General features: G+C 72.2%; 48 protein-coding genes (1 of these 48 cut by a window edge). 26 read left to right on the top strand and 22 right to left on the bottom strand.

Features of this window, described 5'->3' with window-relative positions; translation table 11 throughout:
- Together ABZY31_RS12210 and ABZY31_RS12205 are read right to left on the bottom strand one after the other, a co-directional pair.
- A protein-coding gene (locus ABZY31_RS12210) for an AIM24 family protein (protein WP_356408164.1) crosses the window boundary here: on the bottom strand, positions 1-283 show its 5' end (the start). It extends 368 nt beyond the left edge of the window; only the first 283 of its 651 coding nucleotides appear in the window; it begins with the start codon at positions 281-283; the stop codon falls past the left edge of the window.
- Positions 283-921, bottom strand: coding sequence for an AIM24 family protein (locus ABZY31_RS12205; RefSeq protein ID WP_356408161.1), 639 nt, complete (start codon positions 919-921; stop codon positions 283-285). The genes ABZY31_RS12210 and ABZY31_RS12205 overlap by 1 nt, the downstream gene beginning before the upstream one ends.
- A 138-nt stretch (positions 922-1059) precedes the next feature.
- On the opposite strand from ABZY31_RS12205, the gene ABZY31_RS12200 reads away from it, so the two are divergent.
- Positions 1060-1404, top strand: coding sequence for a DUF3817 domain-containing protein (locus ABZY31_RS12200; protein WP_356408158.1), 345 nt, complete (start codon positions 1060-1062; stop codon positions 1402-1404).
- Positions 1401-1697 (top strand): MTH1187 family thiamine-binding protein, encoded by a 297-nt coding sequence (locus ABZY31_RS12195; protein WP_356408155.1) that lies wholly within the window; start codon positions 1401-1403, stop codon positions 1695-1697. The genes ABZY31_RS12200 and ABZY31_RS12195 overlap by 4 nt, the downstream gene beginning before the upstream one ends.
- 15 nt (positions 1698-1712) lie before the next feature.
- On the opposite strand, the gene ABZY31_RS12190 is transcribed toward ABZY31_RS12195, so the two are convergent.
- Together ABZY31_RS12190 and ABZY31_RS12185 are read right to left on the bottom strand one after the other, a co-directional pair.
- Positions 1713-2201, bottom strand: coding sequence for a hypothetical protein (locus tag ABZY31_RS12190; RefSeq protein WP_356408152.1), 489 nt, complete (start codon positions 2199-2201; stop codon positions 1713-1715).
- The gene (locus tag ABZY31_RS12185) at positions 2198-2521 is read right to left on the bottom strand and encodes a ribbon-helix-helix protein, CopG family (RefSeq protein WP_356408149.1); all 324 of its coding nucleotides are present in this window, start codon (positions 2519-2521) and stop codon (positions 2198-2200) included. Before ABZY31_RS12185 ends, ABZY31_RS12190 begins: the two co-directional genes overlap by 4 nt.
- Before the next feature lie 55 nt (positions 2522-2576).
- Here ABZY31_RS12185 and ABZY31_RS12180 point away from each other — a divergent pair, with 55 nt between their 5' ends.
- Positions 2577-3572, top strand: coding sequence for a DUF5937 family protein (locus ABZY31_RS12180; protein WP_356408146.1), 996 nt, complete (start codon positions 2577-2579; stop codon positions 3570-3572).
- A gap of 121 nt (positions 3573-3693) precedes the next feature.
- On the top strand, positions 3694-4713 hold the full coding sequence (locus tag ABZY31_RS12175; protein WP_356408143.1) for a glycoside hydrolase family 6 protein: 1020 nt from the start codon (positions 3694-3696) through the stop codon (positions 4711-4713).
- A 72-nt stretch (positions 4714-4785) separates the two neighbouring features.
- Here the strand turns inward: ABZY31_RS12175 and ABZY31_RS12170 are convergent, their stop codons facing one another.
- Both ABZY31_RS12170 and ABZY31_RS12165 read right to left on the bottom strand, forming a co-directional pair.
- The gene (locus tag ABZY31_RS12170) at positions 4786-6792 is read right to left on the bottom strand and encodes a kelch motif-containing protein (protein ID WP_356408140.1); all 2007 of its coding nucleotides are present in this window, start codon (positions 6790-6792) and stop codon (positions 4786-4788) included.
- A gap of 3 nt (positions 6793-6795) precedes the next feature.
- A complete protein-coding gene (locus ABZY31_RS12165) occupies positions 6796-8634 on the bottom strand; it encodes a cellulose synthase catalytic subunit (RefSeq protein ID WP_356408138.1) in 1839 nt (612 codons plus the stop codon).
- Positions 8635-8806: 172 nt separating this feature from the next.
- Here ABZY31_RS12165 and ABZY31_RS12160 point away from each other — a divergent pair, with 172 nt between their 5' ends.
- The 5 genes from ABZY31_RS12160 to ABZY31_RS12140 all read left to right on the top strand — a co-directional run bounded on the left by ABZY31_RS12160 (position 8807) and on the right by ABZY31_RS12140 (position 13383).
- Positions 8807-9286 carry a diadenosine tetraphosphate hydrolase gene (locus tag ABZY31_RS12160; RefSeq protein ID WP_356408135.1) on the top strand — a complete coding sequence of 160 codons (480 nt, stop codon included), beginning with the start codon at positions 8807-8809 and terminating at the stop codon, positions 9284-9286.
- A gap of 96 nt (positions 9287-9382) precedes the next feature.
- Entirely contained in the window at positions 9383-10648 is a 1266-nt protein-coding gene (locus ABZY31_RS12155; protein ID WP_356408132.1) for an MFS transporter, read from the top strand.
- Between the two features lie 21 nt (positions 10649-10669).
- Positions 10670-11179 (top strand): MarR family transcriptional regulator, encoded by a 510-nt coding sequence (locus tag ABZY31_RS12150; protein WP_356408129.1) that lies wholly within the window; start codon positions 10670-10672, stop codon positions 11177-11179.
- 63 nt (positions 11180-11242) lie between these two features.
- Positions 11243-11578, top strand: coding sequence for a DUF3817 domain-containing protein (locus ABZY31_RS12145; RefSeq protein ID WP_356408126.1), 336 nt, complete (start codon positions 11243-11245; stop codon positions 11576-11578).
- Between the two features lie 104 nt (positions 11579-11682).
- Positions 11683-13383 (top strand): methylmalonyl-CoA mutase family protein, encoded by a 1701-nt coding sequence (locus ABZY31_RS12140; protein WP_356408123.1) that lies wholly within the window; start codon positions 11683-11685, stop codon positions 13381-13383.
- A 104-nt stretch (positions 13384-13487) separates the two neighbouring features.
- Here the strand turns inward: ABZY31_RS12140 and ABZY31_RS12135 are convergent, their stop codons facing one another.
- Positions 13488-14123, bottom strand: coding sequence for a TetR/AcrR family transcriptional regulator (locus ABZY31_RS12135; protein ID WP_356408120.1), 636 nt, complete (start codon positions 14121-14123; stop codon positions 13488-13490).
- A 322-nt stretch (positions 14124-14445) separates the two neighbouring features.
- Between ABZY31_RS12135 and ABZY31_RS12130 the strand changes: the two genes are divergently transcribed.
- The 4 genes from ABZY31_RS12130 (at position 14446) to ABZY31_RS12115 (ending at position 18656) form a co-directional block, all read left to right on the top strand.
- Positions 14446-15444: a tetratricopeptide repeat protein gene (locus tag ABZY31_RS12130; RefSeq protein ID WP_356408117.1), complete on the top strand. Its 999-nt coding sequence runs from the start codon at positions 14446-14448 to the stop codon at positions 15442-15444.
- A gap of 623 nt (positions 15445-16067) precedes the next feature.
- Positions 16068-16715, top strand: a complete 648-nt coding sequence (locus ABZY31_RS12125) for a DUF6230 family protein (protein ID WP_356408114.1) — start codon at positions 16068-16070, stop codon at positions 16713-16715.
- A 116-nt stretch (positions 16716-16831) separates the two neighbouring features.
- Positions 16832-17338: a DUF6114 domain-containing protein gene (locus tag ABZY31_RS12120; RefSeq protein ID WP_356408111.1), complete on the top strand. Its 507-nt coding sequence runs from the start codon at positions 16832-16834 to the stop codon at positions 17336-17338.
- Entirely contained in the window at positions 17328-18656 is a 1329-nt protein-coding gene (locus ABZY31_RS12115) for a hypothetical protein (protein ID WP_356408108.1), read from the top strand. Before ABZY31_RS12120 ends, ABZY31_RS12115 begins: the two co-directional genes overlap by 11 nt.
- A 94-nt stretch (positions 18657-18750) precedes the next feature.
- Here ABZY31_RS12115 and pyk read toward each other — a convergent pair whose 3' ends face one another.
- The 3 genes from pyk to pta form a co-directional block, all read right to left on the bottom strand.
- Positions 18751-20181, bottom strand: a complete 1431-nt coding sequence (gene pyk / locus ABZY31_RS12110; protein WP_356408105.1) for a pyruvate kinase — start codon at positions 20179-20181, stop codon at positions 18751-18753.
- Positions 20182-20244: 63 nt separating this feature from the next.
- Positions 20245-21468, bottom strand: coding sequence for an acetate kinase (locus ABZY31_RS12105; RefSeq protein WP_356408102.1), 1224 nt, complete (start codon positions 21466-21468; stop codon positions 20245-20247).
- Positions 21469-21516: 48 nt separating this feature from the next.
- A complete protein-coding gene (gene pta / locus ABZY31_RS12100; RefSeq protein WP_356408099.1) occupies positions 21517-23598 on the bottom strand; it encodes a phosphate acetyltransferase in 2082 nt (693 codons plus the stop codon).
- Positions 23599-23874: 276 nt separating this feature from the next.
- Here pta and ABZY31_RS12095 point away from each other — a divergent pair, with 276 nt between their 5' ends.
- Positions 23875-24900, top strand: coding sequence for an ATP-dependent 6-phosphofructokinase (locus tag ABZY31_RS12095; protein ID WP_356408096.1), 1026 nt, complete (start codon positions 23875-23877; stop codon positions 24898-24900).
- A 41-nt stretch (positions 24901-24941) separates the two neighbouring features.
- Here the strand turns inward: ABZY31_RS12095 and ABZY31_RS12090 are convergent, their stop codons facing one another.
- The 3 genes from ABZY31_RS12090 to ABZY31_RS12080 form a co-directional block, all read right to left on the bottom strand.
- On the bottom strand, positions 24942-25631 hold the full coding sequence (locus tag ABZY31_RS12090; RefSeq protein WP_356408093.1) for a helix-turn-helix transcriptional regulator: 690 nt from the start codon (positions 25629-25631) through the stop codon (positions 24942-24944).
- Between the two features lie 308 nt (positions 25632-25939).
- The gene (locus ABZY31_RS12085) at positions 25940-26098 is read right to left on the bottom strand and encodes a hypothetical protein (protein ID WP_356408090.1); all 159 of its coding nucleotides are present in this window, start codon (positions 26096-26098) and stop codon (positions 25940-25942) included.
- Positions 26095-26325 carry a hypothetical protein gene (locus ABZY31_RS12080; RefSeq protein ID WP_356408087.1) on the bottom strand — a complete coding sequence of 77 codons (231 nt, stop codon included), beginning with the start codon at positions 26323-26325 and terminating at the stop codon, positions 26095-26097. The genes ABZY31_RS12085 and ABZY31_RS12080 overlap by 4 nt, the downstream gene beginning before the upstream one ends.
- A 440-nt stretch (positions 26326-26765) precedes the next feature.
- Here ABZY31_RS12080 and ABZY31_RS12075 point away from each other — a divergent pair, with 440 nt between their 5' ends.
- The 4 genes from ABZY31_RS12075 to ABZY31_RS12060 all read left to right on the top strand — a co-directional run bounded on the left by ABZY31_RS12075 (position 26766) and on the right by ABZY31_RS12060 (position 28925).
- Positions 26766-27725, top strand: coding sequence for a Twin-arginine translocation pathway signal (locus ABZY31_RS12075; protein ID WP_356408084.1), 960 nt, complete (start codon positions 26766-26768; stop codon positions 27723-27725).
- Between the two features lies 1 nt (position 27726).
- Complete coding sequence (locus tag ABZY31_RS12070; protein WP_356408081.1) at positions 27727-28041, top strand: 4a-hydroxytetrahydrobiopterin dehydratase; 315 nt, start codon at positions 27727-27729, stop codon at positions 28039-28041.
- An 83-nt stretch (positions 28042-28124) separates the two neighbouring features.
- Positions 28125-28523, top strand: coding sequence for a MerR family transcriptional regulator (locus ABZY31_RS12065; protein ID WP_356408078.1), 399 nt, complete (start codon positions 28125-28127; stop codon positions 28521-28523).
- A gap of 39 nt (positions 28524-28562) precedes the next feature.
- The gene (locus ABZY31_RS12060) at positions 28563-28925 is read left to right on the top strand and encodes a thioredoxin domain-containing protein (RefSeq protein ID WP_356408076.1); all 363 of its coding nucleotides are present in this window, start codon (positions 28563-28565) and stop codon (positions 28923-28925) included.
- Positions 28926-28956: 31 nt separating this feature from the next.
- On the opposite strand, the gene glgB is transcribed toward ABZY31_RS12060, so the two are convergent.
- The 4 genes from glgB to ABZY31_RS12040 all read right to left on the bottom strand — a co-directional run bounded on the left by glgB (position 28957) and on the right by ABZY31_RS12040 (position 36609).
- Positions 28957-31266: a 1,4-alpha-glucan branching enzyme gene (gene glgB, locus ABZY31_RS12055; RefSeq protein ID WP_356408073.1), complete on the bottom strand. Its 2310-nt coding sequence runs from the start codon at positions 31264-31266 to the stop codon at positions 28957-28959.
- Positions 31263-32744 carry a maltokinase gene (locus tag ABZY31_RS12050; RefSeq protein ID WP_356408071.1) on the bottom strand — a complete coding sequence of 494 codons (1482 nt, stop codon included), beginning with the start codon at positions 32742-32744 and terminating at the stop codon, positions 31263-31265. Before ABZY31_RS12050 ends, glgB begins: the two co-directional genes overlap by 4 nt.
- Positions 32745-32905: 161 nt before the next feature.
- Positions 32906-34621 carry a maltose alpha-D-glucosyltransferase gene (treS, locus tag ABZY31_RS12045; protein WP_356408069.1) on the bottom strand — a complete coding sequence of 572 codons (1716 nt, stop codon included), beginning with the start codon at positions 34619-34621 and terminating at the stop codon, positions 32906-32908.
- A complete protein-coding gene (locus ABZY31_RS12040; RefSeq protein ID WP_356408066.1) occupies positions 34618-36609 on the bottom strand; it encodes an alpha-1,4-glucan--maltose-1-phosphate maltosyltransferase in 1992 nt (663 codons plus the stop codon). The genes treS and ABZY31_RS12040 overlap by 4 nt, the downstream gene beginning before the upstream one ends.
- Positions 36610-37084: 475 nt before the next feature.
- On the opposite strand from ABZY31_RS12040, the gene glgP reads away from it, so the two are divergent.
- Positions 37085-39733 (top strand): alpha-glucan family phosphorylase, encoded by a 2649-nt coding sequence (glgP, locus tag ABZY31_RS12035; RefSeq protein ID WP_356408063.1) that lies wholly within the window; start codon positions 37085-37087, stop codon positions 39731-39733.
- An 82-nt stretch (positions 39734-39815) separates the two neighbouring features.
- On the opposite strand, the gene ABZY31_RS12030 is transcribed toward glgP, so the two are convergent.
- Positions 39816-40820 carry an AsnC family transcriptional regulator gene (locus ABZY31_RS12030; RefSeq protein ID WP_356408061.1) on the bottom strand — a complete coding sequence of 335 codons (1005 nt, stop codon included), beginning with the start codon at positions 40818-40820 and terminating at the stop codon, positions 39816-39818.
- Between the two features lie 188 nt (positions 40821-41008).
- On the opposite strand from ABZY31_RS12030, the gene ABZY31_RS12025 reads away from it, so the two are divergent.
- Positions 41009-42568 (top strand): DHA2 family efflux MFS transporter permease subunit, encoded by a 1560-nt coding sequence (locus ABZY31_RS12025; protein ID WP_356408058.1) that lies wholly within the window; start codon positions 41009-41011, stop codon positions 42566-42568.
- A gap of 199 nt (positions 42569-42767) precedes the next feature.
- Positions 42768-43325, top strand: coding sequence for a hypothetical protein (locus ABZY31_RS12020; RefSeq protein ID WP_356408055.1), 558 nt, complete (start codon positions 42768-42770; stop codon positions 43323-43325).
- 109 nt (positions 43326-43434) lie between these two features.
- Here ABZY31_RS12020 and ABZY31_RS12015 read toward each other — a convergent pair whose 3' ends face one another.
- Positions 43435-45702, bottom strand: a complete 2268-nt coding sequence (locus ABZY31_RS12015; protein ID WP_356408052.1) for a M4 family metallopeptidase — start codon at positions 45700-45702, stop codon at positions 43435-43437.
- Positions 45703-46082: 380 nt separating this feature from the next.
- Between ABZY31_RS12015 and ABZY31_RS12010 the strand changes: the two genes are divergently transcribed.
- Entirely contained in the window at positions 46083-47558 is a 1476-nt protein-coding gene (locus ABZY31_RS12010; RefSeq protein ID WP_356408049.1) for a sugar transferase, read from the top strand.
- Positions 47559-47571: 13 nt separating this feature from the next.
- Here the strand turns inward: ABZY31_RS12010 and ABZY31_RS12005 are convergent, their stop codons facing one another.
- The gene (locus ABZY31_RS12005; RefSeq protein ID WP_356408046.1) at positions 47572-48525 is read right to left on the bottom strand and encodes a GDP-L-fucose synthase; all 954 of its coding nucleotides are present in this window, start codon (positions 48523-48525) and stop codon (positions 47572-47574) included.
- A gap of 191 nt (positions 48526-48716) precedes the next feature.
- Here ABZY31_RS12005 and gmd point away from each other — a divergent pair, with 191 nt between their 5' ends.
- From gmd to ABZY31_RS11990, 3 genes are all read left to right on the top strand, one after another.
- Complete coding sequence (gene gmd, locus ABZY31_RS12000) at positions 48717-49730, top strand: GDP-mannose 4,6-dehydratase (protein ID WP_356408043.1); 1014 nt, start codon at positions 48717-48719, stop codon at positions 49728-49730.
- A gap of 318 nt (positions 49731-50048) precedes the next feature.
- Entirely contained in the window at positions 50049-52754 is a 2706-nt protein-coding gene (locus ABZY31_RS11995; protein WP_356408040.1) for a LamG-like jellyroll fold domain-containing protein, read from the top strand.
- 115 nt (positions 52755-52869) lie between these two features.
- Positions 52870-53556, top strand: coding sequence for a hypothetical protein (locus tag ABZY31_RS11990; RefSeq protein WP_356408037.1), 687 nt, complete (start codon positions 52870-52872; stop codon positions 53554-53556).
- 215 nt (positions 53557-53771) lie between these two features.
- Here ABZY31_RS11990 and ABZY31_RS11985 read toward each other — a convergent pair whose 3' ends face one another.
- A complete protein-coding gene (locus ABZY31_RS11985) occupies positions 53772-54899 on the bottom strand; it encodes a glycosyltransferase (RefSeq protein WP_356408034.1) in 1128 nt (375 codons plus the stop codon).
- A gap of 26 nt (positions 54900-54925) precedes the next feature.
- Positions 54926-55465: a WcaF family extracellular polysaccharide biosynthesis acetyltransferase gene (locus ABZY31_RS11980; RefSeq protein ID WP_356408031.1), complete on the bottom strand. Its 540-nt coding sequence runs from the start codon at positions 55463-55465 to the stop codon at positions 54926-54928.
- 75 nt (positions 55466-55540) lie between these two features.
- On the opposite strand from ABZY31_RS11980, the gene ABZY31_RS11975 reads away from it, so the two are divergent.
- On the top strand, positions 55541-57073 hold the full coding sequence (locus ABZY31_RS11975) for a hypothetical protein (RefSeq protein WP_356408028.1): 1533 nt from the start codon (positions 55541-55543) through the stop codon (positions 57071-57073).
- The last annotated feature ends 267 nt before the right edge of the window (positions 57074-57340 follow it).

Below are 57340 nucleotides of genomic sequence, written 5' to 3'. Positions count from 1 at the left end.
CCTCGACGTAGAGGGTCTCGCCCGAGAGGTTGATGACCTGGATGTGGTGGCCGCCGTGGCCGAACATCACCGTGCCGCTGCCCTCGACCGTCATCAGCGGGGTCTGCTCGTTCGCCACCCGGCGCCCGATCATGCCCATGACGCCGCCCTGGCCGCCCGTGAGGTCGGGGGTGAAGGAGACCTCGCCGCGGTAGGCGAGCATCGCCCCGCGCTGGCTGTAGAGCTTCTGCCCGGGAGCCACCTGGGCCTCGATCATCTTCGAGTTGATCTCGCGGAACGGCATCAGAGGTCGCCCCCGATGGTGTTGCGCTCGCTGGGCTGCACGTAGACCAGGCCCTCGCCCTCGAAGCGGATCTGGAAGGACTCGCCCGAGCCCTCGCCGATCAGGGTGCGGAAGTTCACCCCGGACTGGAAGTGCTGCTGGAGGTTGCCGGTGTGCGCGATGTACGCGCCCGGGTCCACGGAGAGCGGGTACTGGCCGCTGACCCGCAGCACGACGGCCGGGCCGTCGGACATGATCGCCGCCTGCCCCGAGCCCTCGACGGTCGTGGTGAACAGGCCGTTGCCCGTCGCCCCGCCGCGCAGCCCGGTGAAGGTGGTGCCGGTGCGCAGACCGGCGTCGGTGCACAGGAGGTTGCTGGACTCGACGTACAGCTTCTCGCCCCGCAGGGAGACCAGGTTGATCTCGCTCGCGCGGTCGGCGAAGAAGCAGGTGCCGTGTCCCTGTACCTCCATCATCGTCATCTGCTCGCCGGTGAGACGGCGCGTGACCATCCCGCGGAGGCCCTCGCCCCCGCCGGTCATCTTCTTGAAGGCCATCTGACCGTCGTACGCGACCATCGAGCCGTTCTTCGCTTTCACGGCGTCGCCGGTCAGGTCGACGGCGAGCACCTTGCTGCCTTGGAGTCGGAACTGAGCCACGGGATGACGTTAACGGCAGCGGGCCGGTGCGAACAGAGCCCCATGGCCGATATCCGTCATAGCCGGACCCGCCGGAAGGGCCGCCGGGCCTGCTGAGACACTGGGACGGACCCCCGGCCTCCACCCCGAAGGTTCCCTGTGGACATCAAGACCGCCTCCGCCCTGCACCGGCTGCGCCTCATTTCCGTACCCGAGGCGCTGTCGTTCCCGGCCCTGCTGATCTTCGGCTCGCTGCTGAGCCGGATCTCCGACATCGACTACCTGATGATGCCGCTGGGCATCCTGCACGGCATCCTCTTCGTGATCTACGCGGTCTTCCTGCTGGACGTGTGGCTCAAGGCGAAGTGGCCGCTCAAGAAGGTCGCCCTGTTCTTCCTGTTCGCGCTGCTGCCCTTCGGCGGCCTCTTCGGCGACCGGATCCTCAAGCGCGACGAGGCGAGCAGCGTGCTGGCCGCGCGGGCGCGCGAGGCGGCGCGGGCATGATCGTCGCGTTCTCCGTGACCCCGCTGGGGGTCGGCGAAGAGGTCGGCGCGTACGTCGCCGACGCGGTCCGCGTCGTGCGCGAGTCGGGCCTCCCGAACCGCACCGACGCGATGTTCACCACCATCGAGGGCGAGTGGGACGAGGTGATGGACGTGGTCAGGCGCGCGGTGGCCGCCGTGGAGGCACGGGCGCCCCGGGTCTCCTTCGTCCTCAAGGCCGACATCCGCCCCGGCGTCAGCGACGGCATGACCTCGAAGATCGAAACGGTGGAACGGCACCTCGCGGAGGGCTGAGGGGGCGGGGGCCGCTCACACGGCGTGCACGTGCACGTCGGGCGGATCGAGCACGGACAGGTACGCCGTGATGTCCTCCGGGTCGCTGGTGAAGATCACCGCGCTGCCGTGTTTCGCGGCGGCCAGGGCCACGCAGGCGTCGACGGCGTCCGGCCGCTTCTTCGGCGGCAGCGCGGCCGCCCCGAGGGCGGTGCCGATCCGGCGCCAGTCCGTGAGGTCGAAGCCGGTCGCGCAGGCGATGCACTCCGGGCGGCCCGCCCGGGTCTCGCGCATCGGCGGGGCCGCACCGCGCGCCTGCGGCACGGTGCAGTCCTTCAGGGTCGTGGCCAGCGCGTGGACGAGCACCGGCGCAGGCCGCCACACCTGGGCCAGCACCGGCCCGAGGACCAGCGCCCGGTGCGGGGTCTGCCGCAGCGCCTCGTGCAGGCGGACCGCCTTGGGCTTGCGGTCGGCGAGGGCGATCAGCATCCCGGTGTCGTAGACGGGGACCCTCGCCCGGCTCACGCGGCTTCGCCGGGACGGGCGCCGGACCGGTCCGGACCGTAGACGAGCGCGAGGGCCGCCTCGACCTCCCGGCGCTCCTGCGCCGTCAGCTCCCGGGGGCTGCCCTGCGCGTCCGCCGCGTCCGCGGCCTCCGCCTCGGCCGCCGCGATCAGGGCGTCCACGCCCGCGAACTGCGCCTCTATGGCGTCGGTCTCCGCCATCTGCCGGGTCGCGGCGTGCACGAGATAGGCCGAGACGTCGAGCCCGGCCCGTTCGGCGTGCTGCCTGATGCGCTCGGCCTGCTCCTGCTCAAGGCTGATGCTGATCCTGGTCTTCGCCACGCCCCTAGTGTAAGACGCGTATTACGTCGGTGTCGGGCGAAGTGAGAGGAACGACATGGCCGTGCACTACCGGTTCGGGGCGGCCGATCTGCTGCGGTGCCGGTTCGCGATCTCGCCGCGCTGGGAGACCGCCGAGGCCGTGCGGACGCTGAAGCGGCCCGAGCGGCAGGGGTACCACCTGCCCTGGCTGCACGGCATCCGGGACGCCGCGGCCGGGCTCGACCTGCGGCCGCTGTGGCTGCTCATGCCGGTGCGCGGGCACAATCCGGACTTCCTCTGCCCGCCGCCGCTCGGCCCCGACGTCACCTTCGAGGAGGAGCTGGCCCGGGTCCGCGCCGTGGACCCCGTCGCCGCGCACGAGGAGATCCGGCTCTCCCTGTCCTGCACCCCCGGCGCGCTGGAGAGCGAGACCGGGCGCGAGCTGCTCGCCGACCCCGAGCGCGCCGTGCGCACCCTGGCCGACCTCACCGAGCGGGCCTGGCACGCGCTGATCGCCCCGCACTGGCCCCGGCTGCGAGCCATCCTGGAGGCCGACGTCCTCTTCCACTCGCGCCGCCTCGCCGCCTCCGGGCTGGCCGGGCTGTTCGAGGGGCTGCACCCCGACCTCACCTGGTCCGACGGCACGCTCACCCTGCACCGCCGCACCCACCACGACCGCTGTCTCGACGGCCAGGGCGTGCTCCTGATGCCGAGCGCCTTCGTCTGGCCCGACGTGGTCGGCGGGTACGACCCGCCCTGGCAGCCGACCGTCGTCTATCCGGCCCGCGGGATCGGCGCCCTGTGGTCGCAGGCCGCCGAGGAGACCCCGGCGGCCCTGGCCCGGCTGCTGGGCCGCGCGCGGGCCGACGTCCTGTGCGCGCTGCGCGAACCGGCCTCCACGACCGCGCTCGCCCACCGGCTGGGCCTCGCGCCGTCCTCCGTCTCCGCGCACCTGCACGCGCTGCGCGGGGCGGGCCTGCTGGAGCCGCGCCGCCACCGCCACCAGGTGTTCTACGAGCGCACGCCGCTCGGGATCGCGCTGGCCACGGGGGCGGACCCGGCCGCGTCCTGACCCGGCCGCGTCGCGACCCGGCCCGGCGGGGCACCGCGCGGGGCGTCGCGGCCGCGTCACGTGTCCGTCATGTCACGATGTCCCGGTCCGCTGCCCGCCCCGCCCGCACCGAGGAAGCCGGATGCCAGGCCGCCGCCGCACCACCACCCTGACCAGCCTCGTCCTCCTCGCGCTGGCGGCCGCCACCGCCTGTACCTCCTCCGGGCCGGGGGCCGCCCCGGCCGGGACCCCGGCGGCCGCGCCGGCCGACCCGCAGGGCGCCGGGTCGCCGTACTGGGTGGACCCGCAGAGCGACGCCGCCCGCCAGGTCGAGGCCTGGGAGGCGCAGGGACGCAACGGTGACGCCCAGGTGCTGCGCCGGATCGCGGACCAGCCGATGGCGCTGTGGGGGGCGGGGGACGATCCGGGGCCGGAGATCCGCCGGGCCGTCGAAGGGGCCCGCGCGGCGCACCGGACGGTGGTGCTCACGGCGTACAACATCCCCTACCGCGACTGCGGCCAGCACTCGGCCGGCGGTGCATGGAACGCCACCGCCTACCGCAGCTGGATCGGTGCCTTCGCCGACAACATCGGCGACGCGCAGGCGCTCGTGGTCCTGGAACCGGACGCCGTCCCGCACGTCGTGGACGGCTGCACCCAGGCCGAGCACCACGAGGAGCGCTACCAGCTGCTCTCGGACGCCATCGACCGGCTGAAGCGGAACAAGAACACCAAGGTCTACCTCGACGCGGGCAACCCCGCGTGGATCCCGGACCCGCAGAAGCTGGTCGAGCCGCTGTACAAGGCGGGCATCGAGCGGGCCGACGGCTTCTCGCTGAACGTGTCCAACTTCCAGCCGGACGAGGCCGGCCGGGCGTACGGCGCCGCGCTCTCCCGGGGCACCGGGGGCAAGCACTTCGTCATCGACACCAGCCGCAACGGCGCGGGCCCGCTGCCGGGCAGCGGCCCGCAGGCCTGGTGCAATCCACCGGGCCGGGCGCTCGGCGTGCGCCCCACCGACCGGACGGGCGACCCGCTGGTCGACGCGTACCTGTGGGTCAAGCGGCCCGGGGAATCGGACGGCCCCTGCCGGGGCGGCCCGGAGGCCGGGCGCTGGTGGCCGGACTACGCGCTGGGCCTCGCCCGCCGCGCCAAGGACTGAGCCCCGGCGCGACCGGGGGAGCCGACCCCGCCGCGACCCGGCAGGCCGCCCCCGGCAGGCCGCCCCCCGGCGTCACTCCGCCGGCATCCACCCCACGTCGGACGTGGGCGTCGCGGTCACCGGCTCCGTGACCCGGATCCACCGCGCCACCGACGGCGTCCCGTCCGCGTCGGCCGCGAACAGCATGTACCAGCCGGGCGGTACGAGCGTGGGGTCGCCCGGGACCTCCACCGTGACCGAGCCGCCCGTGCGGGTCACCCCCAGCTCGACGGAGCGCTGCTCCACGTCCGTGGAGTGCGTGACCGCGCTCGGCCGCATCAGCCGGGCCCGGGCGATCCGCTCCGGGTGCGGGGACGCGAAGGCGGCCCGGCCGCCCGGCGCGACCTCGGACGGACCCGCGCCGAGGACGGGCCGCAGCGCCGGGTCCCGGTAGAGGTACGGCGGGGTGTACACCTCCAGGCGGTGCTCGAACTTCCCCAGCTTGGTGTTGTCCTTGTCCGCGAAGAGCGGGTCCGAGCCGAAGGTGGCCACCCGCCCGTCGGGCAGCAGCAGCGCCTCGGAGTGGTAGTCGCGCCCCACGGCGGGGTCGGCCGCGGCCACGAAGGTGTCGCGGCGCGGGTAGTAGAACTGCGCCTTGCGGATGTCGGAGGCGCCCCGGCCGCGGTAGTCGGAGGAGCCCCCGGTGGTGAAGACGGAGTCGTCGGGCAGCAGCACGCTGCTGAGGTAGCGGGTGCCCTGCGGCAGCGGAGCGGTGGAGCGGAAGGCGGGGTGCGGCGCCTTCAGGTCGATCACGGCGGTGCGCCGGGTGGAGAGCCGGGACTCGCCGACCCCGCCGCCGCCGAGCACCATCACCTTCTGGTCCTGGGCGGGCGGCAGCAGGACGGAGGAGGAGGTCTCCAGCTGGTCGGCGTCGGCGAGTCCGCCGACCGGCGTGAACCGGTTCGCCGCCGGGTCCCAGATGCCGGGCGCGCGGCCCTTGTCCTTGGGGCCGTACCCCGCGTTGGAGCCGGTGAACAGGAGGCTGCCGCCCCGGGTGAGGAAGAGCGCCGGGTAGGTGGGGAAGTAGTGGAAGGGCCCCTTGCTCCACGTCCGGGTCCGCGGGTCGTACATCTCGTTGTCGCCGGGGACCACGTCGCCGACGTCGTTGAGGCCGGAGACCGCGAGCACCCTGCCGTCCTGGAGGCCGACGAGGGTCGGGTACCAGCGGGCGTCCCGCATGGGGTCGACGGGGACGTACTTCTCCGCCCGCGGGTCGAACTCGTACGCCGACCTGATGCCCTGGAAGTCCTGCTTGGCGGTGCTGAGCCGCTCGGCCAGCCCGTAGACGTCGTCGGCGTCCCTGCCCTGCAGGCCGAGGACCCGGTACTGCGCCGCCTGCGTGGTCAGGCCCTCGCGGCCCTCCCGCACCGCCTCGACGAAGACCCGCGCCTCGGCCGCCGTCACCCGGGCCCGCCAGGGCGTCGCGGCGCCGCCGTCGCCCGGGGCGGCCTCGAACCCGCGCGTGGCCGGCGGCACGGTGACGTCGAACCGGGACACGTACTCCACCCCGGACGGGGAGCGGAAGCGGGTGCCCTTCTTCAGCGTGACGGCCTTGTCGGGGTTCTCGTTCTTGACCCGCATGCCGCCGCCGGCCCGGGTGACCTTGCCGTCGAGGACCTCGTAGCGGGCGGTCCCGCCGGCCACCAGCAGCCGCCCGTCGGGGAGCTGGGCGTGCCCGGAGCAGAAGAAGTCCTCGGGGGTCGGGATCTTCTTGAAGGTGTCGTCGGCAGGGTTCCACAGGACGGTCTCGAAGGTGCCCCGGTCGAAGTTGCGCTGGTTGTTGCCGGAGCCCGCGATGAGCAGCACCTTGCCGGTGTGCAGGAGCGCGGCGTGCATGGCGTTGATCCGGTACTCGACGGGCAGGTCGACCAGGTCCCACGATCCGTACTGGACCTTGTAGCTGCGCTGCCCGATCTTGTACGCATGGAAGGCGTCCCCGGCGAAGGAGAGTGTGGCGGGGGCGTTGAGCGCGAGCAGGACGAGGGCCGCGCCGGTGCCCAGGACCGTCTTCTTGAACCGCTTCGAGGGGCGGTGGGCCATGGCTCAGTTCCCTCCCGTGGTGGCGAGTGCGGGCCGCGGGTCCTCGCCGGGCCCGCTCCCGGATCCGTCTGCGGGCTCGCTCCCGGTCCCGGTGCCGCTCTCCGTACGGTGCGCGCCGGGCGCCTGCGGGCGCGCCGCGCGGGGTCCGCGGACCCCGGCGCGGCGGCCGCGCAGGCCGGTCACGCCCCAGACGGCCAGGGGGGACAGGGTGACGCACAGCGCGAGGACCGCCCAGATCCGCATGGCCGCGTGCGTGTGGCCGTAGCGGACCGAGGCGGCCAGCGAGACGAGCAGCACGAACGCCCAGCAGAGGTGGATCCGGAAGGTCGACAGCCGGTCCGGGCTGGCGTCGCCGCCCTTGGGGGTGACGACGAACCGGCCCCGGGTGCGCAGCACCGCCGAGCCCAGCGATGCCAGGTACACCGGCGCGCAGATCGCGGACATCGCCATGCCGGCCAGCCCGCCGGAGCCCTCGGGCTCGTGCGGCGAGACGTTGTGGCGGCGGTTCCACAGGTAGAGGCCCACCTGGAGGGCCGCGGCGTCCGTGTAGAGCATCAGCCAGACCTCGGAGGAGACCTCGGTGCCGGAAGCGCCGAGGCAGAGGAACAGGACGCAGCTGAGGACGCCGAGGAACCAGTTCACGGCGGTCATGGGGTAGTAGACGAGCATCAGCGTGTAGTTGAGCCGGCGCCCGGCGGGCATGCGGAAGAACCCCTTGCAGTACTGCCGCAAGAGGGTCTCGTAGGTGCCGCGCGACCAGCGCAGCTGCTGGGTGAAGAAGTCCGTCCAGGAGGCCGGGCCCTCGCCGACGGCGAGCACGTCCGGGGTGTACACGGAACGCCAGTACCGCCCGGTGGCGGGGTTGCGGCGGCGGTGCAGCTCGAAGCCGGTGGCCATGTCCTCGGTGATCGAGTCGTACAGCCCGCCGACCTGGCGCAGCGCGCTGATCCGGACGGCGTTGTTGGTGCCGACGAACATGGGGGCGCCGTAGCGGTTGCCCGCGCGCTGGATCAGCGCGTGGAAGAGGTACTGCTGGGACTCGGCGGCCTTGGTGACGGCCGTCGTGTAGTTCCCGTACACCTGCGGGCCGACGACGAAGGCGGTGTCGGGGTCCCGGAAGTAGCCGAGCATCCGCTCCAGGAAGTTGGTCGCCGGGACGTGGTCGGTGTCGACGGAGGCGAAGACGTCGTAGTCGTCGCCGTGCCGGACCAGCCAGGAGTTGTAATTGCCGTGCTTGGTCCTGGCCCGGTGGGTGCCCTTGCGGGTGTTCCACTCGGGCACGCCCTTGCGGGTGAAGTGCCGTACGCCGAGTTCCGCGCACAGCTTCCGGGCGTCCGGGTCGTCCCCCTCGTCGAGGAGCCAGACGTCGAGCGGGCCGGGGTGGCGGACCCGTACGGCCCCCTGGAGGGTGGCCCGCACCATGGCGAGCGGCTCCTTGCCGGGCACGTACGTCGTCAGGAACGCGACCCGGACGCCGGGTTCGGGCGGCACCGGGACCGGATCGCGGGCCATCATCGTCGCGTGGGCGATGGACACCACGTTGACGAACATGAAGAGCATGATCGACGCGATGGACACGAGCATCACGGTGTCGCAGTGGACCAGCCACCGGGCGGCCCCCTCGCGGACGGTCCAGTGGGTCGGCCAGACGAGGTAGAGGAACAGCACGGCGGACAGCGCCGGAGCCAGCGTCATGAGCGCGACGGCCCGTATTCGGTGCGGCTCCCGCGCCAGCAGGGACCGGTACGCCACCCGGTAGACACCGTCGGGACCGGGCTCCGGCTCCGCGAACGGACCGGCGAGACGGCTGTGGGTCTCGTAGTCGAAGCCTTCCGGCCGCACGGTCCCTCCAGTGCTCGGTCCAGAGTCGATACCCCCACACAAGGCCACGCCCGGCAACGCGGCGACCCGGATTCCCCCGACCGGGCGATCCCGCCCCCACCGGCCCGCCTTGGCCCGTCCGGGTGACGCGAACCGGCCGCGCGCGGCCGGGCGCCCGGTAGGCTCGCCCGCCATGATCACCAATGACGACTGGCGGCAGGACCGGATCGGCAGCGCGCTGCGGGGCGAGAACCCCACGGTGCTCCGGCGGCTGGAGGCCGGCTTCGCGGTGATCGGCGACGTCCAGTTCCTCCCCGGGTACTCGGTGCTGCTGGCGGACGATCCGGCCGTGCAGCGGCTCTCTGACCTCCCGCGCGCCGGGCGGCTGGCGTTCCTGGCCGGCATGGACGCGCTCGGCGAAGCCGTCGAGCGCGCCTGCTCGGCACTGGACCCCGCCTTCCGGCGGGTCAACCTGGAGATCCTCGGGAACACCGACCCCTTCCTGCACGCGCACGTCTGGCCGCGGTTCGACTGGGAACCGGGGGAGCTGGTGGGCAAACCCGTGTGGCTGTACCCGCCGGAGCGGTGGCGCGACGGGCGGTACGCGCTCGGCCCGCGGCACGACGCGCTGCGCGCGGCGATCGGGCGGGAACTGGCGCGGCTCACGCCCTGACGGCCGACAAGGGTGCCTGCCCTGCCAGCCCGCCGGGGTCATTCGGGCAGGGCCGAATCACTGGGGCGCCCCCGGCGCCCCCGGCAGGCTGCGGGCATGGCAACCGCACCTCCCGGCTACCGCGCGGCCTTCCGGGTCCGCGAGTTCCGGCCCGTCTTCGCCGCGCACCTCATGTCCGTCCTCGGGCTCGTCGTCGCGGAGATCTCGCTCACCGTCCTCGTCTTCCGGGTCACCGGCTCCCCCCTCCTCAGCGCCCTCACCTTCGCCCTCGGGTTCCTGCCCTACGCCCTCGGCGGCACCCTCCTCGCGGGGGTCGCCGACCGGTATCCCGCCCGCCGGGTGCTCGTCGTCTGCGACCTGGTCTGCGCCGTCTGCGCCGCCGCGATGGTGCTGCCGGGGACGCCCGTCGCGCTGCTGTTCGTGCTGCGGTGCGCCATGGCCTTCGTCGCGCCGCTCTTCCAGGGCACCCGCAACGCCTCGCTGGCCGACATCCTCGGCGACGGGGACGCCTACGTCCTCGGGCGCTCGCTCCTGCGGATGGTGGCCCAGAGCGCCCAGCTCATCGGCTTCGGCGTCGGCGGGATCCTGCTCACCGCGCTCTCGCCGCGCGGGGCGATCGCGATCACCGCCGCCACCTTCGTCTGCTCCGCGCTGCTGCTGCGCTGGGGAACCCGCGCCCGTCCGGCGCGGGCCGTCGGGGCGGGGCGCACCTCGCCGTTCGCCGCCGTGGGCGCGGTCTTCGGCGACCGCAGGCTGCGGGCGATCACGCTGATGTTCTGGCTGCCGCCGCTGTTCGTCGTCGTACCGGAGGCGCTGATGGCGCCGTACGCGGACGGCATCGGCGCGGGTACGGCCGTACTGGGCCTGCTGATGTGCGCGATGCCCGTCGGCACCATCGCCGGCGAGCTGTGGGCGGGCTCCGCGCTCGGCGCCGCCGCCCGCTCGCGCCTCGTGGCGCCGCTGGCGGCCGTCGGGGCGCTGCCGCTCCTCGGGTACGCCGTCCGGCCGGGCGTGGCGGTCCTGCTGGTGCTCCTCCTTGCGGCGGGACTGGCCCACGCCTACACCCTGGGCCTGGACCAGTGGTACGTCGACGCGGTCCCCGACGAGCTGCGCGGCCGGGCCATGACCCTGCTGAGCACGGGGCTGATGACCCTCCAGGGCGTCGGCATGGCGCTGGCCGGGATCGCGGCGGAGTTCGCGCCCGTCCACCTGGTGGTCGCGGGGTCCGGGGTGCTCGGTACCGCGGTCGTGCTGTTCCTGCTCACGGAACTCCGCGCGACGGCCGCGCCGACGCCGCACGGGCCGCACGAGCACCGGAAACCCCACGGGCCGAAGAGTGAGACGGCCTCCGCCCGCAAATGACCGGCGGGTAGGGTCTGGTCCGTGCCCAAGCCGCTCAGTCTCCCCTTCGACCCCATCGCCCGCGCCGACGAACTGTGGCAGCAGCGCTGGGGACCGGTGCCCTCGATGGCAGCGATCACCTCGATCATGCGCGCGCACCAGATCCTGCTCGGCGAGGTCGACGCGGTGGTGAAGCCGTACGGACTGACCTTCGCGCGGTACGAGGCACTCGTCCTGCTGACCTTCTCCAAGGCCGGCGAGCTGCCCATGTCGAAGATCGGCGAGCGCCTCATGGTGCACCCGACGTCGGTGACGAACACCGTCGACCGCCTGGTCCGCTCCGGCCTGGTCGCCAAGCGCCCCAACCCGAACGACGGCCGCGGCACGCTCGCCTCGATCACCGACAAGGGCCGCGAGGTCGTCGAGGCGGCGACCCGGGACCTGATGGCGATGGACTTCGGGCTGGGCGCCTACGACGCGGAGGAGTGCGGGGAGATCTTCGCGCTGCTCAGGCCGCTGCGGGTGGCCGCGGACGACTTCGACGCGAAGTAGCCCGTCGGCCGGGAAGCGGGCCCCGGTCAAGATCGCGCAAAACGGACGGTTAGGCTCAGTGGCATGAAGAAGAGCGTGCTGACCCGCTACCGGGTGATGGCCTATGCCACCGCAGTGATGCTGCTGGTGCTGTGCACCTGCATGATTTTCAAGTACGGCTTCGACAAGGGCGCGGACCTGACCTTCGTGGTCTCCCAGGCCCACGGCGTGCTCTTCATGATCTACCTGGTCTTCGCCTTCGACCTCGGCTCCAAGGCGAAGTGGCCCTTCGGCAAGATGCTGTGGGTCATGCTCTCCGGCACGATCCCGCTCGCGGCGTTCTTCGTCGAGCGCAAGGTCCGCGCCGAGATCGAGCCCCTGGTGAACGGCGCCCCGCAGGCCGCGGCCGCGCAGGCCTGACGCCGCCCTCCGCACTGGAGGCGCGCTCGATCTCACACCACCCCGGGACGACTTCCCGGGGTGGGCCATCGACATTTACTAGGACGTCCTAGTAAATTCGAAGCATGGACGCTGACGCCATCGAGCAAGGCCGCCTTCGCTGGCAGGCCCGTTACGACAGGGCCCGCACCCGCGAGGCCGACTTCACCACGCTCTCCGGCGACGAGGTCGAGCCGGTGTACGGCCCCCGCCCCGGGGACACCTACGAGGGCTTCGAGCGCATCGGCTGGCCGGGCGAGTACCCGTACACCCGCGGCCTGCACGCCACCGGTTACCGCGGGCGGACCTGGACCATCCGGCAGTTCGCCGGGTTCGGCAACGCCGAGCAGACCAACGAGCGCTACAAGATGATCCTCGCGGCGGGCGGCGGCGGCCTCTCGGTCGCCTTCGACATGCCCACCCTGATGGGCCGCGACTCCGACGACCCGCGCGCGCTGGGCGAGGTCGGCCACTGCGGGGTCGCCATCGACTCCGCCTCCGACATGGAGGTCCTGTTCCGGGACATCCCGCTCGGCGACGTCACCACGTCGATGACCATCAGCGGGCCCGCCGTGCCCGTCTTCTGCATGTACCTCGTCGCCGCCGAGCGCCAGGGCGTCGATCCGGCCCTGCTCAACGGCACGCTGCAGACCGACATCTTCAAGGAGTACATCGCCCAGAAGGAGTGGCTCTTCGAACCCGAGCCGCACCTGCGCCTCATCGGCGACCTGATGGAGTACTGCGCCGAGGGCATCCCCGCCTACAAGCCGCTCTCCGTCTCCGGCTACCACATCCGCGAAGCCGGGGCGACGGCCGCGCAGGAGCTGGCCTACACCCTCGCCGACGGCTTCGGCTACGTCGAACTCGGACTCTCGCGCGGCATGGACGTGGACCACTTCGCGCCCGGGCTGTCCTTCTTCTTCGACGCGCACCTCGACTTCTTCGAGGAGATCGCCAAGTTCCGCGCCGCCCGCCGGATCTGGGCGCGCTGGATGAAGGAGGTCTACGGAGCTGCGTCCGACAAGTCCATGTGGCTGCGCTTCCACACCCAGACGGCCGGCGTCTCCCTGACTGCCCAGCAGCCGTACAACAACGTCGTGCGCACGGCCGTGGAAGCCCTCGCAGCGGTCCTCGGCGGCACCAACTCCCTGCACACCAACGCCCTCGACGAAACCCTCGCGCTGCCGAGCGAGCAGGCCGCCGAGATCGCCCTGCGCACGCAGCAGGTGCTGATGGAGGAGACGGGCGTGGCCAACGTGGCCGACCCGCTGGGCGGTTCCTGGTACGTCGAGCAGCTCACCGACCGGATCGAGGCCGACGCCGAGAAGATCTTCGACCAGATCCGGGAGCGCGGGCTGCGCGCCCACCCCGACGGCCGGCACCCCATCGGTCCCATCACCTCGGGCATCCTGCGCGGCATCGAGGACGGCTGGTTCACCGGGGAGATCGCCGAGTCGGCCTTCCAGTACCAGCGTTCGCTGGAGAAGGGCGACAAGCGGGTCGTCGGCGTCAACGTGCACCACGGCTCCGTCACCGGTGACCTGGAGATCCTCCGCGTCAGCCACGAGGTCGAGGTGGTCCAGGTCCGCGAGCTCAAGGAGCGCAAGGCCCGCCGCGACGACGCGAAGGTCCGCGCGGGTCTGGACGCGATGCTGGCGGCGGCGCGGGACGGGTCGAACATGATCCCGGCCATGCTGGACGCCGTACGGGCCGAGGCGACGCTCGGCGAGATCTGCGGCGTGCTGCGGGACGAGTGGGGCACCTACACGGAGCCGCCCGGCTTCTGATCCCGCGTCCGGCTCCGGCCGGACGGTATCCGGCGAGCGGAGGGCCGGTCGTGGCGCGCGCGGAGCGTGCCGCGGCCGGCCCCGCGTGCGTCGGAGGTCCGCCGTCAGGCCGGGGCCGCCCCGTCCGCGCCCAGCAGCCCGTGCATCAGCAGGGCGGTGAAGGCGGCGACCCACAGCTCGTCCACCGGTTCGGCGCTCACCAGGGCGCGGTGCACCACGGTGCCCGCGATGACGTCGAAGATCAGGTCCGTGGTGCGCCCGGCGAGGTCCTCGTCCGCTTCGTAGGGAAGTTCGCCGCGGGCCTGCGCGCGCTCGCGGCCCAGGACGACGAGACGTTTCTGCCGGTCCACGATCGCCGACCGGATCCTGCCCCGCAGCGCCTCGTCGCGGGTGGATTCGGCGACCACCGCCATGAGCGCCGTACGGGCCTCCGGGCGCCGCAGCAGCTCCGCGAACCGCAGGACGACGTACTCGATGTCGGCCTGGAGCGAGCCCCGGTCGGGGAGTTCGAGGGAGTCGAAGAGTTCCGCGACCGCGTCCACGACCAGCTCGCTCTTGCCCGCCCAGCGGCGGTAGAGGGTGGTCTTGGCGACCCCCGCGCGGGCCGAGACGTCGCCCATGGTCAGCTTCGACCAGCCCAGCTCGACCAGCGCGTCCCGGGTGGCGGCGAGGATCGCGGCGTCCGCCGTGGCGCTGCGGGGGCGGCCGGTGCGGCCGGAACCGGAGACGGGGTTGCGCATGGACGGTGACCATACCCGCCAGTAGCGGAACCGCCAGGACCCCGCACGGTGTGGTTCAGATCACGGACCGCGAGGTCCCGCAGGGAGTTACGCTACGACTCGTAGCGTAAGAGCGACAACCACGCGAGCTACGGCGCCAGGTGGGGACCCGGCGCCACGCAGTTCAGGTGCACGGCCGTGCGGACGACGCCCGGCCGTGGTGCGGCAAGCGGTTCGGCGGTGCTGTTCGCGGCGCCGGCCGTGGTGATGGTCGTAGTGCTGTTTTACGACGTCTTTCACGAGGTCTTTTCGTCGGCGCGCGCACACGGGGGAGGATGTACGCATGCAGCCCAGAAACATGTCCATGAGCGGTGTCGTCGACCTCGCCGCGGTGAAGGCGGCCGGCGAGGCCAAGGCGAAGGCGGAGCAGGCGCGCGCGGCCGCGGCCCGGCAGGGCGGCGCCGACGGCGCCGTCCCCGGCGCCGTGGCGCCGTCGGCGCTCGTCATCGATGTCGACGAGGCCGGTTTCGAACTCGACGTGCTCGAACTCTCGCACCAGGTCCCGGTCGTCATCGACTTCTGGGCCGAGTGGTGCGAGCCGTGCAAGCAGCTCAGCCCGGTGCTGGAGCGCCTGGTCACCGGAGCGAACGGCCGACTGGTTCTGGCCAAGATCGATGTCGACGCCAACCAGCTGCTGATGCAGCAGTTCGGCGTCCAGGGCATCCCCGCCGTGTTCGCGGTCGTCGCCGGTCAGGCACTGCCGCTGTTCCAGGGCGCCGTGCCCGAGCAGCAGATCCGCGAGACGCTCGGCCAGCTCATCCAGGTCGCCGAGGAGCGCTACGGCCTCACCGGCATCGCGGTCGACCCGGCCGCCCAGGGCGCGTACGGCGGCCCCGCGGGCGGCGTGGACGAGGAGCCGGAGGGCCCCTACGACGCGCTGCTCGAAGCGGCCGTCGTCGCGCTGGACGCGGGCGACCTGGGCGGAGCCGTCCAGGCGTACAAGAACGTACTGGCCGGGGACCCGGCCAACAGCGAGGCCAAGCTGGGCCTGGCCCAGGCGGAGCTCCTCGCGCGGGTGCAGCACATGGACCCGCAGGCGGTGCGCGCCGCGGCGGCCGCGCGGCCGGCCGATCCGGCGGCGCAGATCGCGGCGGCCGACCTGGACATGGCGGGCGGTCACGTGCAGGACGCCTTCGGGCGGCTGGTGGACGCCGTCCGCGTCACGGCGGGTGACGACCGCAACGCGGTACGGCTGCGGCTGCTGGAGCTGTTCGAGGTCATCGGGGCGGACGATCCCCGGGTCTCGGCCGCCCGCACCGCCCTCGCGCGGGTGCTCTTCTAGGGCGCGGCCCACGGCCGGCGCGGTGGTTCGCGCCCAGGCCCGCTCGCATGCCGGTGGACCGCCGGTGATTTGTTGACACGGAGATAAACAGCGGCCGCACTTTGCCAAAACTTGGTAATCGCGGTCGCTGTTACTCCCAGTAAGCCGAACCCCGTGAACTGTCCGGTTGGTTCGCTCTTCGTCGCATCTGTCGTGGCCATGGGTGACACCCTGTGTTGCTGCCCGACGGCGACGTGCCGCACTCAGGTTATCCAGCCGTTACCCGCCAGTAACGAACCCCCTTGTGCCCCGGCCGGGAATGGACAACGATCGGCCACGCTCGGTCCATCCCGCAGCGCCGGTCACCCGGCACCGCGCGGAGGGGTCCCCACCGAGCCGGCCGGCGCCAGGGGCGCCGGACGCGGGACAGGGGGGTAGCCGCCGCACCCGGGCGGTTCCTGTCCTCATCAGGTTGCGCGAACGCGTGGCCCAGTGGTTGTCGCTCGGGGGTGATCGCCGGTGTTCCTGACGCGGTACAGCCGCGACCCGGTCGCCTGCGCTCCTTCCCGAGGACGTAGCACTTCTCCCATCCCAGGACGGGCACGGCCCGGACCGGAGATGTACGTCCGATGAGGAGGACCAACATGATTTCCCAGGTTCGTGGTGGGACCAGATGGAAGCGCTTCGCTCTCGTCATGGTGCCGAGCATCGCGGCGACCGCCGCGGTGGGCGTGGGTCTGGCGCAGGGCGCTCTCGCGGCGTCCTTCAGCGTCTCGGGCCAGGACTTCAAGGTGTCGGCCGACGAGCTCGTCGGTGACAACCTGATCCAGTACGGCAGCGTGGCCAAGGGCAAGACCCTCGGCGACGACAAGAAGGACGCGTACCACCCGGTCACCATCTCCGGGTTCAGCCACGCCGAGATCACCAACATGTGCCAGTCCCTGGTCACCCCGGTGCCCGGTCTCGGCAACATCACCCTGCAGCTGCGGACGGGCAACAAGGGCCGTCCCGCCGTCGCGGAGAACATCTACCTCGATGTCGCCGAGCTGGACGCGGACGCCAAGTTCGAGCAGCTCGACATCGGTGTCGCGGTCGGCGACGCGAGCCACACCACCAAGCCGCAGGCCGGCACGGTGTCCGATGGCGGTCTCTTCTCGCAGCGCGCGAAGAAGGCCACGCTGACCAACGTGCGGCAGAAGGCATGGGCGACGACGGCGGGCACCTTCACGCTGCCGGACCTCAAGCTGCGCCTCCTCAGCGGCAACGAGCCGTGCTACCAGGACATCAAGTAATCCGTCCGGTCGCTTGAACCGGCCGGGCGGGCGCGGTGGCGCGCATGCCGCCCCGTCCGCCCGGCCGGGCGCTCCACCTAGTTCTCCGTACGACCGTTTTCAGGGAGCTGTTGTCCATGTACCCCGAGGCCCCCGTATCCCCGGCAGACGACCACTGGCTCACGGTGCTCTGGTACCGGTTCCGCGCCTGGCGCGGTGCCCGGCCGTTCTGGGCGGGACTGTTCACGCTGCTCGGCGGTATTCCGATCGCGTACTTCCCGTACGCGGACGTCCGGTTGGGCAACATCACGATCGCCATGGCGACGACGGCGGGCGCGGGGTCACTGATCATCGGTGTCCTGCTGGTCACGCTCGGGCTCGCCCTCTGGTTCCAGCAGGGCATCAGGATCTTCGCCGGCGTCGCCACGCTCCTGCTGGGGCTCGTGTCCCTGCCGGTGTCGAACATCGGCGGCTTCCTGCTGGGCTTCCTGTGCGCGCTGATCGGCGGGTGCCTCGCGCTGGCGTGGGCGCCCGGCAGGCCGCTGGACCCCGCGGTCGGGCTGCCCGCTCCCCGCGAGGCGGAAACGGACCACGCTTCCGAGACGACTGCCCACGCCGATGGCGGGAGGAACAGTGCGGGGTGACGAGACGCAACGGGCCCAGGCCCCGGGCGGAGAGTCCCGTGAGAGAAGGGGCCCGCGCCACGCGGCGCCCAGGAAGTCGCTGCTGACCAAGCTCCAGATACCCGTCGGCAAGACGATGGCGCTGGCGGCGATGCCGACCGCGGTCTTCGTCGGGATGGGCATGGCGCCGAAGATGGCACTGGCCGACGACAAGGAGATCCCGTTCGCGCCCGGGCCGTGTGTCACGCGGTCCGACGAGCCCACGCAATCGCCCTCCCCGTCGGCCTCGACCTCCAAGAGCCCGTCCCCGAGTGCGTCGCCCACCGCGACCCCCTCGACGGGCGTTCCCGTGGGGCCGTCTCCCGCTGCCTCCCCGTCGGCCTCCAAGCCCGCGGCCAAGCAGGGGAACGCCTCCCCGCCGGCGTCCCAGCCGGCGAAGCCGGGGGCCCCGGCCGCCGCCTCGCCGTCCCCGAGCGCCTCGGCGCCCGCGGCCAGGACGCCGAACCCGCTGGACCCGCTGGGTCTGGGCGACGCGGTCAAGGACTTCTTCGACGAGCTGGGCAAGCCCCTCAAGGGCGCCAAGGGCACGGCCGCCCCGGCGCCCGCCACCAGCGCCGCCCCCGGCGCGAAGCAGACCCCCGACCCCGCCGCGGACCCGATCCGCAAGGCGGCGGACCAGGCCGGCGTCTCCGTCTCGGAGCTGTCGCAGGAGGTCAAGGACACCGCGAAGAAGGCCAAGGACGAGACCGGCGCGTCCGACGCGGAGAAGGCCGACGAGGACGCGAAGGCCGACGACGCGGCGAAGGACGCGGACAAGGCCGCGGACGGCAAGACGGCGGACGGAAAGACGCCCTTCCCCTGTCCCACGCTGGACGCCCAGGCCCTCGCCAACGCCAAGCTGGACCCCGGCGCCCCGGTCCTGCCGGACGAGCCGTGGTACCTCGACAGCTCCCTGCTGACCCTCTACGGGCTGGACTACGCGGGCATCGTCGAGGTGAAGACCGCGAACGGCAGCACGAAGAAGGTCCTGAAGTTCACGGCGGACTCGCTCGACATCAAGGACCTCTACCAGACGGTCGGCAAGAGCGGGAACGTCGCGCACCTCAAGTCCCGCCCGGGCTCCACGTCCACGATCCGCGGCGGCACGGTGACGATGTACACCGAGAGCCTGAAGGGGAACCTGTTCGGGCTGATCCCGATCGAGTTCACCCCGAACACCCCGCCGCCGCTGAACGTCCCCTTCGCATTCTTCACGAACGTCAAGGTCGTCCAGGCCGGCCAGTTCGGCGGCACGCTCACCGTTCCGGGCCTGCACAACTACGTCGGCCCGCCGGAGTAGGCGCTCCCGCAACGCACCGAGGGCGGCACCCCGATCGATCGGGGTGCCGCCCTCGTGTCTGTGCGGCAGACGGTCAGCGGGTGGTGCCGCGGCGTCAGCCGCGGGCGCCGCCGTTGAGGTGGTGGACGCGGACCATGTTGGTCGTGCCGGGGACGCCGGGGGGCGAACCGGCCGTGATGATCATGGTGTCGCCCTGGTTGTAGCGGCCGAGCTTGAGCAGCTCGTCGTCCACGAGGTCGACCATCGCGTCGGTGTTGTCCACGTGGCGCACGACGTACGACTCGACGCCCCAGCTCAGCGCCAGCTGGTTGCGGGTGCTCTCGCTGGTCGTGAAGGCCAGGATCGGCTGGACCGTGCGGTAGCGCGACAGGCGGCGGGCGGTGTCACCGGAGTGGGTGAAGGCGACCAGGGCCTTGCCGTCGAGGAAGTCGGCGATCTCGCAGGCGGCGCGGGCGACGGAGCCGCCCTGGGTGCGCGGCTTCTTGCCCGGGACCAGGGGCTGGAGGCCCTTGGAGAGCAGCTCCTCCTCGGCCGCGACGACGATCTTCGACATCGTCTTGACGGTCTCGATCGGGTAGGCGCCGACCGAGGACTCGGCCGACAGCATGACCGCGTCGGCTCCGTCGAGGATGGCGTTCGCGACGTCGGAGGCCTCGGCGCGGGTCGGCCGCGAGTTGGTGATCATCGACTCCATCATCTGGGTCGCGACGATCACCGGCTTGGCGTTGCGGCGGCACATCTCGATGAGCCGCTTCTGGACCATCGGGACCTTTTCGAGCGGGTACTCGACGGCCAGGTCGCCACGGGCCACCATGACCGCGTCGAAGGCGTCGACCACGGCCGCCATGTTCTCGACGGCCTGCGGCTTCTCGACCTTGGCGATGACGGGGACCCGGCGGCCCTCCTCGTCCATGACCTTGTGGACGTCCTTGACGTCGTCGGCGTCGCGCACGAAGGACAGGGCGACCATGTCGCAGCCCATCCGCAGGGCGAAGCGGAGGTCGTCGACGTCCTTCTCGGACAGGGCCGGGACGTTGACGGCCGCACCCGGCAGGTTGATGCCCTTGTGGTCCGAGATGACACCGCCCTCGATGACGATGGTCTTGACCCGCGGGCCCTCGACCGAGGTCACCCGCAGCTCGACGTTGCCGTCGTTGATCAGGATCTGGTCGCCCTTGGAGACGTCACCGGGCAGACCCTTGTAGGTGGTGCCGCAGATGGACTTGTCGCCCGGGACGTCCTCGGTGGTGATGGTGAACTCGTCACCGCGCACCAGCTCGACGGGACCCTCGGCGAAGGTTTCCAGACGGATCTTGGGACCCTGGAGGTCGGCGAGGACGCCGACGGCGCGCCCGGTGTCCTCGGAGACCTTCCGGACGCGGTCGTACCGCTCCTGGTGTTCTGCCTGGGATCCGTGGCTGAAGTTGAATCGGGCCACGTTCATGCCTGCCTCGATGAGCGCTTTCAGCTGCTCATACGAGTCGACGGCGGGGCCCAGCGTGCAGACGATTTTGGAACGGCGCATGGAGCGGATCCTATCGGTTTGTTTCGTAGCGGAATATTCCGTCTGGTGGAAAGTCCAAAGTGACTAACGGGTAACCAGCTCGTACGCCTGGGCGGCGATCTCCAGTTCCTCATCGGTGGGGACCACCGCGACGGCCACCCGCGCGCCCTCGGCGGAGATCAGCCGCGGCCGCGCGGAGCGCACCGCGTTGGCCTGCGGGTCCAGTACGAGCCCCAGCCCGGCCAGACCCTCCACGGCAGCTTCCCGCACCTGGTGGGCGTTCTCGCCGACCCCGGCGGTGAACACCACCGCGTCCACCCGGCCGAGCACCGCCGTATAGGCGCCGATGTACTTCTTCAGGCGGTGGACGTACGCGGCGAAGGCGACGGCCGCCGCTTCGTCGCCCTCGCCCGCGCGCCGCATCACCTCGCGCATGTCGTTGTCCCCGCACATGCCCAGCAGACCGCTCTTCTTGTTCAGGAGCGAATCGATCTCATCCACCGAGAGGCCGCCCACCCGCGCGAGGTGGAAGACGACCGCCGGATCGAGGTCCCCGGAGCGCGTCCCCATCACCAGACCCTCCAGCGGGGTCAGCCCCATCGAGGTCTCCACGCACACTCCGCCCCGCACGGCGGAGGCCGAGGCGCCGTTGCCCAGGTGCAGCACGATGACGTTCACGTCCTCGGGCGCCCTGCCCAGCAGGGCAGCGGCCGCCCGGGACACGTAGGCGTGCGAGGTGCCGTGGAACCCGTACCGCCGGACGGAGTACTTCTCGGCGGTCGCGGCGTCGATCGCGTACCGGGCCGCGTGCTCCGGCATCGTCGAGTGGAACGCCGTGTCGAAGACCGCCACCTGCGGGAGGTCCGCGCGCAGGGAGCGGGCCACCTCGATCCCCGTCACGTTCGCCGGGTTGTGCAGCGGCGCGAGCGGGATCAGCGCGCGGATCTCCGCCAGCACCTCGTCGTCGATCACGGTGGGCCGGGTGAACTTCGTGCCGCCGTGCACCACCCGGTGCCCGATGGCCGCCAGTTCGGGGGAGTCCAGGCCGGTGCCGTCGGCGGCCAGCTCGGCGGCGACGGCCTCCAGGGCGGCCCGGTGGTCCGCGATCGGGCCGAGCGTCTCCCGCTTCGCGTCGCCCGCCGCGGGCGGGGGCCCGTCCACGAGCCGCTCGTGCACCAGCCGGGAGTTCTCCTCGCCGATGCGCTCCACCAGCCCGACGGCCAGGCGGGACCGGTCCGCCATGTCGAGCAGCTGGTACTTGAGCGACGAGGAGCCGGAGTTGAGGACGAGTACGCGCGATGCGGTCACGGATGCGGAACCTTCTCGTGTGGGGGTGCTCGGGTGGTCGTACGGGGATCAGACCGGGGCGGGCCCGGACTGGGCCTGGATCGCGGTGATCGCCACGGTGGTGACGATGTCCTGGACCAGTGCGCCGCGCGAGAGGTCGTTGACGGGCTTGCGCAGGCCCTGCAGGACCGGGCCGACCGCCACGGCGCCCGCGGAGCGCTGGACGGCCTTGTAGGTGTTGTTGCCCGTGTTGAGGTCCGGGAAGATCAGCACGGTCGCCCGCCCGGCCACCTCGGACTCCGGCAGCTTGGTCGCCGCCACGGACGGCTCGACCGCGGCGTCGTACTGGATCGGGCCCTCGATCAGCAGGTCCGGACGCTGCGCCCGGACCAGCTCGGTGGCCTTGCGGACCTTGTCCACGTCGGCCCCCGAACCGGAGGTGCCGGTCGAGTACGAGAGCATCGCGATCCGCGGCTCCAGCCCGAACGCGGCGGCGGTGGCGGCCGACTGCACCGCGATGTCGGCGAGCTGCTCCGCGTCCGGATCCGGGTTCACGGCGCAGTCGCCGTAGGCGAGGACCTTGTCCGCCAGGCACATGAAGAAGACCGAGGAGACGATGGACGCGTCGGGCCGGGTCTTGATGATCTCGAAGGCGGGCCGGATGGTGGCGGCGGTGGAGTGCACCGCGCCGGACACCATGCCGTCGGCCAGGCCGACCTGGACCATCAGGGTGCCGAAGTAATTGACGTCGGTGACCACGTCGTTGGCCAGCTCGACCGTCATGCCCTTGTGGGCGCGGGCCTTCGCGTAGTACTCGGCGAACCGTTCCCGCAGCGGCGAGGTCATCGGGTCGATCAGCTGCGCCGCGCTGATGTCGATGCCGAGGTCGGCCGCCTTCTTCAGGATCGCCTGCTCCCCGCCCAGCAGGGTCAGGTCGCACACGCCCCGGCGCAGCACCACGTCCGCGGCGCGCAGCACCCGCTCCTCGGTGCCCTCGGGCAGCACCACGCGGCGCCGCTCGGCGCGGGCCCGCTCCAGCAGCTCGTGCTCGAACATCATCGGGGTGACCCGGGTGGAGCGGGTCACCGAGATCCGGTCCCGCAGCGCGGCCGTGTCCACGTGCCGCTCGAAGAGGCCGAGGGCGGTCTCCAGCTTGCGCGGGGTGGCGGAGTTCAGCCGGCTCTGGAGCGCGAAGAGTTCGGCGGCGGTCGGGAAGCTGTTCCCCGGGACCGAGACCACCGGCGTGCCGGGCGCCAGCTTCGAGGCCAGCGTCAGGATGTCCTTGCCGGGGCGCTCGTTCAGCGTCAGCAGGATGCCCGCGATCGGCGGGGTGCCGGAGGTGTGCGCGGCCAGCGCGCCGATGACCAGGTCGGAGCGGTCCCCGGGGGTGACGACCAGGCAGCCGGGGGTCAGCGCGTTCAGGAAGTTCGGCAGCATGGCGCCGCCGAAGACGAAGTCCACGGCGTCGCGGGCCAGCCCGGCCTCGTCGCCGAGCAGCACCTCGCCGCCCAGCGCCCGGGTGATCTGGGCGACCGTGGGCGCGGAGAGCGTCTTGTCGTCCGGGAGCACGTAGCAGGGCACGGGGAGCCGCGCGGTCAGCCGTTCGGCGAGCGCCTCGCGGTCCTCCGCGGCCACCCGGTTGACGATCACGGCCACGACCTCGCAGCCGAGGCTCTCGTAGGCCCGGTAGGCGTTGCGGGTCTCCGCGCGCACCGACTCGGCGGTCTGCTTGGTGCCGCCGACCACGGGGATGACGACCGCGCCCAGTTCGTTGGCCAGCCGGGCGTTGAGCGCCAGTTCGTCGGGCAGGCTGGTGCCGGCGTAGTCCGTGCCGAGGACCAGCACGACCTCGTGGTCGCGCGCGGCCCGGTGGAAGCCGTCGACCAGCCGGGAGACCAGTTCGTCGGCGCCCTTCTCGGCGAGCAGCACGGAGGCCTCGTGGTACTCCATGCCGTAAGCGGTGGACGAGTCCTGGTCGAGCCGGTAGCGGGCCTTCAGGAGGTCGAAGAGCCGGTCGGGTCCGTCGTGCAGCAGCGGGCGGTACACGCCCACTCGGCCCGTCTGGCGGGTCAGCAGCTCCATGAGTCCGAGCTCGACGACCTGCCGGCCGTCCCCCCGGTCGATGCCGGTCACGTACACGCTGCGCGTCACGCGTGCTCTCCGTCCCTGTGGATCTTACGAGTCGTTTTACCCAATTAGTATGAGCTTGCCCTCTTGACAATACCTCTGCCGATGGTTAAGGCGCCCGCCGGGAAAAAGGCCTGTCCAGGGGGGTCGGAAGGCCCTGCGGGGGCAGTCGCTCGGAGCGCGGCTTCCCCGGGGCCCGTGGAACAATCGGACAGGCCTCACCGGCAAGACCTTCATGTGTACGGCGGCCCGCCCGCACGCGGACCGCTCGGTACGACCAGGAGCAGGAGACACAGCACGATGCGTATCGGAGTTCTCACCGCAGGCGGCGACTGCCCGGGCCTGAACGCTGTCATCCGGTCGGTCGTGCACCGCGCCGTGGTCGGACACGGTGACGAAGTCATCGGCTTCGAGGACGGTTTTAAGGGCCTCCTCGACGGTCACTACCGCCCCCTCGACATCAATGCGGTCAGCGGCATCCTGGCGCGCGGCGGCACGATCCTCGGCTCGGCCCGGATGGAGCGCGCCCGGCTGCACGAAGCCGCCGAGCACGCCGGTGAGCTGGCCGAGCGGTACGCGCTCGACGCCCTCATCCCGATCGGCGGCGAAGGCACCCTGACGGCGGCCCGGATGCTCTCGGACGCGGGCATGCCGGTGGTCGGCGTACCCAAGACCATCGACAACGACATCTCCTCCACCGACCGTACCTTCGGCTTCGACACCGCCGTCATGGTGGCCACCGAGGCGATCGACCGGCTGAAGACCACCGCCGAATCGCACCAGCGCGTCATGGTCGTCGAGGTCATGGGACGCCACGCGGGCTGGATCGCCCTGGAGTCCGGCATGGCGGGCGGCGCGCACGGCATCTGCCTGCCGGAGCGGCCGTTCGAAGTGGACGCCCTGGTGAAGATGGTGGAGGAGCGCTTCGCCCGCGGCAAGAAGTTCGCGGTCGTCTGCGTCGCCGAGGGCGCGCACCCGGCCGAGGGTTCCATGCCCTACGAGAAGGGCGCGATCGACGCGTACGGTCACGAGCGCTTCGCCGGCATCGGCAACCGGCTCGCGGTGGAACTGGAGCGGCGCCTGGGCAAGGAGGCCCGTCCGGTCATCCTCGGCCACGTCCAGCGCGGCGGCACCCCGACCGCCTACGACCGGGTGCTCGCCACCCGCTTCGGCTGGCACGCCGTCGAGGGCGTCCACCGCGGCGACTTCGGCAACATGACCGCGCTGCGCGGCACCGACATCGTGATGGCCCCGCTCGCCGAGGCGGTCACCGAGCTGAAGACCGTCCCGGACGCCCGCATGTACGAGGCCGAGTCGGTCTTCTAGGGCGCCGCAGCCGGGCGGTGCCCCCCGGAGCCGCCCGGCGGTCACCGCACCCGTGCCAGCTCCCAGAACCGGTCCACGATCCCCGCGAGGAACTCGCGCCCCGCGTCCCCGCTGTCCGCCCGGCCGCCCGCCCCGCCCCAGCTCAGGGTGGCCAGCATCCGGGACTGGTAGTCCCCGTGCAGCAGCTCCAGCACCCGCTCCAGCTCGGACTTGGCCACCGGGAGCAGCTTGGCCAGCGGTTTCACATACGCCTGCCAGCGGGTGGTCACGGCGTTGCGCAGCAGCTCCGCCAGCTCGTCGTGCTTGCCGGTGGCGGTCACGAACTGGGCCGGCGTCAGCCCCAGCAGCGAGGTGAGCGTGGCGGACTGGCGCTCGTTGCCCTTCCAGCGGCCGGTGTCCTCCATCTTCTGGTAGGCGGACGGTTCCAGCCCGATCCGCCGGGCCAGCTCCTCCGGGGCCACGCCGCGCGCGATCCGGTGCTCCCGCAGGGTGACCGGCTCGGCCAGCAGCTCGCCGGGGGAGCACCAGAGCACCCCCGCGAGGGCCGTCAGTTCGGCCGAGGACGGCGGTATTTCGCCACGCTCCCAGGCCATGACGGTCTCGGGGGTGACGAGGAGCCCGTACTGGGCGCGCAGGCCGTAGGCGACGTGGCCGGGTGCCATGCCCAGGGCCGCCCGCAGGCGGCGGGCGGCGGGGGCATTGAAAGGGGGGCTGGAGTGCACGAGCCACACCGTAGGAGCGAAACCGGGTTGGCGACTACAGACCGTTCAAACAAGCCCACAACTCGTAGGAACCTCCTACGGTGTTCGGGTATTAAGTCCGGTTATTGTGCGACCGTCCGGTAAACGGATCATGTGAAGATCCATTTCCCGAGGTCTGGTTCAAGCCAAGCGGGCACCCGCCGTCCGAGTGAACCCGATCACACCCTCCGCCGCCACCTGAACCACTCCGGCGATCGGGGCGTGAACCATTCGGGGGCCCTCGTGCACGGGGGTGGCGAGGGCCCTCCCACCTCCAGTGCCGGCGGATCCGGTCCGCCTCACCGCGCGCCCGGGCGGACCGGCTTGCACGCCGGGTCCCGGATGTCGTGCGCCCAGTCGGACGGACGGGCCCCCGACGCGGAGTGCCGGATGAACTCCGTCCCGCCGGCCCGGATCGGCCGGTCGCAGACGGCGCAGATCCGGCCCGCGGCGGTCACAGCCGCTCCAGGAGGTTGGGAGCCGCAGTGAACTCCCGGCCGTCGGCGCCCCGGACATACGCGGTCCGGGCGCGCTGCGGGACCCCGGCGACGGTGCCGACGCACTCCTCGACGACGGCCATCAACTCGCCCTCGCGCCCCGTCCGCGGGTCGCGGACCCGCTGGCGGAGGAGCGGGTGGTCGAGGTGCCCGTACGCCTCGTCCGGCTTGCTCTCGCGTACTTCCATTCCGGGTCCCCTGCATCGGTTCGGCAGCGCGTGAAGCGCCCATAGGAGGATGATGGCCGTGCACGCAGATGGGCAGATAGGCCATCGCGTGGCCATCGGTGGCCACGTAGCGGCCACGGCCGGGGACAGACGCGATGACACCTCTCACCGGGCCTATGGGCCACCGAAACGATGCCCTGCGGGCTGCAAGGCTCCGCGCGGGCTGGCGCAGCATGGACGCTGCGGCGGCCGCGCTCAGCGCCCACGGACAACGCTTCCTCGACGACAGATCGTTCGAGGTGGCCCCGCGAACGTGGCGCCGCTGGGAAGGAACTCGCCCAGGCTGGCCGTCGCAAGAGACGGCCACGGTTCTCCACGACGCGTTCGGCCGGTGGCCCGAGGACCTGGGATTCACGCCGCCCGCCGGCTGGACCAGGCCCGAGGCACACCAGGAGGAAGACGTGAAGCGTCGCACCTTCTTATCCGTCACCGAGGCCGCGCTGATGTCCGGCCCCCTCGCCACCCAGCACGTCGACCCGGCGCTCATCGACTACTTCCAACAGCAACTGGAGGGGCACTACCGCGCGGACATGTTCCTCGGCCCGCACGACCTCATCGGCACCGTCAGCACGCAGTACCAGCTCATCGACAAGCTCGTCCGCTCGGCGTCGGGTGAGACTCGCCGCGGGCTCCTCCGGGTCGGGGCCGCGTATGCCGCGCTCGTCGGCTGGCTCTACCAGGACGCCGGAGATCTCGGCGCGGCCACTTTCTGGCGGGGGGTGACCCAAGAGATCGCAGCCCGGTCCCGGGACCCACACCTCATCGCCTACTCCCTCGTCAACCTCGCGCAGGTCCGCACCGACCTGGGCGACGGGCACGGCGTCATCGACCTGTGCGAGGCCGCCCTCGACGACGATCGGATCGTCCCCAAGGCCAGGGTCATGGCCATGCAACAGCAGGCCCACGGCGCCAGCCTCACTCATGACCGAACCGCCGTCGACCGCCTCATCGACGCGGCGGGCAAGCTGGTCTCCCGCGTTGATGACGACCTGCCCTGGGGCAACGCCTGTCGTCGGACGCCTGGTTACCTCGAAGTGCAGCGCGCCACTTGCTACGGACGGCTGGGCCTTGGCCGGGAAGCCGAATCGTTGTGGGCCGAAGTCCTCGACGCGGTGCCCGCGACGGCCCGCCGGGACCGCGGCGTCTACCTCGCCCGGCATGCTGCCGCCGCGGCCGGTGCCAACGAGCCGGAGCAGGCCGTCGAACTCGCCCGCACGGCGGCGGAGATCGCCGTCGAGACCGGGTCCGCCCGCATGCGCCGTGAACTGATCACCCTGGAGCGAGCCATGCGCCCGTGGCACGATGCCCCCGTAGGCCGGGACCTCGCCGAACTCCTGGCTCCTGTGACTGTAAGGGGATGACATGGGTGTGCCGCAGCCGATGACGGACGAGGAGATCGCCGAGGGGCTGGCCGGTCTTCCGGGGTGGGCACGGGAGGGCGAGGCGATCACCCGCACCTACCCCATCCGGTACCACGCTGCGGTGGCCGCGATCGTCACCATCGCCGACCGGTCGCGGCGGATCCAGCACCACGCCGACCTCGACCTCCGTATCGACCACCTGCGCGCCTCGATCACCACGCACGATGCCGGCTACCGGCTGACGCGAGCCGACTTCGACCTCGCGCACCGCATCGATGCCATCGTCGCCGCGCACCAGGCACTCCCGCTCGGCTGACCCCGGGCGCACGAAAGCGCCCTTTCCGGGTCCGCGCGCCCAGTCCTTGCCTTGACGTCGGCGTCAAGGATTACGGTCGGGCCATGCGAATCGGCGAACTGGCGGAGCGGGCGGGGACCACCACCCGGGCCCTGCGCTACTACGAGGACCGGGGGCTGCTGCCCGCCCGGCGGAGCGGCAACGGATACCGCTCGTACGACGAGGACGACCTGCGGCTGCTCCGCGAGATCCGGGTGCTCCAGGACTTCGGCTTCGAGCTGGAGGAGACCCGGCCCTTCGTGGACTGCCTGCGGGCGGGCCACCCGGCCGGGGACGCCTGTCCCGCCTCCCTCGCCGTCTACCGCCGCAAGCTCGCCGAGCTGGACGGCCTGATCGGCAAGCTCGCCGACGTGCGCGACCAGGTCGCGCGGCAGCTCGCGAGCGCCGAGGAGGCCGCCGGCGAGGCGGCCACCCCGCGCTGCGAGACCACCGCCCGCGACTGAGCCCAGAGACCAGAGACACAACCCACAGGGGAGAAGAAGATGCACCGTGCCCACGGAGTCGACGAGGTCACCGACGCGACCTTCGGGGCGGAGGTGCTCGCCGAGCGCGGGCGCCCCGTCCTGGTCGAGTTCACCGCCGACTGGTGCGGACCGTGCCGCCAGCTGGCGCCCGTGCTGTCCGCCGTCGCCGCCGAGGAGGCGCACCGCCTGAAGGTGGTACAGATCGACGCGGACGCCAACCCGGAGACGATGGTCCGCTACGGCGTGCTGTCCATGCCCACCCTGCTCGTCCTGCGCGACGGCGAACCGGTCAAGACGCTGGTCGGGGCCCGGGCCAAGCGACGCCTGCTCCAGGACCTGGAGGACGTCCTCGACACGGCGCCCCGACCGGTCACCGCCTGAGCCTCACCGCCCGAGCCTCACCGCCCGAGCCTCACGACCCGGACGGCGGCGCCGGCCTGAACCACACCGTCGACAGCGGCGGCAGCGTCATCCGCAGGCTCGCCGCCCGCCCCTGCGCGGGCACCGGCTCCGGCCGCAGCGGCCGCGGGTGGCGCACCCCGCTGCCGCCGAACCGCTCCGCGTCCGTGTTCAGCACCTCGTGCCACTCGGCCACCTCCTCCGGCACGCCGATCCGGTAGTCGTGCCGGACCACCGGCGAGAAGTTGGAGACGCACAGCAGCGGCGAGCCGTCCAGCGCGAAGCGCAGGAACGCGATGACGTTGTCCTCCGCCGCGTCCGCCTCCACCCAGGCGAACCCCTCCGGCACCGTGTCCCGCTCCCACAGCGCGGGCGCCGCCGCGTAGGTCCGGTTCAGCTCGCCCACCAGCGCGCGCACCCCCTGGTGGTCGCCGGCCGCGGAGTAGGAGGGGTCCAGCAGCCACCAGTCCGGGCCGTGCGCCTCCGACCACTCCGCGCCCTGCGCGAACTCCTGCCCCATGAAGAGCAGCTGCTTGCCGGGGTGCGCCCACATGAACCCCAGGTAGGCCCGGTGGCAGGCGCGCTGCTGCCACCAGTCGCCGGGCATCTTGCCCACCAGCGAGCCCTTGCCGTGCACCACCTCGTCGTGCGAGATCGGCAGCACGTAGTTCTCGCTGTACGCGTAGATCATCCCGAAGGTCATGTCGTTGTGGTGGTACTTGCGGTGCACCGGCTCCTTCGCGATGTAGCGCAGGGTGTCGTGCATCCAGCCCATGTTCCACTTGAGCCCGAAGCCGAGCCCGCCCGCGTCCGTCGGCCGCGTCACGCCCTCCCAGGCGGTGGACTCCTCGGCGATCGTGACCACGCCGGGGCAGCGCCGGTAGACCGTCGCGTTCATCTCCTGGAGCAGCGCGACCGCGTCGTGGTTCTCGCGCCCGCCGTGCTCGTTCGGCGTCCACTCGCCCTCGCCGCGCGAGTAGTCCAGGTAGAGCATCGAGGCCACCGCGTCCACGCGCAGCCCGTCGATGTGGAACTCCTGGCACCAGTAGACGGCGTTCGCCACGAGGAAGTTGCGGACCTCCTTGCGCCCGTAGTCGAACTCCAGCGTCCCCCAGTCCGGGTGCGCGGCCCGCCGCGGGTCGTGGTGCTCGTACAGCGGCCGGCCGTCGAACTCGGCGAGGGCCCACTCGTCGCGCGGGAAGTGCGCGGGCACCCAGTCGACGATCACCCCGATCCCGGCCCGGTGCAGGGCGTCGACCAGGGCGCGGAACTCGTCGGGCGTGCCCATCCGCGACGTCGGCGCGTAGTAGCCGGTGACCTGGTAGCCCCAGGAACCGCCGAAGGGGTGCTCGGCGACCGGCATCAGCTCGACGTGGGTGAAGCCCAGCTCCTTCACGTACGCCGGGAGCTGCTCCGCCAGCTGCGCGTAGCCGAGGCCCGGCCGCCAGGAGGCCAGGTGCACCTCGTACACCGAGAAGGGCGCCTGGTGGACGGGCCGCAGGCCGCGGGTCGCCATCCACTCCGTGTCCTGCCAGGCGTAGTGCGAGGCGGTCACGATCGACGCGGTCGCGGGCGGCACCTCGGTCCGGCGCGCCATCGGGTCGGCGCGCACGGTGTGGCTGCCGTCCGGGCGCGTGATGTCGAACTTGTACAGCGCGCCCTCGCCCACGCCGGGCAGGAACAGCTCCCACACCCCGGTCGAGCCCAGCGAGCGCATCGGGTACGCCGCCGAGTCCCAGTACGAGAAGTCACCGGTGAGCCGCACGCCCTGGGCGTTCGGCGCCCACACCGTGAACCGGGTCCCCGCCACCCCCTGGTGCTCCATCGGCTCCGCGCCGAGCGCCGTCCACAGCTCCTCGTGCCGGCCCTCGCCGATCAGGTGCAGGTCCAGTTCGCCGAGCGTGGGCAGGAAGCGGTAGGGGTCGTCCACCTCCACCTCGTCGCTGTCGTAGCGGACGAGCAGCCGGTAGTCGGGCACCGTGGTCAGCGGCAGCAGCCCGGAGAACAACCCGTCGCCCTCGTCGCGGAGTTCGGCCCGCAGCCCCTTGGCGATGACGGTGACCGCCCTGGCGTACGGGCGCAGCGCGCGGAAGGCGACCCCGCCCTGCTGGGTACGGGCGCCCAGCAGCGCGTGCGGATCGTGGTGGCGGCCCTCCAGCAGCCGGGACCGGTCGTCCGCACCCAGTGCCGGGGCGGGCCGGACCCCGTGGGGCGGCTCGGTCCGCCGGGCGCGGGGCGGGCGCGGTTTCTCCGCCGCCTCCACGGGCGCGGCGGGGGCGGTGGTCGGGCGGGACGTCGGCGACGGCTGTCGGGCGGCGCTCACGTGTGCGGCCTCCTAGGGGGCTGCTCGCGGGGGTGGGGTGGGGAGAGCGGGAGGGTGTCGGTGACCGGCGGCGGGAGCGGCAGCCGGTGTGCCGGGCGCTCGCGTCCGGACAGCCGCCGGACGGCGGCCATCGGGACGTGCAGCCAGTCGGGGCGGTGCCGGAACTCGTAGCGGGCCTCGTACACCGCCTTGTCGGTCTCGTAGGCGCGCAGCAGGACGGGGTCCTCGCGCGGGTCGCGGCCGGTGGTGCGGGCGTACCCCTCGCAGAAGGCGGCGCGGCAGGCGTCCGCCCAGGCGGGGGCGAACGGCCGGTGGGAGCGGGCCGCGTAGTCGAAGGAGCGCAGTATCCCGGCGATGTCGCGGACGGCCGGTTCGGGGCGGCGCCGGTCGGCCAGCGGCCGGGCCGGTTCCCCCTCGAAGTCGATCAGGGACCAGCTGCCGTCCAGGGTGCGCAGGGTCTGCCCCAGGTGGAGGTCGCCGTGGATGCGCTGGGCGGACACCCCGGCGCCGCGCGAGGCGGCCAGCGCGTCGAAGGCGCCGCGCAGCCCCGCCTCGTACGGGCGCAGTGCCGTCACCTCGCGCGCGGTGGCGGCCAGCCGCGCGGTCATCCCGGCGGCGAGCCGGGCCGTCTGCTCGGGGCCCAGCGCGACGGTCGGCAGCGCCTCGGCGAGCGCGCTGTGCACTTCGGCGGTGGCCCGGCCCAGGGCGTGCGCCTCGGCGGTGAAGTCGGCGCCCGCGCCGAGCCGGCGCAGCGCGAGCTGCCAGCCGTCGTCGGAGCCCCGCAAGTAGGGCTGCAGGACGCCCAGGGTCAGCGGCTCGGAGCCGGGCAGGACCGCCTCGTACCAGGCGACCGGCGCCGGGACCCGGGCGCACCCGGCGGCGGCCAGGGCTCTGGGCAGCTCCAGGTCGGGATTGACCCCGGGGCCGACCCGCCGGAACACCTTGAGGATGTAGGCGTCCCCGTAGATCAGCGAGGAGTTGGTCTGCTCCCCGGACAGCGGCCGGGCCGTCAGCCCCGCCGGGACGACGACCCCCGGATCCCGGTCGAAGCGGAGCGGTCCCAGCAGGCCGGGGGCGCGCAATCGTTCCAGCAGCAGGGCCGCGAGCCGCGGGTCGCCGAGGCCCTCGTAGACGGCCTGGCCGGCGTACGGCCCCTCCTCGGGGCGGCCGATCAGCGCGGGGGCGAGTGAGGGCGGCAGCTCGGGACGGATCCCGAGCAGCAGCTGGTAGCAGTCGCCGTCCACGTCGAGCAGCAGGTGCAGCAGCCCGGGCGAGGAGCCCGGGGGGAGCAGCTCGGCCGCCGAGACCGGTCGCAGGACGCTGATCGCGCGCCCCTTGCCCGCGAACCAGCGCTGCCGTGGCAGCCAGGCCCGCAGCATCGGTTCGAGCGGACCGAGCCGGTCCGGCGCCCCTCTGAGGTCGGCCGCCGTGCGGCCCGACCGGCTGACCTGACTCCGGGTGGATGCAGCCTCCGACATGGCGTCGCGTCCTTTCCCCGGGCCGTCACAGTTGCGCAGAGTGTCCCGGATGGCGGCAGTTGCTGTCCGGCGGTGTGTGTGAGTGTCGGGTCGGATGGTCCGTACAGGGCGGCGATTGACCCATTCGCCGCCCCGGGTGGGCGCGGGGCGAAGCCTCGGCGCTACTGCTCGCCCCGCAGCCGGAACCAGTAGAAACCGTGTCCCGCCAGGGTCAGCAGGTACGGCCACTCACCGATCGGCGGGAACCGGACGTCACCGGTGAGTTCCACCGGCACCCGTCCGTTGAAGGACCGCAGGTCCAGCTCCGTCGGCTGCGCGAACCGCGAGAAGTTGTGCACGCACAGCACCAGGTCGTCCGCCTCGCCCTCGGTGGAGGGCGCCTCGCGGAGGAACGCCAGCACCGCGGGGTTGGACGACGGGAGTTCGGTGTACGAGCCGAGACCGAAGGCGGGGTTCGCCTTGCGGATCTCGATCAGCCGCCGGGTCCAGTGCAGCAGCGAGGAGGGCGAGGACATCGCGGCCTCGACGTTGGTGACCTGGTACCCGTAGACCGGGTCCATGATGACCGGCAGGTTGAGCCTGCCCGGATCGCACGAGGAGAAACCGGCGTTGCGGTCCGGGGTCCACTGCATGGGCGTGCGGACGCCGTCGCGGTCGCCCAGCCAGATGTTGTCGCCCATGCCGATCTCGTCGCCGTAGTAGAGGATCGGCGAGCCGGGCAGGGACAGCAGCAGGGCGGTGAACAGCTCGATCTGGTGCCGGTCGTTGTCGAGCAGCGGCGCGAGCCGGCGCCGGATGCCGATGTTGGCCCGCATCCGCGGGTCCTTGGCGTACTCGGCGTACATGTAGTCGCGCTCTTCGTCCGTGACCATTTCGAGCGTCAGCTCGTCGTGGTTGCGCAGGAAGATGCCCCACTGGCAGCTCGCCGGGATCTCGGGGGTCTTGGCGAGGATTTCGGAGACCGGGTAGCGCGACTCCCGGCGGACCGCCATGAAGATGCGCGGCATCACGGGGAAGTGGAAGGCCATGTGGCATTCGTCCCCGCCCTTGGCGTAGTCGCCGAAGTAGTCGACGACGTCCTCCGGCCACTGGTTGGCCTCGGCGAGCAGCACGGTGTCCGGGTAGTGCGCGTCGATCTCCGCCCGGACCCGCTTGAGCAGGGCGTGGGTGCGCGGGAGGTTCTCGCAGTTGGTGCCCTCCTCGGCGTAGAGGTAGGGGACCGCGTCGAGCCGGAACCCGTCGATGCCCAGGTCCAGCCAGAAGCGCAGGGCCGAGACGATCTCCTCCACGACGGCCGGGTTCTCGTAGTTGAGGTCCGGCTGGTGGGAGAAGAAGCGGTGCCAGAAGTACTGCTTGCGGACCGGGTCGTAGGTCCAGTTCGAGGACTCGGTGTCGACGAAGATGATGCGGGCGTCCTGGTACTGCTTGTCGTTGTCGGCCCACATGTAGTAGTCGCCGTACGGGCCGTCGGGGTCCTTGCGCGACTGCTGGAACCACTCGTGCTGGTCGCTCGTGTGGTTCATCACGAAGTCGATGATCACGCGCATGCCGCGCTGGTGGGCGGCGTCGACGAACTCCACGAAGTCGGCGAGGTCGCCGAACTCGGGCAGCACCGAGGTGTAGTCCGAGACGTCGTAGCCGCCGTCGCGCAGCGGGGAGGCGAAGAAGGGGGGCAGCCACAGGCAGTCGACGCCGAGCCACTGGAGGTAGTCCAGCTTCGCGGTGAGGCCCTTGAGGTCCCCCACGCCGTCGCCGTTGCTGTCGTGGAAGGAGCGGACGAGGACCTCGTAGAACACCGCGCGCTTGAACCAGTCGGGATCGCGGTCCTTGGCGGGGGTGTCCTCGAAGAGGTCGTGGACGGGGTCGTTGATCATCATGAGGTGGGTGACCCTCCGGTGAGCGGGGACGGTCGCAGAGCGGTGAGCACGTGCGCGGGCGTACGGCCCGGTTCCAGACGCACGTAATTCGCCCTGCCCCAGTGATAGGTATCGCCGGTGAGCTCGTCGCGCACCGCGAGGGACCCGTGCCAGTCGAGGCCGAGTACCGGCATGTCCAACGAGACCGTCGCCTCCTGGGTGTGGTGCGGATCGAGGTTGACGACCACCAGTACGGAATGGGTTCCGCTGTGCTTCGAGTAGGCGATCACCTGTTCGTTGTCGGTCTCGTGGAAATGGATGTCGCGCAACTGCTGGAGCGCGGGATTGCGGCGGCGGATCCGGTTCAGCGTGGTGATCAGCGGCGCGATGCTGCGGCCCTCGCGCTCGGCGGCCGCCCAGTCGCGCGGACGCAGCTCGTACTTCTCGGAATCGAGGTACTCCTCGCTGCCCTCCTTCACGGGGGTGTTCTCGCACAGCTCGTATCCGGCGTAGACCCCCCAGGTGGGCGAGAGGGTCGCGGCCAGCACGGCCCTGACCTCGAAGGCGGCGCGGCCGCCGGTCTGGAGGTACGCGTGCAGGATGTCCGGCGTGTTCACGAAGAAATTGGGCCGCATGCAGGCGGCCGAATCGCCCGCGAGCTCGGTGACGTATTCGGTGAGTTCCCGCTTCGTGTTGCGCCAGGTGAAATAGGTGTACGACTGCTGGAAACCGATCGACGCGAGCGCGCGCATCATGGCGGGCCGGGTGAACGCCTCGGCCAGGAAGATCACGTCCGGGTCGCTCTTGTTGACCGCGCCGATCACCTTCTCCCAGAAGACCACCGGTTTGGTGTGCGGATTGTCGACCCGGAAGATGCGCACCCCGTGGTCCATCCAGTACCGCAGGATGCGCAGGGTCTCCTCGACGATCCCGCCCATGTCGGTGTCGAAGTGGATCGGGTAGATGTCCTGGTACTTCTTCGGCGGGTTCTCGGCGTAGGCGACCGTCCCGTCCGCGCGGTGGCGGAACCACTCCGGGTGCTTCTCCACCCACGGGTGGTCCGGCGAGCACTGGAGGGCGAAGTCGAGGGCGACCTCCAGGCGCAGCTCGCGGGCCCGGGCGACGAAGCGGTCGAAGTCCTCGATCGTGCCCAGCTCGGGGTGGACCGCGTCGTGCCCGCCCTCGGTCGAACCGATGGCCCACGGCACGCCCGGGTCCCAACTCCCGGCGGACAGGGTGTTGTTGGGCCCCTTGCGGTAGGTGCTCCCGATCGGGTGGATCGGCGGCAGGTACACCACGTCGAAGCCCATGGCGGCGACCGCCGGCAGCCGCTCGGCGGCGGTCGCGAAGGTGCCGCTGACCGGGGCCCGGCCCGGCTCCAGCACCGCGCCCTCCGAGCGCGGGAACAGCTCGTACCAGGAGCCGAAGAGGGCCCGCTTGCGCTCGACGCGCACGGCCATCGGCTTCGAGGCGCTCACCAGCTCCCGGAAGGGCTTGCGGGCCAGCGCCGCGTCGACCTCGGGGGCCAGGGCCACGGCCAGCCGCGCCTGCGCCGGGCGGTCCTCGTCGCGCAGCGCGTCGGCGGCGGCCAGCACCGCCTCGCGCCCGTCCCGCTTCGGAATCCTGGCGGCGACCCGCTCGTACAGCTCGGCGCCCTCCAGCAGCATCAGCTCGGCGTCGATCCCGGCCGGCACCTTGATCCGGGCGTGCGCGCGCCAGGTCGCGACCGGATCGCTCCAGGCCTCGACGACGTACGTCCACCGCCCTTCGGTGTCGGCGGACACCCGGGCGCCCCACCGGTCGGTACCGGGCGCCAGTTCGCGCAGGGGCACGGGCGGCCGCGGACGGCCGCTCGGATCTCGCAGCACCACGTGGGCCGCGAGCGCGTCGTGCCCCTCGCGGAACACGGTGGCGGACACTTCGAAAACCTCGTCCACGACCGCCTTGGCGGGTCTGGCGCCGCAGTCGACGGCGGGGCGGACGTCCAGCACGGGAATGCGACCGATCATGATGGGATCACCTGGGGGCAGTTCGCGGGGCTCGGTGACAACGGGCCAGCCGATGACCTCCCGGCTGGTTGTGCACGCTCTGTTCGCTCTGTTTCTAGCCGCTCAGTGGACGGCTGGGCTGCGGGCATGGCCGCTCCTGTCCGCGTTCACTCGGGTGGCGGGAGGGTGGGGCGGGGGGTGTGCCGTGCGCTGTACGAGCGTTGTGCGCGACGCCGTACCTCGGGAGCCCTGCCCACTCAACGCCCACCCATGCAGCACGCTTGGTTAACTACTCGTACGTAGGCGCGAGCGCGGCCGCCGGACGGCCGGATCCGGCCGATCCTCCGTCAGGCCGCCCGCGGGGCCCGGACTTGCCCGGCCGGACCGAGGCGCCATGGCCCCGGGGCGGGCCCGGCGCTAGCCTTCCGGGGGTGATACGCGGATGCACAGCGTGGTGCGGCCGCTCCGGTGCGTATGCCCCTGCGAAGGTGGACTCGTGAAGGCTATCCGTCGATTCACCGTGCGCCCTGTCCTGCCGGAACCCCTCCTGCCGCTCGCCGATCTCGCGCGCAACCTGCGCTGGTCGTGGCACGGGGAGACCCGGGAACTCTTCCAATCCGTCGACCCCGAGGGCTGGCTCGCCGCCGGGGGTGATCCCGTCCGGCTGCTGGGGGACGTCCCGGCCGCCCGGCTGGAGGAACTGGCGCGGGACCGCCGGTTCCTGCGGCGGCTCCACGCCGTCTGCGCCGACCTCGATGACTACGTCCGCGGCGACCGGTGGTACCAGGGCCGCGAGAACATCGCCGAGCTGCCCGCCGCCATCGCCTACTTCTCCCCGGAGTTCGGGATCACCGCAGCGCTGCCGCAGTACTCCGGCGGCCTCGGCATCCTCGCCGGGGACCACCTCAAGGCCGCGAGCGACCTCGGCGTCCCGCTGATCGGCGTCGGTCTCCTCTACCGCCACGGCTACTTCCGCCAGTCGCTCTCCCGCGACGGCTGGCAGCAGGAGCACTACCCCGTCCTGGACCCCAACGAACTGCCCGTCTCCCTGCTGCGCGGCCCCGACGACGCCCCCGCCCGCGTCAGCCTCACCCTGCCGGGCGGCCGCTCCCTGCACGCACACATCTGGCAGGTCCGGGTCGGCCGGGTGCCTCTGCTGCTCCTCGACTCCGACGTCGAGGACAACGACACCGCCGCGCGCGAGGTGACCGACCGCCTCTACGGCGGCGGCAGCGAGCACCGGCTGCTCCAGGAGATGCTGCTCGGCATCGGCGGCGTCCGCGCCGTACGGACGTACTGCGCGCTCACCGGCCATCCGGATCCCGAGGTGTTCCACACCAACGAGGGGCACGCCGGCTTCCTCGGGCTCGAACGCATAAGGGAACTGGAGGGGGAGGGCCTGGCCTTCGACGCGGCCGTCGAGGCGGTCCGGGCGGGCACCGTGTTCACCACCCACACCCCGGTCCCCGCGGGCATCGACCGCTTCGAGCGGGGCCTGGTCGCCCGCCACTTCGCCGACGGCGGCGAACTGACCGGCGTACCCGTGGACCGGATCCTCGAACTGGGCGCCGAGAGCTACCCGGGCGGCGACCCCGGGGTCTTCAACATGGCCGTCATGGGTCTGCGCCTCGCCCAGCGCGCCAACGGCGTCTCCACCCTGCACGGCGCCGTCAGCCGCGGCATGTTCGCCGGACTCTGGCCGGGATTCGACCCCGCCGACGTCCCCATCGCCTCCATCACCAACGGCGTGCACGCGCCGACCTGGGTGGCCCCCGAGGTCGTCAGGCTCGGTGCCCGCCAGATCGGCGCCGGGCGCACCGAGGACGCCCTGTCGGTGGGCGGCTCGCAGCGCTGGGACGCGGTCGCCGACATCGCCGACCAGGACGTCTGGGACCTGCGCCGGGTGCTGCGCGAGCAGCTCGTCCAGGAGGTCCGCGACCGGCTGCGCGCCTCCTGGCGCCAGCGCGGGGCCGGGGACGCCGAACTGGGCTGGGTGGACTCCGTCCTGGACCCCGACGTGCTCACCATCGGCTTCGCGCGCCGGGTGCCCTCCTACAAGCGGCTCACGCTGATGCTGCGCGACCCGGAGCGGCTGCGGCGGCTGCTGCTGGACCCCGACCGGCCCGTGCAGATCGTCGTCGCGGGCAAGGCGCACCCGGCCGACGACGGCGGCAAGCGGCTCGTGCAGGAACTGGTGCGCTTCGCCGACGACCCGCGCGTGCGCCACCGCATCGTCTTCCTGCCCGACTACGGCATGGCCATGGCGCAGAAGCTCTACCCCGGCTGCGACGTGTGGCTGAACAATCCGCTGCGCCCGCTGGAGGCCTGCGGCACCAGCGGGATGAAGGCCGCCCTGAACGGCTGCCTCAACCTCTCGGTGCTGGACGGCTGGTGGGACGAGTGGTTCGAGCCGGACTTCGGCTGGGCCATCCCGACGGCCGACGGCTACGGCACCGACGAGGACCGGCGCGACGACGTCGAGGCGAACGCCCTCTACGACCTGATCGAGAACCGGGTCGCGCCCCGCTTCTACGACCGCGCCGGACGCGGTGCGCTGCCCGTGCGGTGGATCGAGATGGTCCGGCGCACCCTGGTCTCCCTGGGGCCCAAGGTGCTCGCGGGACGCATGGTGCGCGAGTACGTGGAGCGGCTGTACGCGCCGGCCGCGCTCGCCCACCGCACCCTCACCCCCGACGCGGCGCGGGAACTCGCCGCCTGGAAGGGCCGGGTACGGGCCGCCTGGCCGCGGGTCGCCGCCCTGCACGTGGAGGCCCTGGCCGACGGGCCCGCCGGTCCGGTGGGCGCCGCCGCCGAACTGGGGGCCACCCTCACCCTGCGGGTCCAGGTGGCACTCGACGTGCTCGGCCCCGACGAGGTCGAGGTGCAGGCGGTCGCCGGCCGCGTGGACGCGCAGGACGTCATCGGCGGGGCGCGGGTCTTCCCGCTGAAGCCCGCCTCCGGACCGGACCTGGAGGGCCGCTGGCTGTACGAGGGCCCGCTCGCCCTGGACCGGACGGGGCCCTTCGGCTACACCGTGCGGATCCTGCCCGCCCACCCGCTGCTGGCCACCCCCGCGGAGCTCGGGCTGGTCGCCGCACCGGTGGACCCGGCGGCCGCGCCGGGCGGCGGGGTGGTGCTGCGCTGAGCGGCGGCGCGGACCGGGCGACCGGTCCGCGCGGCGGCCGGTGACACGGTTCTCCGGGCTCCGGGGAACCGGGGTTCGGGGCTCAGGGGGCGGGCGGCGGATCGACCAGCCGCCCGCCCTCCACCAGCATCCCGGCCCGCTTGATGTTCCGCAGGGTCGGGATCACTTCCACCTGCTGCACGCCCGCCACCGCTCCGATCCGCTCGGTCAGATACGCGTACAGCGCCTCCGTGTCCCGGCACACCACCACCGCCAGCAGGTTCGCCGCCCCCGTGACCGCGGCCGCGAACGGCACCTCGGGATGCGTGGCCAGGGCGGCGCCCGCCTCCGCCAGCCGTGCGGGCGCCACCGTGATCATCAAGGTGGCCTCCGCCTCGTACCCGAGCACGCCCGGCACGGTCTCCACGTCGAAGTAGACCGCGTCCAGCTCGCGCAGCCGGTCCAGGCGGCGGCGGGCGGTGGACTCCGAGAGCCCCGAGGCCCGCGCCAGCTCCGGATAACCGGCCCGGCCGTCGTGGCCCAGCACCCCCAGCAGGGCCAGCTCCGCCTCATCCAGTGTGTACCGCTCCCGCGCCGCGGGCCCCCCGGCGGGCCGGGCGAGCGCGGCCACCTGCTCCGGGCCCAGCACGTCCAAGCCGAACCAGGCCTCCGGGCCGCCCATGAAGGTCCGCAGGATGGTGTGGGCGCTGATCCCGGTCACCCGCCGGGTGCTCGGCAGCTTGTCCAGCAGCAGCCCGTCCCGCTCCCGGCGGCTCCTGGCCTTGGTCATGCAGTGGATCTCGGTGCCGCCCGAGGCGAGCTGGACCCATGCGATGTCCGGCCGCCGCGCCAGCGCCCCCGCCACCGCGAGCGCCGCGTCCGGCGCGCACTGCACGCGCAGCCAGGACTCCAGCAGCCCGACCCGGCTGCCCAGCGGCAGCCCGACCACGCGGACCAGCCCGGTGGTGCGCATCCGGCGGTAGCGGCGCACCACCGTCTGGTCCGAGACGTCCAGCACCTCGGCGAGCCGGCTGAAGGGGGCCCGCCCGTCGATCATCAGCGCCTGGATCAGTGAGTGGTCGAGGCGGTCCAGCTCCGCGGGCTCCATGCTTTCCATCATCGCAGGGCCACAGATGACGGATATCCGGCAGGCGGGCCGTACTGGGTGGGGGATCCGGCGAGGGGCTGGGAGCGTGAGGGCACCGGGCGCCCGAGTCCCGGCCGCCGGAGAGCCGGCTCCGGTCCCACCGGACCCGGAGCCTCCGGAACCCCAGAACCGCCCCAAGGAGTGTCCCCATGCGTAAGTGGCTGCCGTTGACCGCGGTCTGCCTCGGCGCGTTCATGCTGCTGGTCGACGTCACGATCGTGACCGTCGCCCTCCCCGACATGGCCACCGACATGCACACCGGCTTCGCCGGGCTCCAGTGGGTGATGGACATCTACGCCCTCGCCCTCGCCGCCCTGCTCCTCGGCGCCGGCTCGCTCGCCGACCGGATCGGCCGCCGCCGGGTCTACCTCGGCGGACTCGCCGTCTTCGCCGCGGCCTCCCTCGCCTGCGGCCTCGCCGACGGCCCCGGCACCCTGATCGCCTTCCGGGCCGTCCAGGGCATCGGCGGCGCCGCCATGTTCGCCACCACCATGGCCCTGCTCAGCGCCGCCTACCAGGGCCGCGACCGGGGCGTCGCCTTCGGCGTGTGGGGCGCGGTCAACGGCGCGGCCGCCGCGGCCGGACCGATCATCGGCGGCCTGCTCACCGAGCACTTCGGCTGGCAGTGGATCTTCTACATCAACCTGCCGGTCTGCGCCCTCGCCGTCCTCGTCACGCTCAAGGCCGTCGAGGAGTCCCGCAACCCGCACGCCAAGGGCATGGACCTGCCCGGCATGCTCACCTTCACCCTCGGCGCCGCCACCGTGACCTACGCCCTGATCCGGGTCGGCGAGAACGGCTGGACCTCGGCCACCACCCTCGGCCTCTTCGCCCTCGCCGTCCTCTCCTTCGCGGCCTTCGTCGCGGTGGAACTGCGCACCGCCCACCCCATGCTCGACCTCTCGCTCTTCCGCAGCCCCGCCTTCGTCGCGGTCATGGCCGCCGGACTGCTCCTGTCGGGCGCGGCCTTCTCCTACCTGATGTACACCTCCCTGTGGCTCCAGTCCGCCGAGGGCATGAGCCCCGTCGGTGCCGGGCTGGTGCTCGTGCCGCTCAGCCTGGCCGCCTTCCTGGTCGCCGCGGTGGCCGGGCGGCTGCTGCACGGCATGTCCCCCCGGCTCACCATCGGCGGCGGGCTGCTGCTGATCGGGGCGGGGGCGCTGCTCCAGGCCCTGATGCTGGACGCGGGTGACGGCTGGACGGCGCTGGTCCCCGGGCTCGCGGTGACCGGTGTCGGCGTGGGCACGGCGACCCCGGCGCTGGCCGCGGCCGCGATGGGCGCGGTGGCCCCGGCCCGGGCGGGCATGGCGGGCGGCGCGCTGAACACCGCGCGCCAGCTGGGCACGGCCCTGGGCATCGCGATCCTCGGCGCGGTCTTCCACGCCGGTCTGGTCTCCGGCCTCGACGGCGCCGAGGGGGCGCGCGGGACGGCCGACGCGCTGGCCTCGGGCGGGGCCGGGCAGCTGCTCGGCGCGGCTCCGGCGGGCGCCCCGCGCGAGGCGCTGGCGCAGCTGGTGGACGCGGCCTTCGCGAGCGGGCTGCGGGAGACCTTCCTGGTGTCGGGTGCGATGGGCCTGGTGGGAGCGGCGCTGGTGTTCGTCCTGGTACGGGGCACCGCGCGGACCGCGGCCGCGGCCGGGGGCCCGGCGGCGCCCGCCGCGACGGTGGGGGCCCAGGCCGCGGGGGACCGTACGCCCGTACGACCCTGAACCGCTCCGGACCGGAGCGGACCCGCACCTGCGCGGGTCCGCTCCGGAGCGCGTCCGGGTCAACGGGCCGGTCCTGTCGGGTGAACCTTCGAACGCACTGCGCATGGCGAACCGTTTCAGCAGTCCCGTCCGCTCCTACGCTGCCCGCGGATGCCCACCGGCACCCGGTCTCCGCGGAACCCCGAGAAACGGACTCTCCATGCGTCTTCGCATCACTGCCGCAGCCGCGTTCGTCGGCGCGCTCGCCCTCGTCCTTCCGGCCGCGGGCCCGTCGTTCGCCAACGACGACGACGGGTACCACCACTCGCTCGGTGAACTGCGCTACCGGATCGACGGCGACGGGTGGGAGGAGATCCATCCGCCGGAGAACGACACCTGCTACCGGCTGACCGGCACCGACTGGGACCAGGCCGCCACCCGCGTCGAGAACGACACGCGCTCGCTCGCGCTGCTGTTCGAGGACCGCGACTGCGGCGGCCGGGCGGAGCGGAGCCTGGACCCGGGGGACACGGTGAACGGCGTGCGGGTCCGTTCGGTCCTGTTCAAGCCGTCCGAGGACGACGACCGCCACCACGGTCACCACGGCCGCTACGACGACGACGGCGACCGCAGCCGCCAGCCGCGCCGCGACGGCGACGCCGACGGCCGCCGCGAGCAGGGCGCCCGCGACGAGCAGAGCCGCACGGACGACGAATCGATCATCCACGACGACGGCCTCGGCTTCTTCGAGCACGGCTTCCTCGACCACCTGGGCTGATCCGCCCCCGCGGGCAAGGGCCCGGACATGGGACAGGGCCGCCCGGGAGGTTTTCCTCCCGGGCGGCCCCGTGTCATGTCAGATGGTGCTCATCGGCCCCTGGCTGGGGTCAGAAGGTGAGCTTCCAGCTGTTGATGTAACCGGTGTCGGCGCTCGCCAGGTCGGCGACGCGGAGCTTCCAGACACCGTTGGCGACCTCGGAGGAGGCGTTCACGGTGAAGGACTGGACGATGTTGTCCGCGCTGCCGCCGCTGCGGTTGCGCAGGTTGTACACGCTGCCGTCGGGGGCGACCAGGTCGACCTTGAGGTCACCGACGTAGGTGTGGACGATGTTCACGTCGACCTTGAGGGTGCTCGGGGCGTTGCCCGACCGGGACACGGTGATCGGCGACTCGACCGTCGAGTTGTCGTTGATCGTGTAGTCGGCCGTGTTCTCGAAGACGTTCTGCTGCGAGGTGCCGACGGTCCAGGTGAAGGACGTCGTACCCGTCTTCGCGGCGGAGTCGGTCACCGTGACGGTCACGTTGGACGTGCCCGCCGTGGTCGCCGTACCCGAGATCAGACCGGTGGAGGCGTTGATCGACAGGCCGGCCGGGAGGCCGGTCGCCGCGTAGCTCAGCGCGCCCGGGTTGGTGCTGGTGGCCTGGACCTGCAGGCTCACCGCGGTGTTGATCTGGGTGTTCTGGTTGGGGATCGCCGTGACCGAGACGCCGCTGGGTGCGGGGCGCGATCCGACGGCGATGCCCGCCCAGGCGTGGGCCACGTTGTTGTAGGTGGCCGAGCCGGAGCCGTAGAGGTCGGCCGCCGCCTGCAGGGTCGCCGTACGGGCGGCCGCGTAGTTGGTGTTCGACTTGAAGTAGCCGACCGTCAGGGCACGGAACCAGATCTTCGCGGCGGCGTCGCGGCCTATCGCGGTGACCGGGAGGTTGTCGGCGGTCGGGGAGTTGTAGCTGACCCCGTTGATGACCTTGGCGCCGGAGCCCTCGGACATCAGGTAGAAGACGTGGTTGGCCGGGCCCGACGAGTAGTGCACGTCGAGGCCGCCGAGGCCGGAGTACCACGAGTCCTTGGACCCGCCGTCCTTGCTCGGCTTGTCCATGTAGCGCAGCGGGGTGCCGTCGCCGTTGATGTCGATCTTCTCGCCGACGAGGTAGTCGCCGACGTCGTTGGCGTTGTTGGCGTTGAACTCGACGGCCGCCGCCATGATGTCGGAGGTCGCCTCGTTCAGACCGCCGGGCTCACCGCTGTAGGTCATGTTGCCGGTGACCGAGGTGAGACCGTGGGTCATCTCGTGCGCCGCGACGTCGATGGAGGTCAGCGGGTGCGTGTTGCTGGTTCCGTCGCCGTACGTCATGCAGAAGCAGGAGTCGTCCCAGAACGCGTTGACGTACGCGTTGCCGTAGTGGACCCGGCTGTAGGGGGCCACGCCGTCGTTGCGCAGGCCGTTGCGGCCGTGCACGTTCTTGTAGTAGTCCCACGTCAGCTGGGCGCCGTAGGCCGCGTCCGCACCGGCGGTCGCGCGGTTGGAGGCGGCGCCGTTGCCCCAGGTGTCCGTGGTGTTGGTGAAGAGCGTGCCGGTGCCGGACGACCCGCCGTTGAGGTCGTACGTCTTGTGGTTGCCGCGGCCCGCGTCGGTCAGCGTGTAGTTGCTGCCCGACTGCGAGGTGCCCAGGGTGACCTGGCCGCTGTACATGGTGTTGCCGACGCCGGACTCGATCTTCTGCCACTCGGTGATCTTGGCGCCGGTCTTGGCGTTGGTGATCACGTGCAGCTCGCTCGGGGTGCCGTCGCGCTGGACACCGCCGACGACGGTCTCGTAGGCGAGGACCGGGGCGCCTTCGGCGGCCCAGACCACCTTCTTGGCGCCCTTGGCGGCCTTGACGTCCTTGCCGCCCGCCGAAGAGGCGGCGGAGAAGGCCGTCTTGTCGGCCGCGTCCGGGGTGACCGCCGCGGTCGTGTCGACCTTGATCTCGGCGTTGGTGGCCTTGGTGACGCTCTTGGTGACGCCGCCCTTGGCGTGGACGGTCAGGTCACCGCCGAGCACCGGCAGGCCGCCGTAGGTGCGCTCGTAGGTCGTGTGGGTGGTGCCGTCGACGTCCTTGACGACGTCACGGACGATCAGCTTCTCCTGGTCGCCGAGGCCGAGGGCCTTGGCAGCCTGCGCGGTGGTCGAGTTGGCCTCTGAGAGGAGCGTCGCACGCTCCGAAGCCGACAGGTTGTAAGCGGCCGCGCCCGGGTTGGGCTGAGCGGCGGTGCGGGCCTGCGACGCGGTGGCGTCGGCGGAGGCGGAACCGGTCTGGATGCCGACGGCCAGCAGAGCGGCTGCCGCGACAAGAGCGCCGGCCGCGGTGGCACGCCGGTGGGGGGTGGGACTCAACGCAGACTCCTTCTGCAAGGGGGTTCCGGACGGCTGGGTGGGCCTCCGGGCAGAACAGCTGGTGCGCAGAACGGATCGAAGAGTGCCATCTACCGAGTGGGATGTCAGGGGCGCGTCAAAAGGTTGGCCAGAAACGGTCCGTTGTCCGAAGAGACGCGTCCGCAATGCGAACTGTTCACCAAAGCGTGCGAGAGCGGGGGCCGGCGATCCGGAACCGGATGTACCCCCTGCTAACGAACGGGCAACGAGACGCACCGTTCATGTGAACGGCATTTACCGTGCGGGCGTTTGTCGTACTGTTTCCCGGTGCGACCGATGTCCGTTGCCAGGGGAAGCCACGGACATGCACCACCGTCATAGTCCACGTGCCAGGGGGGCCCATGAGGCATGTCTATTTTCCTGCGCAAAGAGTGGCCAGAACGGCTCAGGGGACAGCCACGTCCGAGCGACGGCTCGGTGACAAAGCCCGCTGGTACCTGCCCGCCGCGCTGACCGCGGACCTCGTCGGCGCGGCCGTGCCCGTCGGCCTGGTCTTCGACGCCGCTGAGCAGGCACGTCCCGTCTACTGCGCGCTCGCCGCGGCCTTCGCCTGGGTCGCCGTGCAAGCGCTGCGCCGCCGTTATGCGCCCCGGCTGCTCGGAGAATCGCGCGGCGTCCTGCCCGTGGTTCACGACTGGCTGATTCTGATCGGTGTCCTCGCCGTGGCCCGTGTGGTGACGGACGAGAGCACCCCCCGGATGGCCGCGCTCGGCGCGCTGCTGCCGGCCCTCCTCATCACCGTCGCCTGCCACAAGCTCACCTACCGGCACCTCTCCGGCGCCCGGCGGGAGGCCCAGGCCGTCAGCCGCGTGCTGGTGATCGGCGAGCCCGGCACGGCCGATGAGGTCATCGCCCACCTCGCCGCGCGGACCGACCACCCGTACGTCGTGGTCGGCGTCGTGCCCGTCGGTCCCGGCGCGCTCGCCGGCGGCGCCCCGGTCGCGGCCCGGCTGGAGGCGGAGCTCCCGGCCGTGCCCGGTGGCGACGCCGAGGCCGTGCTCGGCGCGGTCCGCAGTCACCACGCCGACCTGGTGCTCGTCGCGCCCGGCGCCCGGATCGCGGGGGAGCGGCTGCGCCGGATCGCCTGGACCCTGCACGATGCGGGCCTCGAACTGGCCGTCTGCCCGGGACTCTTCGAGATATCCGTCAAGCGGCTGGAAACCCTGAGCGCGGGCGGACTGGCCGTGCTGCGGATCGCGCCTCCGGTCAGCCGCGGCGTCCAGCCCGTGCTGAAGTCGGTCCTCGACCGGGCCGGGGCGGGGATCGGACTGCTGCTGCTGTCCCCGCTGTTCCTCGCTCTGATCCTGGCGATCCGTCTCGGCTCCCCGGGCCCGGCCTTCTACAGCCAGCGCCGGATCGGCCGCGACGGCGTCCCCTTCGTGATGTGGAAGTTCCGCACGATGGTGGTCGACGCCGATGCGCAGAAGGCCGAACTCGCCGGGGCCAACGAGAACGACGGCCTCATGTTCAAGATGCGCCGCGACCCCCGGGTGACCCGCGTCGGCCGGCTGCTGCGCCGGACCTCGCTCGACGAACTCCCGCAGCTGTTCAACGTGCTGACCGGGGACATGTCACTGGTCGGCCCGCGCCCGCCGCTGCCGGAGGAGGTGGCCCGGTACGACGAGGTCGAACTGCGCCGGCTCACCGTGCGCCCCGGGATGACCGGACTGTGGCAGATCAGCGGGCGCTCCGACCTGTCCTGGGACGAAACGATTCAGCTCGACCTGCAGTACGTCGACAACTGGTCCTTCACCAGCGACGTCGACGTGGTGGCCCGTACGTTCCGCGCCGTCGTCGACGGTCGCGGAGCGTACTGAGGACCGGATGCGATCAGTTGCCCGCCGCGGACTCCAGCCACCAGCGGTAGGTGGACGCGATCCCCTCGCGGAGCCCGATGCCCGGCTTCCAGCCCAGCGACGTCAGCCGGGTCACGTCCAGCAGCTTGCGGGGGGTCCCGTCGGGCTTGGAGGTGTCCCAGGCGAGGCGTCCCCGGAAGCCGGTCACCTCGGCGACCGTCTCGGCCAGGGCCTTGATGGTGAGGTCCTCGCCGCAGCCGATGTTGACCGGCTCGTCACCGTCGTAGGACTCCAGCAGCACGGCGCAGGCCGCCGCGAGGTCGTCCACGTGCAGGAACTCCCGGCGCGGCGTGCCCGAACCCCACAGCGCGACCTCGTCCTTGCCCGCGGCCGCCGCCTCGTGGAAGCGCCGGATCAGCGCGGGCAGGACGTGCGAGGACTCCAGGTCGAAGTTGTCGCCCGGACCGTAGAGGTTCGTCGGCATCGCCGAGATGTACGAGGCCCCGTACTGCTTGCGGTACGACTGCACCTGGACGATGCCCGCGATCTTGGCCAGCGCGTACGCCTCGTTGGTCGGCTCCAGCGGGCCGGTCAGCAGCGCGTCCTCGCTGATCGGCTGCGGCGCCAGCTTCGGGTAGATGCAGGACGAGCCGAGGAAGAGCAGCCGGCCCACCCCGGCGCCGTGCGCACCGGCGATCACGCTCAGCTGGATCTTGAGGTTGTCCTCCAGGAACTGCACCGGATAGGTGCTGTTGGCCATGATCCCGCCGACCTTGGCGGCCGCCAGGACGACGGCGTCCGGGCGGACGTCCGTCAGGTACGCGGCGGTCGCGGCGGCGTCGCGCAGGTCGAGGTCCGCGCGGCCCCGGGTGAGCACGTCGTGGCCGTCGGCGGTGAGCCGCCGGACGACCGCGGACCCGACGAGGCCGCGGTGGCCGGCGACGAAGACGCGGGCGTGCGGGGGCAGGAGCGGCAGCGAACTTGTCATACCGGCGATGATGCCAGCCCGCGGCCCCGGGACGCGGCCCAGGTGTTCCGGAGGCGCCGTGTACGGTACGCATCCGGTCCCCGGGCGGGCCCCCGCCGGGCCCGGACCGACCACCGGGGCACCGCCCCGGCCGGGCGGGGCGCGCGCCCCGCCCACCCGTAACAGACCGCAACGACAACCAGGGGACCCACATGGGCAAGACCGCACTGATCACCGGAGTCACCGGACAGGACGGCTCGTACCTCGCCGAACTTCTGCTCTCCAAGGGCTACACGGTGCACGGCCTCGTGCGGCGGTCGTCCAGCTTCAACACCGAGCGCATCGACCACGTCTACCAGGACCCGCAGACCGCCAACCGGTCCTTCGTCCTGCACCACGCCGACCTCTCGGACGGCGTCGCCCTCGTGAACCTGCTGCGCGACATACGGCCCGACGAGGTCTACAACCTCGGCGCCCAGTCCCACGTCCGGGTCTCCTTCGACGCCCCCCTCTACACCGGTGACGTGACCGGCCTCGGCGCGCTGCGCCTGCTGGAGGCCATCCGGGCCAGCGGCGTCGACACCCGGATCTACCAGGCCTCCTCCTCGGAGATGTTCGGCGCGACCCCGCCGCCGCAGAACGAGGCGACCCCGTTCCACCCGCGCAGCCCGTACGGCGCCGCCAAGGTCTTCGCGTACTGGACCACGGTGAACTACCGCGAGGCCTACGGCATGTTCGCGGTCAACGGCATCCTGTTCAACCACGAGTCCCCGCGCCGCGGCGAGACCTTCGTGACCCGCAAGATCACCCGCGCGGTGGCCCGGATCAAGGCGGGCCTCCAGGAGCACCTGTACCTGGGCAACCTGGACGCCGTACGCGACTGGGGCTACGCGCCCGAGTACGTGGAGGCGATGTGGCGGATGCTCCAGCAGGACGAGGCGACCGACTACGTCGTGGCCACCGGCGTCGCCGCGACCGTCCGCGAGTTCGTCGAGGCCTCCTTCACGCACGCGGGGCTCGACTGGAACGCGCACGTGCGCTACGACCCCAAGTACGAGCGCCCCAGCGAGGTCGACGCGCTCATCGGCGACGCGAGCAAGGCCCACGACCTGCTCGGCTGGAAGCCGACGGTCCTGGTCCAGGAACTGGCCCGGATCATGGTCGACGCCGATGTGCGCCAGGTCGAGGACCAGTTGGCGGGGGCCACGGTCCGCATCGACCGCTGAGGCCGCGCGACGCCGCTAGAGTTTGCCGTGTCCCCGGTCCTGCCCACCAGGGCGTGACCGGGCCGATCCGCCGTATGTCCGCACCGCACCCGCCGCCTTGAACACCGTTGATTCCAAGTTGGTATGCAATGGGTCAAGGGAGGTGACCGGGCCCTGACGCGAGCCCTAGTCTGCGCCAGTACATATGGCTGTTCGGATAGTTCCAGCCAATTGAAACCGGGCTATTGCCCTGGGGGGCTCATGCGTAGATCCAGAGGGCTGACTGCTGCCCTCGCCCTGTCACTGGTCGGTGCCGGCGCCGGAATAGGTCTGGTGCTCATGCCCCAGGCCTCCGCCATCACCCAGCCCGTGGCCTTCACCGCCGACGACCTGCCCACCTGGCAGCCGAACGGCATCGTCTTCGCCATGGCGCAGACGAACGGCACCGTCTTCGCCGGTGGCACCTTCTCGACCGTCCGCCCGCCCGACGGCGCCGGCAGCGGCACCGAGCAGGAAGCGGTCAACTTCGTCGCGCTGGACGCCGCGACGGGCGCCCCGACCGACTGCAAGCTCAGCTTCACCGTCGGCGACGGCACCGCCACCGTGCGCGCGCTCGTCGTCTCCAAGGACGGCAAGACCCTCTACGCCGGCGGCTACTTCGGGGCCGTCAACGGAACCCAGGTCTCCAGCGTCGCCGCGATCGACATCGCGACCTGTGCGCCCAAGGCGTCGTTCCACCCGGCCTTCCCCGCCACCGTGCGCGGCTTCGCCGTCACCGACGACACCCTCTACGCGGCCGGCGACTTCAGCACCGTCGAAGGCCAGACCCGCGAGCGCTTCGCCGCGGTCGACGCGACCTCCGGTGCCCTCAAGCCCTTCACGGCCGACGCCGACGAGCCGGGCCGCGCCATCGAGGTCACCCCCGACGGCAAGAACGTGATCCTCGGCGGCGACTTCTTCGAGGTCAACCGCACCGGCACGCACGCGCTGGCCGTCGTGGACGCGACCACCGGCGCGCTCGTCAAGACGTACGGCAACATCCCGAGCAACTCGGTGGTCAAGTCGATCGCCACCGACGACAACGGCGGTTTCTACACCGGCAACGAGGGCTCCGGCGGCGGCGTCTTCGACGGCCGGATCGGTCTGAACCTCAGCGACTTCAGCGAGAAGTGGCGCGACCGCTGCCTCGGCGCCACCCAGTTCGTCCTGCCGTACGACGGAGTCCTCTACAGCTCCTCGCACGCGCACGACTGCTCGCTGGAGAACGAGTGGCCGGACGGCAAGCGCAACTTCCTGCTGGCGCAGCCGACCAACCACACCGGTCCGGCCCCCGCGCCCGTGGACGGCTTCGTGCACAGCCCGCGCAAGCTCGGCTGGCACCCCACCGCGAACGACGGCATCGGCGAGGGCATCGGCCCGCGCGTCATGGCCGTCGCGGCGAAGGGCGACGTCAAGTACCTGTGGGTCGGCGGTGAGTTCACCCTCATCAACGGCACCCCGCAGCAGGGCCTGACCCGCTTCGCCTCCACCGGCGACGTCGGCGCCCCGACCACCCCGGTGGCCAGCGCCGCGAGCGTCAAGCCCGGCGAGGCCCAGGTCCGCTGGCGCACCAGCTACGACCAGGACGACAGCAAGCTGACGTACCGGATCTACCGCAACGGCTCGGCCACGCCGATCGCCACGGTGGTCGCCGACTCCGTCGAGTGGGAGCGGCCGCAGGCCGCCTGGGTCGACACCACCGTCAAGCCCGGCCAGTCCTACACCTACCGGGTGACCGCGACCGACGCGGCGGGCAACACCAGCGCCCTGTCCGCGAACACCTCGGTCACGGTCCCGACCTCGGTCCAGACCTACCCGAACCAGGTCCGCGCGGACGGCGCCAACCTCTACTGGCGCTTCGACGACACGGTCAGCCCGTACGTCGCCGACTCCTCGGACGGCGGCAACACCAGCGGCATCCAGCTGAACGCCCCGGCCCTGCGCCAGAGCCCCGGCGCCGTGTCCGGCACCAGCACCGCGATCGGCTTCAACGGCACCAGCCAGCAGGTGTACAGCGACCACCGCCAGTCGGTGGGCAGCGCCTACACGATCGAGACCTGGTTCAAGACCGGCACCACCCGCGGCGGCAAGCTGATCGGCTTCGGCAACAACACGAGCAGCGCCAGCAGCTCGGCCGACAAGCAGATCTACATGACCAACACCGGCCGGCTGGTCTTCGGCGCGTACAACGGATCGACCCGCACCATCTCCACCGGGCTCTTCGACACCTACAACGACAACAAGTGGCACCACGTGGTCGGGACCCAGGGTCCCGGCGGCATGGCGCTCTACGTCGACGGTCAGAGCAAGGGCACGCTGAACGTCACCAACTTCACCCCGTACACAGGTTACTGGCACGTCGGCGGCGACAGCCTGGCCAACTGGCCGACCCGCCCGATCAGCAGCTTCTTCGCCGGCCAGATCGACGAGACGGCCGTCTACCCCAAGGCCCTCACCCAGGCCCAGGTCAAGAACCACTACGACCTGGCGAAGGCGCCGACCGACACGGTCTCCAAGGTGTCGGCGAACGAGGACACCTACATCAACCAGGGCGCGCCCAGCACCGCCTACGGCACGTCCACCTCGCTCGCGGTGCGCGGCACCTCGGCCTACGAGACGTACCTGCGCTTCAACCTCCCGGCCGCCCCGGCCGGACAGGTCCTGAAGGCCGCGTCCCTCCAGGTCAAGACCAGCACCCAGGCGAACGCGGGCACGGTCGACACCATCAACGTGGTGCCGGTCACCGGTGCCTGGAGCGGTGCGGCCACCACGTTCAACACCAAGCCCACCCTGGGCACCAGCCCGCTCGGCTCCCTCGCCGGCGTCCCGGACGGCTCCGCCCTCCAGAACGTCGAGCTGGACACCACCGCGGTCTCCGCGGTGCTGGGCGGCAGCTACAGCATGGCCCTGACCAGCACGGGCACCGACCCGCTCTGGATCTGGTCCAGCGAGTCGAGTGCCGCGGACGCCGTTCCGCAGCTCGTGCTCACCTTCGGCCCGAAGTGACCGCGGCCGGATGACGAGGGGTACGGGGCCCGGCACACCGCCGGGCCCCGTACCCGTATCCGGCCCGCGCCCCCGATCCACAGCCCGCACCACCCCAGTACCACGGGAGCCCCTGATGTACCGACGCTCCGCAGCGGCCGCGGTCCTGCTGGCCGCCGCCCTGACCCTGACCGCCTGCGGTTCGGACGCGAAGCCCGACGCCGCGGGTGCGGCGAAGCCGAAGCCCCCGGCCTCCTCGGGGGTCCCCGACCCGGCGGACGCGCCGTCCGCCAACGCCTCCGCGAGCGCGCCCGCGCCGGGGGCGAAGCCGACGGGGCCGGTGCTGCCGGACGCGAAGCTGACCCCGGCGACGGGCAGCTTCACGGACAAGGAGAAGCAGTACCTGAGCGGGCGCGTGCCGGCGAAGACGGACCCGGCGGCCGTGCTCCAGAGCGGGCAGGAGGCGTGCCAGCGGGTGGCACGCACCGCGAAGCACGACAAGGACGCGGCGGTCGGCTCCCTCATCGCGGGCGAGATCCCGGCGGCGAAGGACGCGATCCCGGCGCTGTGCCCCGAGCAGCAGCCGGTGCTGGCGGCCGCGCAGAAGGGGTTCCCGGACGGTACGCGGACGGCTCCCGCCGCCGGGTCGTACCGGGCGCTGACGCAGGGCACGGCGTGCAGTTGGCAGGCGAAGGGCCAGGACGGCGCCGTCCTGGCCTCCGGCCCGGGCCCCCAGCCGTCGTCCCCGAAGATCGTCGCGGAAATCCCCCAGGGCACGAAGGAATTCACCTCGACGGGCTGCTACGCCTGGCTCCCGGCCTAACGGCCCAATCGGCGCCCGGTCCTCCCTCCGGGGGCGCCTCAAACGCCGGCGAGGCTCAAGTTGCCTCCTGCATGGCCTCAGCGCTGGCATTGCCTGCGGCAATTCAGCCTGCCCGGCGTTTGAGGGCCCGCCGGAGGCGAGTCGAGCCGAACGGCACCACCCAGCCTCGCCGGCGTTTGAGGCGCCGCCGGAGGCGGAGGGGGCGGGGGCCCCGGTCAGGCCTTGGGGGCCTTGGCGCGGGCGTAGGTCGACAGGAGGGTGTCGAGGACGCCGTCCATCGAGAAGGACTCGACGGCCAGCTTGCGCGCGGCCAGCGACGCCGCCTCGTTGGCCACCGGGTCCAGGAGGGCGAGGACGGCCTCCGCCACCCCCTCGGGGCCGGGATCCACGGCCCGCCCCGCCCCCGCACGGGCCACGTCCCGGGCGAGCCCGTTCGAGTGGGTCACCACCACCGGTACGCCCACGGCCAACGCCTCCAACACCGACATCGGGAACGGCTCCTCCACCGACGGCAGCACGTACACGTGCGCCCGCCGCAACTCCTCCAGCACCTGCTCGCCGCTGAGCGCCCCCGGCACCGTCATCCGGTCGTCCAGCCGCAGATCCGTCATCCGGTGGCACACGGCCCCGTACTCGCCCTCGTCCGGCCCCGCCACCACGTACCGCGCCTGCGGCACCTCCCGCGCGACGAGCGACATCGCGTTCACGAAGTCCACCGGCCGCTTGCGCTCGTGCAGCCGCGCCGAGTAGAGGATCCGCGGCGGCCCCGACAGCGCGGGCCGGGCCTCCTGCGCCGGTACGCCGTTCACCAGCCGCACCGCGTTGTCCAGCCCCGCGCCGCCGACCACCGCCTCCAGCGCCTCCCGCTCGTGCGGGGTCAGGTAGAGCACCGCGTCCGCCCCGCGCAGCAGCCGCCGTACCGCCACCGCGTCCAGGACCTTCGCGAGCAGCTTCCCGCTCGGGTCGACCATCCCGTGCGTCTGGAGCACCAGCGGCTTCCCGGCCCGCAGCGCGGCCAGCGCGACCGGCAGGGTCACGAGGTCGCGCGCGAGGTGCACGTGGACCACGTCCGCGTCCCGGACCAGGCGCCCGGCCGCGGCCAGTAGCGCGGGCGAGGTGATCCCGCTGAAGCCGAGCGGCAGCAGCCGCTTCGCCGGGTACAGCCGGGCCGGCACGCCCTCCACATCGGTGGGCCAGGGGTCCCCGAACCCCTCGCCGAGGGCCAGCAGCGAGGCCTCGTGCCCGCGCGCCCGCAACCCCTTGGCGAGGTTGAGCGCGACCCGGACCGGCCCTCCGAAGGCGTGCGTGGGGGAGTGCAGGGTGACGGCGTGCAGAACTCTCACCGGCGGGATCTCACTTCGGCTCGTGGCTACTTCGGTTCCGCGACCGGGCGGCGCGTGCCGTCGGCGGTCTGCAGGGTCAGTTCGGGCAGGTCCTTGTGGACGACGGCCCCCGCGCCCGCCACCGCGCAGCGGCCCACGGTCACCCCGGCCAGCACGGTCGCCCGTACCGCCACCCACGCGCCGTCCTCGACGGTGACGGGGGCGTTGCGGTAGCGGAAGTCGGCGGCCCGGTGGTCGTGCGAACCGGTGCACAGCATGGCCTCCTGCGAGACGCACACGTGCGAGCCGATCGTGACCGGCTCCAGGTTCAGCAGCCACGCGCCCTCGCCGATCCACGTGTGGTCGCCGATGCTGAGCTTCCACGGCCACAGCACCCGCACCTTGTGCCGGATCAGCACGCCCTCGCCGATCCGTGCGCCGAAGGCGCGCAGCAGCGCGACCCGGAGCCGGGCCGGGCAGAACCAGGACATGAACAGCGTGTTCATCACCGCGAACCAGAGCGCCTGGGTCAACAGACCGCGCCCCTTGTCGTATCCGGCCAGCGTGAAGGCCGGGAGATTGCGCACCGAAGTACCCCCCACTCCATCCCCGTCGGGTCAGACTAGACTGCGCGCGGACCAGGCACAGGGGGCGGGGGCACAATGGCGAGCGACGTACGCGCGACGACATCGGGCCCCCCGCCCGCCGCCCCCGCTCCGTACCCGCTCGACGCACCGGGCGCGGAGCGCCTCTGGGGCAAGGTCACCACGCCGCGCACGCTGCTCTCCCGCGCGCTGTCGGTCCCGCTCGCCCTCGGATTCACCGTCTTCCTGCCGCTGTTCGTGGCCTCGCAGTCCGGTGCGGGCGTCCGCGACGCCGCGTTCTGGCTCCAGTTGGCGCTCACCATGTACGCGGGCGCCCGGCTGTCCGCGATGGTCCTCACCAGCCGCCGCAAGCTCCTCCAGGGATCCTTCTGGCTCTTCGTCTACATGGCGATGGGGGTGGCCCCGCTCGCGCAGGCCGTCCTCGGCCAGGTCCCGACGCCCGTCGTCGGGCCGCGCTCCGACCTCACCGTCGCCATCGGCCTGGTGCTGCTCGGCTGCACCGCCTTCGACGTCGGGGTGCTGCTCGCCCGCCACCGGCCGACGGGGCGCGCGGGCGGCTCGCAGCGCGAGCCGCGCCCCGTCATGGCGCACCACCGGCGGCTGCAACTGCTGACGCTGCTGGCCTTCCTGGGCAGTGCGGCGCTCATCATGAAGCTCGGCGGCCCGGCCGTCTTCTTCAGCAGCCGCCAGGAGATCATCGCGGGCATCGAGGAGGCGGGCGTCTCCACGGAGGGCCAGGCGGGCCAGGCCTTCCTGCGCGGCTTCGGCACGGTCCCGGCGCTGCTCGCGCTGCTCTGCTACACCCGCTGGCTGGTGACGTCGGTGCACGCCCGCCGCAGGCCGTCGGTGATCGCGATCTGGACCGCGCTGGCGTTCCTCAACATCATCGTCAACAACCCGATCTCGAACCCGCGGTACTGGTTCCTGACGGTGATGTTCTCGCTGCTCTTCACGGTCTTCCCGGTCAGTGCGGCGATGTACCGGGTGGCGCTGTCCATGGCCGTGGTGGTCGCGCTGCTCGTCTTCCCCTTCGCGGACCGCTTCCGGTACGACGAGAAGAACTACAAGCCGGTGGAGACGACGTCGTTCCTGGAGCCGATGGCGCTCAAGGACTACGACCAGATCGGCATGTTCGCCAACACGATCACCTTCTCCAACTCCGGGCCCGGCCACTTCTACGGGCGCCAGCTGGCCGGATCCATCTTCTTCGCGGTGCCGCGCTCGGCGTGGCCCGGCAAGCCGCGGGACACCGGGGTGATGGTGGGCCAGTGGATGGGCACGGTCAACACGAACCTGTCCTCGCCGATCTGGGCCGAACTGTGGCTGGACTTCGGGTCGCTGGGGATGGGGGCCGGGCTGCTCGGCATGGGGTACGCCGCGGCGCGGGTCGACCGGCGGTACGCGAAGCGGGCCACGAGGCGGACGCCGCCGGGGAGTCTGATCTCGGTGGTCGTCCCGCTGGTCGCGGGCTACTCCTTCATCCTCCTGCGGGGGCCGCTCCTCCAGGCCTCTGGCCGCGTGGCGATCGCGGGCCTGTGCCTGGCCCTGATCGCAACGCACCGCCAGGACCGCGGGGTCACCCTCCGCTAGCCCCCGCCCCCTGTGGCTCGATCGCCGGGCGGACCACCCCAGCCTCGCCGGCGTTTGAGGCGCCCCCGGAGGGTGCACGGCGTGCGTCCGGCGTCGGACCGCTGGTCTCCGGCCTCTGCCGGTGGGGCCTCCGGCGGGGCCTCAATCGCCGGGCGGGCTGGATGTGCCACCTCAGCCTCGCCGGCGTTTGAGGCGCCCCCGGAGGGTGCACGGCGTGCGTCCGGCGTCGGACCGCTGGTCTCCGGCCTCTGCCGGTGGGGCCTCCGG

It is taken from the genome of Streptomyces sp. NPDC006529, assembly GCF_040611795.1.
Taxonomy (GTDB): Bacteria; Actinomycetota; Actinomycetes; order Streptomycetales; family Streptomycetaceae; genus Streptomyces.
The sequence above is the reverse complement of the archived record's forward strand: the minus strand, read 5'-3'. Positions and strand labels throughout refer to the sequence as shown.

Excerpts from the sequence above, each read along its gene's own strand:
- ABZY31_RS12195 (WP_356408155.1), top strand. The coding sequence starts at position 1,401 with ATGATCGTCGCGTTCTCCGTGACCCCGCTGGGGGTCGGCGAAGAGGTC.
- ABZY31_RS12180 (WP_356408146.1), top strand. The coding sequence starts at position 2,577 with ATGGCCGTGCACTACCGGTTCGGGGCGGCCGATCTGCTGCGGTGCCGG.
- ABZY31_RS12175 (WP_356408143.1), top strand. The coding sequence starts at position 3,694 with ATGCCAGGCCGCCGCCGCACCACCACCCTGACCAGCCTCGTCCTCCTC.
- ABZY31_RS12170 (WP_356408140.1), bottom strand. The coding sequence starts at position 6,792 with ATGGCCCACCGCCCCTCGAAGCGGTTCAAGAAGACGGTCCTGGGCACC.
- ABZY31_RS12160 (WP_356408135.1), top strand. The coding sequence starts at position 8,807 with ATGATCACCAATGACGACTGGCGGCAGGACCGGATCGGCAGCGCGCTG.
- ABZY31_RS12155 (WP_356408132.1), top strand. The coding sequence starts at position 9,383 with ATGGCAACCGCACCTCCCGGCTACCGCGCGGCCTTCCGGGTCCGCGAG.
- ABZY31_RS12145 (WP_356408126.1), top strand. The coding sequence starts at position 11,243 with ATGAAGAAGAGCGTGCTGACCCGCTACCGGGTGATGGCCTATGCCACC.
- ABZY31_RS12140 (WP_356408123.1), top strand. The coding sequence starts at position 11,683 with ATGGACGCTGACGCCATCGAGCAAGGCCGCCTTCGCTGGCAGGCCCGT.
- ABZY31_RS12135 (WP_356408120.1), bottom strand. The coding sequence starts at position 14,123 with ATGCGCAACCCCGTCTCCGGTTCCGGCCGCACCGGCCGCCCCCGCAGC.
- ABZY31_RS12130 (WP_356408117.1), top strand. The coding sequence starts at position 14,446 with ATGCAGCCCAGAAACATGTCCATGAGCGGTGTCGTCGACCTCGCCGCG.
- ABZY31_RS12125 (WP_356408114.1), top strand. The coding sequence starts at position 16,068 with ATGATTTCCCAGGTTCGTGGTGGGACCAGATGGAAGCGCTTCGCTCTC.
- ABZY31_RS12120 (WP_356408111.1), top strand. The coding sequence starts at position 16,832 with ATGTACCCCGAGGCCCCCGTATCCCCGGCAGACGACCACTGGCTCACG.
- pyk (WP_356408105.1), bottom strand. The coding sequence starts at position 20,181 with ATGCGCCGTTCCAAAATCGTCTGCACGCTGGGCCCCGCCGTCGACTCG.
- ABZY31_RS12095 (WP_356408096.1), top strand. The coding sequence starts at position 23,875 with ATGCGTATCGGAGTTCTCACCGCAGGCGGCGACTGCCCGGGCCTGAAC.
- ABZY31_RS12080 (WP_356408087.1), bottom strand. The coding sequence starts at position 26,325 with ATGGAAGTACGCGAGAGCAAGCCGGACGAGGCGTACGGGCACCTCGAC.
- ABZY31_RS12070 (WP_356408081.1), top strand. The coding sequence starts at position 27,727 with ATGGGTGTGCCGCAGCCGATGACGGACGAGGAGATCGCCGAGGGGCTG.
- ABZY31_RS12065 (WP_356408078.1), top strand. The coding sequence starts at position 28,125 with ATGCGAATCGGCGAACTGGCGGAGCGGGCGGGGACCACCACCCGGGCC.
- ABZY31_RS12060 (WP_356408076.1), top strand. The coding sequence starts at position 28,563 with ATGCACCGTGCCCACGGAGTCGACGAGGTCACCGACGCGACCTTCGGG.
- ABZY31_RS12050 (WP_356408071.1), bottom strand. The coding sequence starts at position 32,744 with ATGTCGGAGGCTGCATCCACCCGGAGTCAGGTCAGCCGGTCGGGCCGC.
- treS (WP_356408069.1), bottom strand. The coding sequence starts at position 34,621 with ATGATGATCAACGACCCCGTCCACGACCTCTTCGAGGACACCCCCGCC.
- ABZY31_RS12040 (WP_356408066.1), bottom strand. The coding sequence starts at position 36,609 with ATGATCGGTCGCATTCCCGTGCTGGACGTCCGCCCCGCCGTCGACTGC.
- ABZY31_RS12030 (WP_356408061.1), bottom strand. The coding sequence starts at position 40,820 with ATGGAGCCCGCGGAGCTGGACCGCCTCGACCACTCACTGATCCAGGCG.
- ABZY31_RS12025 (WP_356408058.1), top strand. The coding sequence starts at position 41,009 with ATGCGTAAGTGGCTGCCGTTGACCGCGGTCTGCCTCGGCGCGTTCATG.
- ABZY31_RS12020 (WP_356408055.1), top strand. The coding sequence starts at position 42,768 with ATGCGTCTTCGCATCACTGCCGCAGCCGCGTTCGTCGGCGCGCTCGCC.
- ABZY31_RS12010 (WP_356408049.1), top strand. The coding sequence starts at position 46,083 with ATGAGGCATGTCTATTTTCCTGCGCAAAGAGTGGCCAGAACGGCTCAG.
- ABZY31_RS12005 (WP_356408046.1), bottom strand. The coding sequence starts at position 48,525 with ATGACAAGTTCGCTGCCGCTCCTGCCCCCGCACGCCCGCGTCTTCGTC.
- gmd (WP_356408043.1), top strand. The coding sequence starts at position 48,717 with ATGGGCAAGACCGCACTGATCACCGGAGTCACCGGACAGGACGGCTCG.
- ABZY31_RS11995 (WP_356408040.1), top strand. The coding sequence starts at position 50,049 with ATGCCCCAGGCCTCCGCCATCACCCAGCCCGTGGCCTTCACCGCCGAC.
- ABZY31_RS11990 (WP_356408037.1), top strand. The coding sequence starts at position 52,870 with ATGTACCGACGCTCCGCAGCGGCCGCGGTCCTGCTGGCCGCCGCCCTG.
- ABZY31_RS11975 (WP_356408028.1), top strand. The coding sequence starts at position 55,541 with ATGGCGAGCGACGTACGCGCGACGACATCGGGCCCCCCGCCCGCCGCC.